Here is a 55,642-nt window from a genome sequence, read left to right on the forward strand (position 1 = left end):
GGAAACGTCGTCACGTGCGCTGCAAATGAAGAACTCGCTGACGCAGGCCCAGATCCAAGCCATTGCCACGGAAAAATTACTGGATTTGGGATTGAAAGACGTCGACGTAACAATAGCAATCGACGCCCCCAGCGGCGGCTTTCGCATGGCACATCTGACCGCCCAATATGCGTTCGTGATCGAGTTCCCGTATTTCAACCGATATCCGATAAATTATCAGACAACTGTCACAGTTCCCCTGATTGCATCGTGAGCACGTCCCCGGCCAGTCGAGCGGCACCTTTCGCAGGGTGTTCGCTGCACGCCGCCTTTATAGGCGATCGCCTTGTACAGCGTGCCGTTGCCGGCTTTGTTCCGGCCGAGCCCCCACCCCTCGCCCAGCGCTGCGCCGCCGCTACTTGTTTGTTGACAGGCATGCGAGGCCTACATGTGGAATTTGGCAGCAGAGGGCTGGAGACTCCTCAAGCAGAGCGTCATCGGCTTCATCGACGACAATGCGCTGAGCCATGGGGCGGCGATAGCGTTTTATGCCACGACCTCGCTTGCGCCGATCCTGCTCATCGTTGTCGCTATTGCCGGCATGGCCTTCGGGCACGAGGCGGCGCAACTCGCCCTTTCGGCACAGATCGCTGGCCTGATGGGGCCGCAAAGTGCCGAGCTGCTGCGAGCTACGATCGAAAACGCCTCGCAGAAGGAAGCCGGAACCCTCGCCAGCATTCTGGGGCTGGTCACGCTGTTCGTCGCCGCATCCGGCGTGTTCGGCGAGATGCAGCTGGGGTTGAACGAAATCTGGAAAGTCAAACCGAGCGGGGCAACGATTTCACGAATGGTTCGGGCACGCATTGCAAGCCTGGGCCTGGTCGCCGCCCTCGGTTTTCTGCTTCTGGTGTCGCTGGTCGTAAGCGCTGCAATTTCGGGGCTCGGAGAAGTCATCAACGCCTACCTGCCGTTCGGCACCATCATCCTGAGTGCCATCAACGGGATCGTCTCGTTTGCCCTGATCACGCTGCTGTTTGCCGCAATCTACAAGGTGCTGCCGGACCGCAGCCTGCAATGGCGCGATGTCGGCATCGGCGCCGTGGTCACCGGGTTTCTGTTCACCATCGGCAAGTCGCTGATTGGCTGGTATATCGGAACCAGCGCCATCTCATCGTCATACGGCGCGGCCGGCGCCCTGCTCGTCGTGCTGTTATGGGTCTATTATTCGGCCGAGATATTTCTGCTGGGCGCCGAATTCACGCGAGCCTATTCGGTCCGACACGGCAGCCGGTCCGATTTGAAGAACAAGGTGGAATCGCATGACAAATGAGATCACGCCGAAATTCGATCTCGCCGGCAAGGTAGTACTGGTCACCGGGGCCTCGCGCGGCCGCGCCTGCGCACTCGCCTGCATGTGCTGGCCACATTCCGCTCGGCCGCATCGGCGACCCGATCGACGTCGCGGGCACCGTGGTGTTCCTCGCCTCGCCGGCGGCGTCACTGATCACTGGCGCGAATATATTGGTGGATGGCGGTTGGTCGGTAGCGTGATAGGGCTCTTTGGCTGGTAGTGCGACACCGCTTCGCGAGCGCCGTCTCCCCACACCAGGAAGAAGCGCGCGGACTTCGCAAGGTTAGTCCAAGAGGTCTTTTATGAGCGAAAAATCTCAATCGAACGGTGAATTCGACGAACCGCGGAATGAGCCACTCTTCGCGGCTATCTCGCAGACAGACCCCGCCTTCCTAGCAGCTTACGATCGCGCGCTTGCGAGTGTGCCGACATTTGTCGAACATATCGAGGGAAATGCAGATGCCTTCTGTTCCGCGAAGCTTCGGTTTCGCGATCCCGACGAGTCCGTACGTCTTCGGGAGGACCACTTTGTTTTCCTTTGGCTTGCCGCTGTGCATTATCATGCTGAGGAGCGGCTATTTTCAGGTGCGTTTTTCGAGGTGCCACCCGAGCTTCAGAAATGGCATCAAGTCGGACAGCGACTTTCGTTTGAAGGCGATGATATTTTCGATTGGATGGTTCTCGACGCGGGGCACTTGCAGGGGGGATTCACATTACGTGTAACCCGAGACAAGCTTCCTGAGAAAGATCGTGGCTCATACGATCGATACATCGGGGTTTCGGTTTATCAGCCACTGCCGTCCTGATTCAACGCATGCTTGATAGCCTGGTCTTTCGTTGGAGGATTGGGCAGCCGCACTGGTCAAACCAGCTTTCTCATCCATCGCCGGCGAGCCAACCGACCATGTTCGCCATCAGTCTTCCGTAGAACGGCCATCCGAGGAAATCCTGCGAGAGCCAATGCGGGCCGATATCGGTTGCCCAGGCAATCGTGCGGCCGCGGCCATGGCTACCGACGGCAAGGAGCGGCCAGTCGGTGCCGCGATGGTGGCAGGTCGCCAGAAGCCGGGACGAACCGTCGCGCCTGAATTCCAGCTTGTTCATGCCGAGAATCGGCGGCAAAGGCCCCTCCACCCCGGAAAAAATCGGATGTGACGACTGCAGGATGGAGGCCTGCACGCCTTGCGGCACCTCCATGCCGTCGCAGTAGGGTAGGCAACGGACCGGCAGAACGTCCTCGACCGGGGTGTCGTGGAAACGCGCCGTCCCGAACATGCCCTGAAAGCCCATGTAACCGCCGGCCAGCATCAGCCCGCCGCCACCTTCGACATAGGCCTTGAGCACATCGAGGCGGTTGACGCCGACACGCCCGGCGCGGGCATCCGGCGTCACCAGCAATGTCAGGGCGCCGACGTCGGAGATCACCACCGCCTGATATTGGGCGAGCCCATCGAGGTCATAGGGAAACGCCGCGCTGCAACGCTCGTCGCCGATCTGCGTGACCGCGATGCCTTCAGTGGCCAGCGCGGCATTGAAGGCCGTCGCACCATTTGTCGAGGCCGCACTTGTAAGCACGTCGCTGCCGATGGCAACCGAGGTCGTCGCTGCAAAGGTTTCGCCTGCAAGCAATATCTTCATTGCCGCCCCGCACTGTTTTCATTCGAGAGGTTTTTAGGAAGGGCGCCGGATGGACCGGCGCCCCCTAGAACTCAAGCTCTATAGGATCAGAATTTGAACTCGGCCAGATTTTCGGGAGTCACGATCTTGGCCGGACCAAGGATCAGTTCGCCGCCGGCGCCAATCGTGTATTCGCCGAGCCTGCCTGCCGTGAACTTCTCACCCTCCTTGCCGGTGATCTTGCATTGCGCAAACGCCTGGGCCGTCTGATAAGTAAGATAGCCAAGATCGGTGACGTTCCACCAGATATCCTGAGCCGCTTCGTCCTTGATGTATTTCGAGATCAGAGTGGCCGGCGCGAGCCCGGTCAGCTTGACCTTGCCGATCATGCCCGCTTCCTCGAGTGCACGCGCGGCCGCCGGAAGGCCGATGCCTGCCGGGACGATGATCACCTTGAGATCGGGAAACGCCTGCACCAGCGCCAATGCCTGCTGCTGGTTGATCTGTTCGCTTTCTTCGCCATAGGCCACCTGCACCAGCTTCATTTTGGAGAACTTCGGCTCGGCCGCCATCTTCGCCTTCATGAAGTCGATCCAGGCATTCTGGTTGGTCGCCGTCGGCGTCGACGACAGGATCGCGAATTCGCCTTCACCGCCGCTGAGGGCGAATGCACTTTCGAGCATCATCTCGGCGAGACTGTCGCCCTTCACCTGATTGACGAACACCGCACGCGCATCGGCGGCCACATCGGAGTCATACGAAATCACTCTGACGCCCTGCTGAACGGCGCGCTTCAGCGCAGGCGCGACGGCATTGGCGTCGTTGCCGGCAATTGCGATGACTCCGACCTTCTGCGACACGAGGCTGTTGATGAATTCGATCTGCGCCTCGGCGGTCGCCTGCGATGGGGCGACCTGGGTAGCGGTGCCGCCAATTTCCTTGGCTGCCTCTTGTGCGCCTCCAAAGGCCACTTTGAAGTAGGGATCCGTGTCGAGCTTGGGCAGGAAACCGACCGTTACGGGTTCCTTGGCGCACTCCTGGCTGAAGGCCAGCGAGCTTGGCGCAAGCAGAACCGCGGATGCGAGCAGGGCTAATCTAAACGCTTTCATTGTGACTCCTCCGTCAAAATTCGGGCTTGAAGGAAGGGGCCCGAGATCACCCCTTTGTCTCGCGCATTGCGCGGGATCTGCTGAGCATCTCCTGTGTGGAGCGCCAGTAATTGCCGACCAGCAGCGAGCCGATCAGAAGCAGGCCGATGATCATGCCCTGCGCGTCGCCACCGATCTGGTTCAGCGCCAGCACGTTGCGGATGATGGCGATCAGGACCAGTGCCAGCATGACGCCGGTCAGGCGGCCCTTGCCGCCAAAGACGCTGACGCCGCCGAGCAGCACGATGGTGATGACGTCGAGCTCCATGCCGAGCGCATTGTTGGCGCGGGCGTTGGAAAGGCGCGCGGTATAGACGATGCCGGCTATCGCCGCGACGACGCCCGAGACGACGAACAGGTTCAGCACCATCCGGCGCGTGTTTATGCCGGAATAGCGCGCCACTTCGGGGCTGCCGCCGAGCGCGTAGATGCGCTTGCCGGTCGGCGTCTTCTGCAGCACGACCGCAAACACCGGCGCCAGCACCAGGAAGGGCACGATGGTCCACGGTATCTCGGTGCCAGGCAGGTTGTTGATGCCGAAATCGACGACCGCGGGCGGCAGGATGTTGACCGAGCCGGTGCCGAGCAGGATGTAGCCAATGCCTCGATAGAGCGCCATGGTGCCGAGCGTCACAACCAACGACTGCAGTCCAAGGCCCGAGACCAGATAGCCGTTGAAGGCGCCGAGCAGGCCGCCGATGACGAGCGTCAGCGGGATTGCGGCAAATGTCGGCACACCGGCCTGGACCAGCAAGCCAAAGACGACGGACGTCAGCGCCAGCACCGAGGCGATCGACAGGTCGATCTCGCGGGTGATGATGAGCAGCGTCATCGGCAGGATCAGCAATGCCTTTTCCGAGGCGCTGGCGGCCAGTTGCGAGAGATTGAAGCCGGAAACGAAATTCGGCACGAAGATCGCGGCATAGAGGAAGATGGCCACGCAAGAGGTCGCCAGCAGCAGATCCCAGAAGTCGATCGAACGGAGGAACTTTTTCACCGCGCCCTCGCCTGTCTTGCCTGCTCGGCCCGCCGCACGATGAAGGTGTCGATGCCGATGGCGACCAGGATCACGAGGCCGTAGACGCCCTGCAGCCACAGCGGGTCGACGCGCACCAGCGTCAGCCCGTTCTTGATGACGAGCAGCGTGAGCGCGCCGAGGATGATACCGAGCAGCGTGCCCGAACCACCGCGGATGGCGACGCCGCCGACCACCGCCGACGCGATCACGGTGAGTTCGAAACCGAGCGCGACGCGTGCATCGATGGTCGCATAGCGCGATGCCCACAGCGCGCCGCACAGGCCGCCGAGCAGGCCGGCCATGCCAAAGGCCAACAGAATGCGGCGGTCGACGGGGATGCCGATAAGACGCGCGCCGTCGGGATTGGAGCCGGCGGCGAACAGTTCGCGCCCGATGGCCGTGCGATAGAGCAGCACATAACCCAGGCACAGGATGACGATCGCGATGACGACGATCAGCGGCACGCCGGCGATCTTCAGGCCGGTCATGTCGAGCCAGGCTTGCGTGACTTCGTCGGCGCTGATCTGGTCACCGGCTGCCCAGATCGAGTTGAAGCCGCGGAAGATCGACATCGAGGCCAGCGTGACGACGATCGCCGGGATCTTTCCCCTGGTGACGACGAGGCCGTTGATCAGGCCGGCGACGCCACCGACGGCGCATGCGGTTATCAGGCCAATGCCGATGTCGAGCCCTGGATAGGCCTGGACCATGCTGGCCGCCATGTAAGCCGACAGGCCGATCACCGCAGCGATCGAAAGGTCGATGTTGCGGGTGATCAGCACCAGCATCTGCGCGAGTGCTGCAACGACGAGCAAGGCGGCATCCATCGACACGGCGGTCAGGTTTGCGGCGCTCACCATGCGCGGGTTGATGACGGTGACCGGGATGGCGACCGCCAGCATCGCGGCGAGCAGACCGAACTCCCGCCGCTTCAGTATGTCGAGCGGTCCTCTTCTCTTCTCCTCGCCGGTGGCCTGTGCCGCCGCATCGGCGCTTTCGCCGGCCTTGGTCGCTGCTTCCAGCACCTTTTCCTGAGTGGCTTCGCCCCTGGCAAATTCGGCCGTCCGATGGCCTTCGCGCAGGACGATGATGCGGTCGCACATGCCGATGAGCTCGGGCATTTCGGAGGAGATCAGGATGATTGCCATGCCCTGGGCGGCAAGGTCGGCGATCATCGCATGCACTTCCGCCTTGGTGCCGACGTCGATGCCTTGCGTCGGCTCGTCGAGGATGAGGACGCGCGGTTCGCTGCGCAGCCATTTGGCCAACACTACCTTCTGCTGGTTGCCGCCGGACAGTTCCTTTACCGGCTGCGCATAGCCGGAAAAGCGAAGCTTCATGCGCTTCAGCCAGTCCGAAACCAGATTGATCGCGCGGTTCGTGCCGTAGAAGCAGGAGCGGGCTGCCTTGTCGAGGACTGGCAGCACCGCGTTGTCGAGGATGGAAAAATCCATGACCAGGCTCTGGCCCATGCGGTCTTCAGAGACATAGGCGATACGCGCATCCATGGCGTCGCGTGCCGACGCGAAGCGCACAGCTTCGCCGTCGATCAGGATTTCGCCGGCATCGGGCTGGTCGATTCCGAACAGCACGCGGGCGATCTCGGTCCGCCCGCTGCCGACCAGGCCGCCGAGCCCGAGCACCTCGCCGGCATGGAGCTTGAGGTCGATAGTGGAAAAGCCACCGGCGTGCGAAAGCCCCCTCGCCTCCAGCACCAGTGCGCCGGTGGCGTGGCTTCGTTGCGGATAGAGGTCGGTGACCTCGCGGCCGACCATCATGCCGATGGCGGCGGCGCGGCCAAGCTCGGCCCTCGGCTTGACACCGATGAGACGCCCGTCGCGCAGCACGGCGATGCGGTCGGCGATGCGGAAGATCTCGTCCATGCGGTGGCCGACGAACATCATCGCCACGCCGTGCAGCCGCAGGTCGGCGACGACGGTGAACAGCCGCTCGACCTCGCGCTGCGACAGGGCGGCCGTCGGCTCGTCCATGATCAGCACCCGCGCGTCGAGCGACAGGGCGCGGGCGATCTCGACCAGTTGCTGTTCGGAGGTGCGCAACGTTCCGAGCCGGGTTTCGGCCGGCACGTCGAGGCCGGCTGTCGCCAGCACCCTGCGCGCGCCGGCAAGCATGGCGGCGTTGTCGATGCCGCCGAAGCGGTCGCGCGGCATATGGCCGAGATAGATGTTCTCCGCCACCGAAAGATCAGGGAAAAGACCGGGGTGCTGGTGCATGACCGAGATGCCGGCAGCCTGGGCGTCGTGCGGCGAATGGAAGACCACAGGCTTGCCATCGACTTCGACATGGCCGCCGGTCGGGAGATACACGCCGGCCAGCAGCTTTACGCAGGTGCTCTTGCCGGCGCCGTTTTCGCCAAGCAGAGCCAGCACCTCGCCTGAGCGCAATTCGAAGGACGCGTCCTTGAGGGCAATCGTGCCGCCGAAGGCTTTTGTCGCCTGAACCAGGGCAACGGGGACAGCCGCGTCGCTCTTCACCATGGCGTCGGCTTCGCCTAATGCGCCCAAGTGCAGCACCTTTCCTCCCTGGTCCTGTTTTTTCAATTTGCGATATTAAATGGCCGAATGCCGCAACTGGAAAATTGACTTCCATGGCCGCGAAGGGCACTGTCGCGTCGCGCACGGGTGCGATTGGAGTGCTCGACCCCGCGGCAGCCTCAAAGCTGCAAGCGGCTGGAGTGGCTCTGCGGGAATGAATGGGGAGGCGCCGGTTTTGTCCGGAAAAGGCAGCAATTCGGTCAAGGTTCGGCATTATAACGAGCGCTTCGTGCTTGATGCCATTCGCCGCCTGAAGGAGGCATCCAAGTCCGATCTGGCGCGCGCCGCAAATCTGACGCCGGCCGCGGTCGCCACCATTGTCGACGGGCTGGAATCGTCCGGATTCGTAAAGCAAGTGGGGAAAAGGTTCGGGCAACGCGGATCGCCATCCACTCTCTACCGACTTGCACCTGAGCGTATCTACAGCGTCGGCATCAAGATCGGCCGGCGCGCGCTGGAAGCCGTGCTCGTCGACTTTGCCGGCGAGGTCCGCTCGCGCGAGTCGCACGAATATCGCTTTCCGGATCCCGACATGGTGCTCAAGGCCGGCAACATGTCGCTGGCCAATTTCGACAAGCTGGTCGAGGGGCTTGGCGATGCCAGCATCGTCGGCGTCGGCATCGCCTCGCCATATTTCCTCGGCGGCTGGAGCGAAGAGCTCGGCTTTCCCGACGATCTCGGCAGCCGCTGGGAAGCAATCGATCTGACGACGTTCTTCGCCACAAAGCCGAAGACCCCGGTCTTCGTGGAAAACGACGCATCATCGGCCGCACTCGCCGAACTCATCCAGGGGACCGGCGCACGGTTCCGCGACTTCATGCATATCTCGATCGACACCTTTGTCGGCGGCGGACTGGTGCAAGGCGGCAAGGTCCATACCGGGCCGCACGGCAACAGCGCCGCGCTCGGTCCTTTGCCGGTCTCGCCTTCAAGCCTCGATTCGGTGGCGGCCAAGCCGGCGCGCTACCAGAGCCTGCTGCATCGCGCTTCGATCTATGTGCTGGTCAATCATCTCAAATCGCGCGGCATCGAGATCAACCGTGTGCGCGAACTCGATCCCTTGCCGCCGGGGGCGCGCGAGCCGCTGTCCGAATGGATCGACGATTGCGCCAATGCGCTGGTCGAGGCGATCATCGCCATCACCTCCGTCATCGACATCGAGGCGATCGTTCTCGACAGCATCCTGCCGCGGCCGATTCATCTCGAGCTGTTGGCAAAGGTGCAGACCCAGTTCAACAGGATCAGCGCCATCGGCATCGTGGCGCCGGAAATCGTGTCGGGACAATTCGGCCCCGAGGCTTCGCCGATCGGCGCGGCGATGCTGCCGTTCTCGGCACTGTTGGCGCCCGACAGCGGCGTGCTCATGATCGGCAAGGACAGAACAATGCTGCCGGGCAGCCTTTCGAGGCTTGCCAGCCAAGGCCAACCAGCAAGAAGCTCAGCGCCTTCAACGGCATAAGATAGTGCCGCGAAAGAGCATCAAGCTCCGGGCATCATCAACATCAGCTCGCAGTCCGGCACGGGCACGACGGGCTTTTTGCGTCGGCACCGGAACTTTTAGCGGCTGCTAATCTTCATTCGTCACCAACATTGAAATGCCGATCGGTCCGCGCTCCGCTTCAGTGCGGGCCCAGGAAGCAAGGAGGAACATATGAACTGGGATCAAATCAAGGGAAAATGGACGCAGTTCAAAGGCAAGGCGAAAGAGCAGTGGGGTGACCTCACCGACGATGATCTTGATCGCATCGAGGGCAACCGAGACCAGCTTTTGGGACGTATCCAGGAGCGATATGGCATCGCCAAGGAAGAGGCAGAGCGCCAGGTAGATGACTGGTCCCGAAGCATCAGCTGAGCCTTGGGCGCAACGCCGTTTGCTGCCCCACCACCGGGGTGAAACTCTGCGTCGCCCGCCGTGCCGACTGGTGCGGTGGGCTCTTTCGACAGCGAGGCGAGCGAGGAACCTTTAGCCATATCTGATGTTCTACTTGCGTGGCGGGCTTCGCCTCGGCGTGCACCCCACCCGGAGGCGAAGGAGTGCAATCATGAACAACATTATCTGGCTGGTCGGCGCGATCGTGATCGTAATCGCCATTTTGAGCTTTTTGGGTCTGCGATAGGCCTTAGCCCTCTCCTCGACCTCTTCGATTCAGCAACGGCTCCCTCTCGGCGTGGCCTCACTGCCCGTTGCATTCAAGCAGGTCAGACTTAGGTCCCAAGCAAGATACTCCAGGATTGGACCGAAGCCCCGGCTGGGAACGTAGCCGGCTGGCTCACGTTGTGGTGAGCTTTGGCGCGACGAAGATGCGTCCGGGCGGAAGAGTTCAAGCCAGGGAGGAGAGGCCCGACGCTCCGAACGGGCGGCGGGCCTGGGCGTAAATGCAAACGATCAGCAGGCTGTTCAATTCCCATGCCCAGGCAGCACGTGCCGTTGCCAGGCTTCAGGCTGCCGGGATTCGTCGCCGGCAAATCAGCGTGGTCGGATCTTACAATGACAATGATGAACCGATCAGCGTTGCTGGATATTACGACGATGAGATGAGCGCTCTCTGGCGGGGTGCGGTTGCTGGTGCCGCACTTGGCGCCACGGCTGGTCTGTTGGCCGGTTTCAGCGCTTTTGGAGTTCAAGGCGTTGATCCTGCGGGGATGACCGGCATGGCCCTGGTCGGTGCGGCGTGGGGCGGCTTTGCCGGCGTGCTTCTCGGAACTTTCGCCAATTTCGCCCAGAAGCCGCGCAAGCCGAAGATCGCAGAAGGTGTCGTACTGGTGATGGCTCGCGTCGATGAAAGGCAGGCCGGCGCCGCGCATACGGTGCTCCGGAGTTTCGCGGAGATGCCTTCCGGGCCGATGAAGAGGAGCGCTTTGCCAAATTCAAGCCGGCTCCGCGTCCGATCTGGTGCCCGATGAAGTTTGTTTCGCGAAACGGGAATTCAAACCGGAGGCGCCCGACGAAAGCTTGGCAAACCAACACTTTGGAAGCATGCGGGCTACTTGCCGTCGTGTTGTCCTTTATTCTTACCGTTCTGTTGGTTGGTCTCATCCTTGGCTGAACCCATGCCCTTGCCACCGGCGACACTATGCCCGGCAATTGGCGAAGGTTGTGGCCAGTTCGAAGGATTAAACCATTCGTGCTAAGCGTTAATAGCTTGTAGCCATAGGAGAGGACGCCAACGTGGACAAACGGGCTGAAGGAGACGCGGAGAAATTGGCTCGAGGCGAGTTCGAGCTCAGAGCCGAACGATATGGTGTGAACGCCTTTCTTCTCGTTGTCGAACTCGTAAATCTGCTGGAAAAGCGTGGAACGATCAGCAGCGACGACGTCGCGAAAATAGCCGAAGCCGCCGCACTTGCCGTTGCCGCATCCAGCGAACCCGACGTGAACAGCATCAATCTGTTGCAGGCCATCGCTGCCGCACGCCGGCCCAAATAGGCTTATATCAAATCCGCCAGCAATCGGCGCCAACCGATAAACGCTATGTTGAACTGGCCTCAGTCGAGCGTACGGAGCCTTTCCATGTGCAATGACTACGAGCAGCACATCGCCTGGGCCGAATACTGCCGGATGATGGAATCGCTGGCGCTCAAAATCCCCAGCCATCAAACCGAATTGGATCTGCCGCAGGCGGATGACATCCACATCAACGACCCCGCGCCTGTAATGCGCGCCGCTGGCGACGCAATCGAACTGGCGTCGATGACGTTCGGCTTTCCCCCGGCCGGGCCAAAAGGCGGACCTGTATTCAACTTTCGCTCGGAGGGCCGGCAGTTCAGCAACAGCAAGCGCTGTCTCGTTCCGGCGTCGGCATTCTTCGAATTCACGGGAACGAAATATCCAAAAACCAAGCACAGGTTCACGCTGAATGGCCATTCGTTCATGGCGATTGCCGGGCTGTGGCGCGAGGGTGTCGGAAACAAGCCGCCGACGTTCACGATGCTGACGAGCGAGCCAGGGCCGGACGTCGCGCCATATCACAACCGGCAAGTGGTTGTGCTGCGGCCATCGGACTGGGCGGCATGGATCCATCTGACGAAGTCCGAGGCTGAACTCATGCTGCCACTGCCGGAAGGGTCGCTCAGTGTGGAAACAGCTCGGGCAGGTTCGGAGTAGGAACCATCGGATAATTGCGCGCTGAGCTGCGGCCGCGCCGCATAGTCACGGCTTTGCGCGCCATGCTCAGAACGAATGCCCGCGCGATATAAGCGCTTCAGCCCCGCTTGACGTAGCCGGCGGTGACCTCGTCTTTGTGGGCGGCGAAAGCTTCCAGGACTTCGGTTTTCTCAGGCTTCGGAATTTTGAAATGATCCAAGGTCCGCCCGAGTTCGGCTGCGACCTCATCGAATTCGGCGGGGGAAATCTGCAGGTCGCGATGCGCCTCCTCGAGACCGAGCGGCGTCGTGCCGGGCTTGGTGGCGACGAACTTGAAGGGCCCGCCAGAAACGTCGCAGACCCACAGCGTGCGCATGAACTTGAGGCCGGGCAACCTTTCCAGGTTCTTGGTGTGCCATTTGCGCAGCTGCGGATTCTTGGATTTCTTGCCGACGATCGGGTTCTTCACGACGGCGTCGCTGAAGTGATCGATCACCGCTGCGATGGCAAACACGCCGCCCAGCCGCTCATACAGACTTTTCTCAGCTGTGGTTTTCTTGGCCTGGGCGAGCGCGTTGTCGGCAGGCAATACCGCCGTCGATGCCGCGGTCAGCGCCAGCGCTGCGACAACACTTCGTCTTGTCAAAGAGGTCGAAACAGCCGTTTTCATTCCTGGTTCCCTTCGCGGTTAGGCCAGAGCGAGCCGCAGCCTGTCTGGCGGGCTTCATGAGATGACATTCGGACACTTTGCCGTATTTTAGCACCGTCTAACGAACTAACGAGCCGTTCGCCCGAATTAGTCCGATTGGGCGCATTGTCATGGTCAACATGCGTCAAAAGGGGCGAAGGCCGCGCGGATGAGGAAGGCTTAGCAGGCGTCGCTGCACGCGGCAGAGGTCGCGAAGCCACTTCGGCCGCATCTGTGCCCCTGACCTTGGGCATTTTCCTTCTGTGTCGTGTTGTCGGCGGCAATCAGCCCCGGTAGGGGGCGTACAATCGCTTCCCGCGGCTTTGCCGGCTGCTTGCGGCCAATAGCTTGTGCTTTTCGAAGATCGCGAGCTTCTGCGGATAGGTCATCCGCACCTTGGCGTTGCACCCGTCGCATCTGAAGTGCGCGATTGTTCTTAGTGCGGAGCCCTTTCTTACCGCCGGGTGTGAGCAATCCGGACATTCGAATGTGAGCGCGACATCAGATAAGTCTTCGGCCAAACCCATTTCTATCCCCTTCGCAAGCTCGGTGGCTACACTCTGGCGATCATCAATGGGCAATTCAGATGCCAATCCGATTGTGCCAATGCGGGACCAGACCAATTCGCCCCGGAACGCTGGCAAGCTAGTGCGCCTTCTCTGCACCTTTTGAGCGACGAAGAGACCTAACTTCCTCCAGCAGTTCGCGCTCATTGGTAGTCACGTTTCGGAAGATTGCGACAATCATCACCGCCAAGGCTTCGGCATCCAGGCTTAGAGGGTCAATGTGCTCATCTGCGCAAACCTGATCAAACACGCGTTCACAAATAGCCAAATCGTGAGGGCTGAGGCGAGTGCGATTGAAACGCCGGCGCGACATTTGCGAGCCTTCGAGGCCGCTGCCCGTGCAAAAGAAGCGGGTCTTCGCAAGAAACGCGAGTCATTGAGCGATTGTTCCCGGCTGCAAGCTTTGTTAAGCCGCCTGCAGCAGGGCAGACTGGAACGCTTTCCCCGCGCGCATCATGGCGCGTGCGAGCGCCGGGAGGTGCGCGTGCAAGACCACTGTTTCGACGAGCTTGTGCGCGTGGCACTCGGCAGATCGCGGGGCGTCATATTTTTCGGCAACCTCGCCAACCGCGCACAATCATCATCGAGCAGGTCAAAGAGGCCTTGGAAGATGCGCCAGCGAAAACAATCTGGTGCTGCGAGAGAGGATTGAACTCTCGACCTCTCCCTTACCAAGGGAGTGCTCTACCACTGAGCTACCGCAGCCGCCGATGGCGGGGCTTCTGCCATATCGAACCGGCAAGCGCAAGGCCAAGACAAAGACGGGTTGAAAGGCCGCACCGGCGATTGTTCCGGACATGGCCGTGCCACAATGTTGGCTATCCCTTGATAGCAGCTGGCGGGTCGCCGGCCGGAGACGGGACGATGAACGACAAGACGCTTTCACCAAAAAAGGATGACCCACCGAAAAAGCCCGGAACGGGCCGCAAGGACCGGCTGGCCGAGCAGTTGCGCGCCAACCTGCAGAAGCGCAAGGCGCAATCGCGCTCACGAAGGACCGGCGACGCCGACAACCGGCGCGCTGGCGAGGCCGACGAGCGGCCGGACGGGCTGCAGGCGGCGATGAAAAAAGATTAACGCAAATCGGCTATGTTGGTCGCCGGTACTTTGGCCAAGTCGGCGTGGGCCAAAGTGGGGAGTAGCCTGTTTCTTGAACCAAGCCGGCCAATGGTCTAGATGGCCGCAACAGACTCAACCGATTTAAACCGGCCTTGGCGCCGAGGGGACGCTCTTCATGGATCGCATCAGAATTGTCGGCGGCAACAAGCTTGCCGGAAGCATTCCGATCTCGGGCGCGAAAAACGCTGCGCTGCCGCTGATGATCGCCGCGCTTTTGACCGATGACACGCTGACGCTGGAAAACGTGCCGCATCTGGCCGATGTCGAGCAGCTGATCCGCATCCTCGGCAATCACGGCGTCGACTATTCGGTCAATGGCCGCCGCGAAAAGCAGCAGGAAGGCTATTCGCGCACCATCACTTTCTCCGCCCGCAACATCGTCGACACGACGGCGCCTTACGAGCTGGTGTCGAAGATGCGGGCGTCGTTCTGGGTGATCGGGCCGCTGCTGGCCCGCATGGGCGAGGCCAAGGTGTCGCTGCCCGGCGGCTGCGCCATCGGCACGCGCCCTGTCGACCTGTTCCTCGAAGGCCTGCAGGCGCTGGGCGCCGATATCGATGTCGACACCGGCTACGTCATCGCCAAAACCAGGAACGGCCGGCTTGTCGGCAACCGCTACATGTTCCCGAAAATCTCGGTCGGCGCCACCCATGTGCTGATGATGGCGGCCTCGCTGGCCAAGGGCGAGACGGTGCTCGAAAACGCCGCGCGCGAGCCGGAGATCGTCAACCTCGCCGAATGCCTCAACGCCATGGGCGCGAAGATCTCGGGCGCCGGCACGGCGACCATCACCATCGACGGCGTCGAGGCGCTGTCGGGTGCCCGCGTCAGGGTGATCCCCGACCGTATCGAGACCGGCACCTATGCGATGGCGGTGGCGATGACCGGCGGCGACGTCGTGCTGGAAGGCGCCCGGCCCGACCTGTTGCAGACGGCGCTCGACATCATTTCGCAGACCGGCGCCGAGATCACGCAGACCAATTCCGGCATCCGCGTCAGGCGCAACGGCGCCGGCATTTCGCCGGTCGATGTGACGACGGCGCCCTTCCCGGCTTTCCCGACCGATCTGCAGGCGCAGTTCATGGGCCTGATGACGATGGCCAAGGGCAAGTCGCGCATCACCGAGACGATCTTCGAAAACCGCTTCATGCACGTCCAGGAACTCGCCCGGCTAGGCGCCCACATCACGCTGTCCGGCCAGACGGCGATCGTCGACGGCGTAGCGAAGCTGAAGGGCGCGCCAGTCATGGCGACCGATCTTCGAGCCTCGGTGTCGCTGGTCATTGCCGGCCTTGCAGCCGAAGGCGAAACCACGGTCAACCGCGTCTACCATCTCGACCGCGGCTTCGAGCGGCTGGAGGAAAAGCTGTCCGGCTGCGGCGCGGAGATCGAGCGCATTTCGGGCTAGAGCCTTTCCGCAGGGCTTGTGGCGCGGTTGCACCGATCGCCAAGACCGCCTAACAGAAGGCCAATTGTAAACCTTCGCAGGTGCGAATTCCGCATGAATGGCCTCAAGCTTGTCGCGCTCGACGATCAGGATCTGAGCATCATCTCGGCGCATGTCCAGGATGCCGTCATGAAGGTCAGCGATCTCGAATACCTGCCTTCTGTAAAGCGCTTCGTGCTGACCATGAACCGCTTCGTGTGGGAGGCGAAATCCGGCTTCTTGCGCCGGCACAATGAGCGGCGGCAGGCCGTGCTGCATTTCGACCGGGTGCTCGGCGCCAAGACCAGCGGCATTGCCCGCGACAAGCCCGACGAAGTGCTGTCGCTGCTGGCGATCAGCTTTCTCGCGCTCGACAAACCGGCCGGCATCGTCGAGCTGATCTTTTCGGGCGGGGGCGCGATCATGCTCGATGTCGAATGCATCGAGGCACGGCTTGCCGATGTCGGCGGCGCCTGGGAAGCGACGTCGCGCCCGGTCCACAGGGTTTGAGCCGATGGCCATCACGCTTCGCCAGTCCGACGCCGATTTCGAGCAGCGCTTTGCCGCGTTCCTGCTGACCAAGCGGGAAGTCTCGGCCGATGTCGACGCCGTGGTGCGCGAGATCATCGCCAAGGTGCGTGCCGAGGGCGACGCGGCGCTGGTCGGGTACACGCAGAAATTCGGCGGCGGTGACCTGGCCAGGCTCGGCATCGCCGTCTCCAGGGACGACATTGCCAAGGCTTACGAGGCCGCCGATCCGCAGACGGTCGAGGCGCTGAAATTCGCGCGCGAGCGCATCCGCTCCCACCACCTGCGGCAGCTGCCGCAGGACGACCGCTACACCGATGCCGCCGGCGTCGAGCTCGGCTCGCGCTGGACGGCGATCGAGGCCGTCGGGCTCTACGTGCCGGGCGGCACGGCGAGCTATCCGAGCTCGGTGCTGATGAACGCGGTACCGGCCAAGGTCGCCGGCGTCGAGCGCATCGCCATGGTGGTGCCGGCCTCCGGCGGCGAGGTGCCGCCGCTGGTGCTGGTGGCAGCCGACCTTGCCGGTGTCTCCGAAATCTACCGCGTTGGTGGCGCCCAGGCGATCGCGGCCCTTGCCTATGGCACCGAGACGATAAAGCCCGTCGCCAAGATCGTCGGCCCCGGCAATGCCTATGTCGCTGCGGCCAAGCGCCAGGTGTTCGGCACGGTGGGCATCGACATGATCGCCGGGCCGTCGGAAGTGCTGGTCGTCGCCGACGGCAGCAACGATCCGGACTGGATCGCCGCCGACCTGCTCGCCCAGGCCGAACACGATATGTCGGCGCAGTCGATCCTGATCACCGACGACCGTGCCTTTGGCGCAGCGGTCGAACAGGCGGTGGAGCGGCAGTTGCAGAACCTGCCGCGCGGAGAAACGGCGGCGGCGAGCTGGCGCGATTTCGGCGCCGTGATCCTGGTGCCGACGATCGAGGCAGCACTGCCGCTGGTCGACCGCATCGCGGCCGAACATGTCGAGCTTGCCATCGACGACCCAGAGGCCTTCCTGGCGCGGATGCGCAATGCCGGTGCGGTGTTTCTCGGCCGTCATACGCCGGAAGCCATCGGCGACTATGTCGCCGGCTCCAACCACGTGCTGCCGACGGCGCGCTCGGCGCGCTTTTCGTCCGGGCTTTCGGTGCTCGATTTCGTCAAGCGCACTTCGATCCTGAAGCTCGGGCCGGAGCAGTTGCGGGCGCTGGCGCCGGCGGCGATCACGCTCGCCAAGGCGGAAGGGCTCGATGCACATGGACGCTCCGTCGGCATTCGGCTGAACATGTAGAAATGTCCGACTACGACCAAACACGCGCCAGGCTGATCGATGTCGAGCTCGACGAGACGATCGGCCGCTCGACGCCCGATGTCGAGCATGAGCGGGCGGTGGCGATCTTCGACCTGATAGAGGAGAACCGCTTCCAGCCGGTCAATGACGACGGCGCCGGCCCGTACCGGCTGAAACTGTCGCTGGCCGAATCCCGGCTGGTGTTTGCGGTGGCGCGCGAGGACGGCGCAGCCGTGGTCACCCACATCCTGTCGCTGACGCCGCTTCGGCGCATCGTCAAGGATTACTACATGATCTGCGAAAGCTATTACGATGCCATCCGCACCGCGACACCCAGCCACATCGAGGCGATCGACATGGGCCGGCGCGGCCTGCACAATGAAGGCTCGCAGACGCTGATGGACCGGCTTGCCGGCAAGATCGAGATTGACTTCGACACGGCGCGCCGGCTGTTCACGCTGGTTTGCGTGCTGCACTGGCGAGGCTGAACTGGCCGCCCCGCTGCCCCGCCCGATCCTGCCCCGCTCGATCCTGTTTGTCTGCGGCATGAACGCCGTGCGCTCGCCGATGGCCGAATTGCTGGCGCGCAAGGTGCTTCCGCCCACCACCTTCGTCGCCTCGGCCGGGGTGCGCGGCGGCGAACGCGATCCGTTCGTCGATGCCGTGCTGGCCGAAGAAGGGCTGTCGCTCGGCGAACGGCACCCGAGAACGATGGACGACCTCGAGGATGATTATTTCGACCTGATCGTGACGCTGGCGCCGGAAGCCCACCACACCGCGCTCGAGCTCACCCGCTCGCTGGCCGTCGAGGTCGAGTATTGGCCTATGCCCGACCCGACCGGCGTCAGCGGCACGCGCGAGCAGATCATGGCCGCCTACCGCGACGTGCGCGAGCGGCTGAAGGCGCGGATCGGCCGCCGTTTTCTCGGCACCGGGGCTGAAAACGCCGCGGATTAAGCATGTTCACAAGCGGACGTTTATCATATAGGTTCCGCGCAACTTTCCGGCCGGGGCGCTGGAAGTACCCATCCAAGCAAAGGTATCGAATGCCGAAGGAAGAAGTCCTCGAGTTTCCGGGTGTCGTGACGGAACTGCTGCCCAACGCGATGTTCAGGGTCAAGCTCGAAAACGAACATGAAATCATCGCCCATACGGCCGGCCGCATGCGCAAGAACCGCATCCGCGTTTTGACCGGCGACAAGGTCCTGGTCGAGATGACGCCCTACGACCTGACCAAGGGCCGCATCACCTACCGCTTCAAGTAAGTTCAAGAACCCGGCCGGGATCGCGATGGGCATTTTGCAGAAGCTCGTGCTTGCCTCGGGTTCGCCGCGCCGGATCGAGCTGCTGCAGCAGGCCGGCATCGAGCCGGACCGTGTGCTGCCGGCCGATGTCGACGAGACGCCGCTGCGCGCCGAACACCCGCGCTCGCTGGCCAAGCGCCTGGCAACACAAAAGGCCGAGAAGGCGCTGGCTTCGCTGAAGACCGAAGCCGACTACCTGCCGAGCTTCGTGCTGGCCGCCGACACGGTGGTTGCCGTCGGGCGGCGCATCCTGCCCAAGGCCGAGACGCTCGACGACGCCGCCAACTGCCTCGGGCTTTTGTCCGGCCGTTCGCACCGGGTCTATTCCGGCATCTGCCTGATCACGCCGGGCGGCAAGCAGCGCTTGCGGCTGGTCGAGACCAGGGTGCGTTTCAAGCGGCTGCCGCGCGAGGAGATCGAGGCCTACATCGCATCGGGAGAATGGCGCGGCAAGGCCGGCGGCTATGGCGTCCAGGGGCTCGCCGGCGCCTTCGTCGTCAAGCTTGTCGGCTCCTACACCAACGTCGTCGGCCTGCCGCTCTACGAGACGGTAGCGCTTTTGAGCGGCGAAGGGTTTAAGGTGCACGCCAACTGGCTGTCGGGTGCGCGGATATGAGCCCGGACGACAAGGTCACGCCATTGCGGCCCAAGCGGCCCTGCCCCGAATGCGGCAAGCCATCGGCGCGCGAAACCTACCCGTTCTGCTCGACGCGCTGCAAGGACATCGACCTCAACCGCTGGCTGAAGGGGGTCTACGTCATCCCGGGACGCGACGACGAGGACGAGAACGACGACCAGAAATAGCGCCGTCCACCTGCGGTTTTCCACAGGCTTGGGACGGTTTCGCAGCCGCGATCGTGACCGATGATCGGCCTTGCGGACTGCCTGTCGTTTCGCGCCTGAAATCAATGTCCAGAACTTGTTCCATCCGGGCACTGTCGGACGGAACAGGTTCTGGCGTTTTGTTTGAGCATAATCTTTTCCGAAAACCGGATTCCACTTTTCGGGATCATGCTCTAAGCGCTGGACAGGCCGAATTCCCGTGCTATAACCCACGCGCTTTCAAGGGGTGCCGACGGCGCTTTCATGAACCCGGTGTGCAGATTGCCGCCCGCCGGAGCAGGCCCAGATAGCTCAGTTGGTAGAGCAGCGGACTGAAAATCCGCGTGTCGGTGGTTCGAATCCGCCTCTGGGCACCACTACTTCCTCATATAAAATCACTCAATGGCTTGCGGTGTCGCCAACTTGGCGACTTACGGCATTTCATGTCGCGCCGTGTTGCGAACTGTTACCGTTGATTTTCAAGGGTTTCCTGCGACTGTAGGCAACTCCACGCGACATGAACGCGACATGGGCACGCGTAAAGCGCGCCGTAGCCGCTTTCAGACGTTCTCTCATGCGTCTTTATGGTTCGAGATGCGTGGGCACTGTCTGCGAGAGGCTTACAGGCCGGCAGGTGCGGCATCGGGCCAAACCGGAGTTCATACGCAGGCATTACGAGGAATTCGCGTCCCGCAATCGGCAGGGAGATACTTGAACCTCAAGACGTCTGGAAATTACGGCGCGAACCCGCGTTACGTTGCCGGAATCCCCCAACCTACGAAAGTACCTCGCGACGTCGGGATGCTTGCGATCGTCCTGCCTCAAAAGGGCAAGTGCATCGTTGGTCACCGGCGAGCGCCGTCGCCAAACGCACTGATGAGCAGAGGCGAGCAGCGCTTTGTCTGATTGAGCCAAGCGAAGCGCAGCCAAAAACGACACTCGATACTTTCCTGCCAATAGCTTCAACAAAGACCAGCCTCATGGCAAATGCTCGGTTTCAAATTTCATGTGCCCGCCGGCTTTACCGCTTTCTGGCAACCACCAGGAAATTCTGCGCAAGCTCCGCCGGAATCCTGGCACTTGCGCAGATCCTTTCAAACGGCACGATCAATATTTCGCAGAGTCTTGGCAGCAATTTCCCGGGTCGCGGCAAAAAACCGTACCCAACTATCCGCTCGACAATAAAGCCGTTTGCAATGAGCGTCTGCTCGTATCCTTTAATGCTCAAAGTGTGGCGGACTGTCCCTCCTGCATAACGGTTCAGAATGCGGCAGACCAGCCCTATTGGCGAGGTCGCATTCATGTGGATATTCGAGATTAGCAATCCACCTTCGTTCAAATGCGCGCTGATGGCCGACAGTGCATCCTTCCTGAGCTCATCTTCAGCATTGAGGAAGAATCTGAATGCCGTGACCACGTCGAACCTTTCGGCGAGCGGAGAGAGCGTAATATCAGCGCGGACCAATTTCACGTTCTTCGGAACCCGTGCGCTAGCCAGCATAGATTGGGAGATGTCAACGCCGACGACTTCACCAAAAAATTGAGCTGCGATATTTGCTATGCGGCCTGTGCCGCATGCGAAGTCCAGGCATTTCCGGTTCGGCCCGCCGACAGGCAGGAGAGTACGTTCGACCAAGGGCTTTTCGATACCCGACCACAGAGCTGCATAGTAGCCGGACCGGAACGTGTCGGAGTAATGGGCACCGTACCCATCCGTCTGGTGGCTTGCTCGGTAATCCCGACGAGCGGGTGCACGGTTCTCATGGACGCTGCCTAACGGTCGCCGCTGCGCCCGTAGAAATCTGCGAATGCCAACGAACGATCTCACCGTGAGCACCATGCAACTCGCGCCTCTAGTCTGGCCCGACGCATGCCGTCGCGGGCAATCCGTGCCCCACGATGCGCGCGACGACCTGTTCGAAATTGCGTGGGTCGAGGCCGTCGACACGCATCAGCGGCCATTTGTCTTGCAGGCATTGGCCGATCTCCCTCGCGATATCCGCTTGCTTCAGGCCCCTGACCACTCCGACTTCGAGAAGGCGCTCGAGGTACGGCTGCCGCGCATACCGCTCAATGAGGCGGTGGCGCAGCGTTTCCCCGGGCGCGTCGACTTGAATGAGGAGATCCGGTCGCGGCAGGAACGTCATGCAATTACGAACCATGTCGATACTTGGATTTCGTGCCAACAGGACGAGCGCACACAACGCCTGAACGATGCCCTCTTCGAAAATGAAGTACCCTTCTGAGGCCTGCGCCGTATTCCAGGCTTCGAAGAGCAAAACGACGTCGATCTTCAGACGCAACGCCCATATTCGACTTTTTGGAGGGATCGATGCCAAAAGCCGCGCAGCGGCCCCCTCGCTCGGCGGGGTCGAGAACAAGACCGGACTCGCGGTGGCGAGCTTGTGCACCAGACGCTGGATGCCATGGCGTGTCTCCGGGCCTTCATCCTCGACCGAATCGACTTCGCTGCCGAAAGACACAAAATCAATCCGGCGATAGCCATTGACTGTCTTCACACGGATGTCGCGTTTCGCCAGCTCACGGCAAAGGGCGCGGAGAAGGGTCGTCTTGCCTGCACCAGGCGGACCGAACAACTCGATAATCATGTAGGGACCTCCCGAACAGGAAACAGAAAGATCGGATGAAGCGAGCTCGCCCGCTCCGGCGGTGTGGCGAGCGTAAACACTCTGGCATCCGCCTGGCCGAGTTGACCCCGCTCGCTGGCATCCTGCTGACGCCGCAAAAAGATTTGGAGGAGATGCGATGCGGCGGGAACTGCCTTTCCATGGCGTGCAGTCCCGCCTGTTGAGCCGCGACAGCGTTGCCGGTTGACTTGGGAACTTGCAATTGCTTCTCGATCGCCTGCGCTTGCGGCTGGTTGACACGCCTGTCGCTGTCGAACTGGCTCGTCGCCCGTGCCATCTCCTGATCGAGCGCGTGCCCCACGGTTGCCCGTTGGTCGACGTCGGTCGTTGTGGCTTCCAGGCGTGCGAGCCTCGACGACGCCGACCCCGCCGCCTGCGCCAACACCTCCGTCGTCGCGCCGCTTGCGCCCATAGGAACATGGACCTCAGAAAGTCTCTAAATTGCCTGGTGATCGGAGCTTACTAGGAGTGCCGAACCATACCATCATCCATCTGAATGACTGTCGGCACCACGGCACGCGTGTTTGGGCGCTGAACAAGGCAACGAGTTCAGGCCGAGCGGGCGCTTTTGGCTTGACGCGACACAAACGCGACATTCGACCTAAAATCTGAACAATATCAATCACCGACAGCGGACTGAAAATTCGCATGTCGGTGGTTCGAATCCGCCTCTGGGCACCATTTTTCCCTGTACGGCCCGGAGATGGGTAACAGTTTGTACCTAAGACATGGGTGACAACCTCGCGCCGATCGGATTGTCGATGGCGTGCAAGAATTATCTGGACCATGGCGCCAGCGGCTCCTGCTCGCCGGCCAAATGTCGATGAAGAGCATCTTCGGCATCTTGGATCCCACTCTGGCCATAACCGGTCTACAGACCGAGGGCGCAGCCGTCCTTGCGCGGTTCAGAACCGCCCAGCAGGGTCCCGTTTGCCCAATCGATGCGAATGGCCTGCGCACCGCCGATCGGGTCCGTGGCGGGAATGATTTCGAAACCGCGTCGGCTAAGTTCAGCTACGGTTTCGCCAGCGAGCCCGTGTTCGGCCTGGACGTTCATGGTGCCGCTGACGGGGGCGACCCGCGGCAGATCAATCGCCTCCTGCAGATCCATCCCGAAGTCGAGCACCTTCGTCAGCAGGTGCGCGTGGCCCATTGCCTGGTAGTAGCCACCCATAACGCCGAAAGGCATTTCTGCCCGGCCGTCTCTCGCAAGCATCCCGGGTATGATGGTATGCAAAGGTCGCTTGTTCGGCGCCACTGCATTGGGGTGCTTGGGGTCAAGCGAAAAGCTTTGCCCGCGATTGTGCAAGACGACACCGGAGCGTGGCGAGACCAGGCCCGAGCCAAAGCTGTCGAAGACCGAGTTGATGAAACTGACCGCATTGCGATCCTTATCGACAACGGAAATATAGGCCGTGTCGCTGTGCAGCGGCATATCGAACGCCGGCAGGTCCGCGCGGGCGCGCTTTAGGTCAATCATGCCGGCCAGACGATCGGCCCAGGCATTCGACAACATGTCGGCCACCGGGACCTCGGACGCATCAGGATCGGCGACGAGCAGGTCACGCGCGGCGTAAGCGAGGCGTGTCGCTTCGATTTCCAGGTGAAGCCGGTCCGCGGATTGCGGGTCGCCGTGCGCTTCGAAGCGCGAGAGGATATTTAGAATGAGCAGCGCGATCACACCCTGGCCATTGGGCGGACATTCGAACACATCGCAGCCTCGAAACGCGGTGCTGATCGGGATCACGTATTCGCCTGTTGCCGAGGCGAAATCTTCGAGTGTGTGCAATCCGCCGAGCCCTCGAAGATAGGCGACCATGTCTCCGGCCACAGGGCCAGTGTAGAAGGCCTCTCGTCCCTTCTTGGCGATCAGCCGCAGCGTTGCAGCCAACTCAGGCTGGCGATGCACTTCGCCAACGCCTGGCGCGCGGCCGTTTGGCAGGAAAATCCGTTTCGCGGCTACATCGGAGGCCAGAAGTTCTTCTTCCAACGCCCAGTCACGATGGACCCGCGGTGAAATGGCGTAGCCTTCCTCGGCGAAACGTATAGCGGGGGCCAGGATTTGATCGAAGGGCATATGTCCATGATCAGCGTGCAATCTGGTCCAGGAATCGATGGCTCCCGGGATGGTGACGGAGCCAGGAGAATTGCGGGCCACCTCCGCCATGCCACGTTCGAGGAACCAGTCAATTGTGAGGGCGGCGGGTGTCCTGCCCGATCCGTTGTAGGCGATGACCTCGCCGGATCCGTTTCGCGACAGAAGAGCGAAGCAGTCGCCTCCAATGCCGGTCGAGGCTGGCTCGACGACACATTGCACCGCGCAGGCTGCGATGGCGGCATCCATGGCGTTGCCGCCGGCCGCCATGATCTCCACCGCCGTGAGGGTCGCCGACGGATGAGAGGTGGCGGCCATGGCCTCGCGTGAAACGACGACCGAGCGCGTTGGTTTCTCAAAATTTCGCATGCTATGCCCTTCTGATAGTGCTCAAGAGGCGGCGTCGCTCATCGTCGAGGGGCGGTGCCGCAGATGCCGCGACATCCAGTATTCGAGTGCCGCCAAGGCACGGATGATCGCGAAGTTCAAAGTGAGATAAATGGCGCCCGCGCAGATGAAGACTTCAAAGGCGCGGTAGGTCTGGGAGATCAATCCCTGGGCAATTCCAGTCACCTCCATCAAGGTCACGATGGAAGCCAGAGACGTGCCCTTGATCATCAGGATGATTTCATTGCCGTAACTCGGCAGCGCCTGGCGAAAGGCCAGCGGCAGGATAACGTGCCGATAGGTCAAATAGGTGGACAGGCCGACAGACCGGGCCGCCTCGACAAGGCCGCGTGGCACCGATTGAATCGCGCCGCGGAGGATTTCGCTGCCATAGGCGGTGGTGTTGAGTGTCAGCGCGATGATTGCGCACCAGTAGGGTTCGCGGAAAACGGCCCATAATCCAATTGCCGACAGTTGGTGCCGGAACTGACCAAGGCCATAATAGGTCAGAAAAATCTGCACCAGCAGAGGCGTGCCCCTGAACACGGCAACGAAGCCGCGGATCGGCAAGACGACGAAGGGCGATTCCGATTGCTGGGCAAGCGCCAATGTGACGGCAAGAACGAAGCCGGCAACGATGGAAGTCAGGGCCAGTTCCATCGTGAGCGGCAGGCCGGCGAGTAGCTTCGGCAGGATTTCGAGGAAAAAACTGAAATCTATCATGCCGACCGGACGCGCCACGGCGCCTTCCGTTCCAGACGGTAAAAGGCGTGGCCCGTGACGGAAGCGATAGCCAGATAGAGCAAGGCTGCAGCAATGTAGAAGATGAACGGTTCACGGGTCGAACCTGCAGCGATCTGCGCCTGGCGCATCAGTTCAACGAGGCCGATTACCGATATCAGCGACGAGTCCTTCAGAACCAACTGCCACACATTGCCGAGACCTGGCAGCGCGTATCTCAGGAGCTGGGGAAAAATAACCTGTCGCAGCCGCTGCAGCCGGTTGAGACCAAGCGCGCAAGCGGCATCGTGCTGTCCCTGGTCGATGGCGACGTAAGCCCCTCGATAGACCTCGGCTTGATAGGCGCCCGAGATGATCGCGATAGCCAAGGTTCCAGTGGCAAAGGCCGGAACGCCGACGAATCCGGACCCGCCCAGGCTATGACCAAGCGAGGTCAGGGCGACACTACCTCCATAGTAAAGCAGATAAATGGTCAGAAGGTCGGGCACGCCCCTGAAAACCGTGCAATAGCCAAGGGCCAAGAACCTCAATACCTTGGAGTTGCGGAGACGCCCGGCCGCTGCCAGCCCGCCAAAGACAGCGCCAAGCGCAAACCCCAGCACGGACAGGAGCACTGTGACCGAGGCCGCCATGAGAAGAGCAGCCCCCCAACCTCCGTGCTGGAAACCAAGCAGCCGGAATGCGTCAACCATTGATACCCCCGGCATTGATACCCCCGGCAGGACGAACGGCTCAGCTCCGGAACGTGGTCAGGAATGGCCGTTCGCCGGCAAGCGCTTACTTGACTGGAGTGACGTCGCTCTTGAGCCATTTAAGCGACAGGGTTTTGATCGTGCCGTCGGCGGTCGCGGCGTCGATGGCGCCGTTGAGCATGTCTTTCAGCTTGGTGTCCTCTTTGCGGATACCGGCCCCGGAGCCAAGACCGAAGAGACCCCCGACAAATCCTGGTCCTGCAAGCGTATAGTCGCTGAACTCCGGCTTGCTCAGCGTGGCGGCCAGCGCTGTCTGTTGCGCGAAGAGCGCGTCGATGCGACCCGCGGCGAGATCGAGATCGTGTTGCTCGGTGGTCTTATATTCGCGAATCTCGGCGACGTCCGAGAAGTATTTTTTCACAAATTCCAGGTTCGCCGTTGCAGCCTGAACTCCAATGATCTTTCCCTTCAGCAATGGCTTGAGCTTGTCGATTGCCGCCTGCGCAGAGGCTTCATTCTCCAGCTTGAACCGCTCGTTGGAAATGCCGAGCTTGCCCAGTTCGCTATCCTTGGCGACCGCGAAACCTGAGGGATCCACCGCATATGGCTGGGTAAACTCAATGATCTTCAGACGTTTTTCAGTGATGAACATGCTCGCCATGATCACGTCGAACTTGCCGACGGTCAGCGCGGGGATCATGCCGTCCCAGTCCTGTGCGACGATCTTGCACTCGATCTTCATTCGCCCGCACAGATCATTGGCGAGATCGACTTCGAAGCCGTCCAGCTTGCCGTCGGCTGTTGTGAAATTCCAGGGCGCGTAGGCTCCTTCGGTGGCAATGGTAATTGCCTTTGGTGTTTCTTGTGCAACGGCGGCCTGGACCAGGCCGAACAGGACCGACGCAATGGCTGCGATGCGGCTAATTTTCATATCATTCTCCTCTTTTTGCCGGTATGGCAGTTCCCTTTCGTCGTGCCGGATTATCTTCCGGCTTCAACGAGTTAGATGGTATTCCCTAGCGGCGGCCGGGACTTGCGAAGTTGGCCAGAAGCGGCGCCGTCTCGACGATATGATCCCGCATGACGATCTCAGCCTTGCCGGCATCACCTGACCGCAGCACGTCGATCAGGATCTCGTGCTCGGCACGCGCGCTGGCGGGCTTGTCGACATAGTCGAACCAGATGCGCAGGTAGGGCTCGATCACGACGTGCAGGCTGGCGATCTGCCGGACCAGCTTGGGCCGGTTGCTCAATTGGCAAATCTGCAAATGGAAGGCCTGATGGCGCACGACCCAGTCGCTGCTGCCGGTCTGGCTGGCGCGCTCCATCCGGTCGAGCTGGCGTTCCAGTTCTTCAAGCACTTCGACATCGATGTGCGGCATGGCAAGCCTCACCGCCAGCCCTTCGAGCACCGAGCGTATTTCAAATGTTTCGTGGATCTCATCGAGGGTAAGCCCGGCGACGATGCAGCCACGGTTCGGGCGAATGAGCACAAGACCTTCCGCGGCCAGTTGGCGGAATGCTTCGCGAACCGGCATGCGGCTCATGCCGATTTCCGTCGCGATCTCTTCCGGGATCAGCCGGTCCCCGGCCCGATAACGCCCCATCCTCAGGGCCCGCTGAATGTGGCGATAAGCTTCCTCCTCGGCGGTCGTGATGCCCAACGGCTCGATTGCGTCAGCTGCCATGTCTTGGGTCCGATCAGAGCGTATCTGTGTATCCACTTATCCAGTTCTCGAAACCTGTGTCAAGCACCGATGCTTGGGCGCTTTGGAATTTCTCTTGTGAGAATAAGCACTTGGTAGGGGAAATCGGGCTAAGCACACTGTGATCGGCTAAGCCGCTGATCGGCCTACTTTTCAACATCCGGCAAAAAGGCCCGCCGCTCCATTTGCGAAGCGGCGAGGCCCCATATTCGGGGACGATTGCCGGGATTCCCCGGCATTGCCTACAGTGCAATTCAGGTGCCAGAATTGTTGACCCAAAACGGGTCACCGCACCGGAGGCGCGAGCGCGGACCTTCCGCGATCACGCTACTGCCGCGCATTGCCGTTCCTGCTATGTTACTTTGCGGCGGACGTAATTTTTCCGCCTGGCCGGCGCCCCATCAGGCAACTTACCCCAACGCGCCCCCCAAGTGGCGCCGGCCATTTTCCCCTTATTGGGGCATGGGCGCGCCGATTCCGTTATGCGCTTTCGAGCTATGGCAATCCGCCGGCGAGCCGCTTTGTCCAGCCTGCAACCATCAGTCCGCACGCGATTCCCGCGCAGTCGGCCACCCAGTCGAATAAATCCGGGTCGCGCCCTATCAGTTGCACGGCCTGAAGCCCCTCGATCGCCGCACCCGTGAGAACGAGGAGTACGATCAGCTTCGCCTTGCGTTCCGGCCAGCCGAGACTTCCGAGAGCCGCCAGGACGACGAAGGCGGCGGCGTGATTGAGCTTGTCGTGATCAAACGTGAAAGCCAGGCCAAGACCCTGCAAGAGCCGCTCCGGCAGAAGGGCGAACAGCAGAACGCCGGCAAACGCGGCCGGAAAGGCAATCCTTGCCACGATCTGATAAGAATCCAGGCGCAACAAGGGTAGAATGGCCTTTCGTCCGAAATCTGCAGGGAATACCGCCGGCCGCCATAGTCGCGAGCGAGCGCGGCGTCCAATTTCCGCCGTCGGGGCGTCCGGTGCATCGTCAGAATGAATGAATGCCTCGGGTCAGCCGCTGGGCAGGCCGAACTGCTGGGGAGGGCTCTGCAATGGTGCGGCTTCCGCGATCACGCAATTACCTGCTGCGCCAACGCGGCTACTATCTGGCTGCGGCGGACCTGATTTCCGCTTGGCCGGCGCTGCGTCAGGGCACCTTACCCCATGCCACACGAATCAGCGCCGGCCAGAATTCCATCGATTGCGTGATGACCGACCCGCGTCAAAAAAGCCCGCCGCCCTGTCGGACGACGGGCTCCGTTGCCTGGGCGCCAGGGCGCCGCGGTAGCGACTGATGTTACTAGTGCTCCCGCAGGTCTCCAATATGCTGCCGCCGCATGGCGTTGCGCATCGGCTAAACAAACGAAGCCCGCGCCTCTGGCGGAGGGCGCGGGCCGACCGGGTTGCACCCGATCTGCAGCAGAATCCTGGGAGGTTCCCGCTGCTTAAGATAACAATTAGAGACTTCTAATGTTCCGCGCCAGGGGAAGATGCCGCTGCACCAGAAATCTGATGATGGTCGGCGCGATGATGATCGAGCCGTCAGTTCGTGCGCAAGTCGATCTGGAAAATCCGCTCGTCGAAGTGCCGCGTTTCAACGGCAAAGGTCAAAGCCACTTCAAGGACCAGACCGCCACGGTCGTCCCGGACCTTGACTGCAATCCTGCGATGAGGAAGGCCATCCCTGGCCATCTCGGCCAATGTGCGAAGGGCTTCTTTCCTGAGCAGCGGGAGATCGTCATATAACGTTCCCTGATCGTCGGAATAGACGATTCCGTCTTCATCGGAATCGAAGAAGTAGCGGGGCATTGCGCTTGGCCGAAGCGGCGGCATCCGAGCACGTTGTCGATTGCTGGCCGGATCTCGGCCGATCGCGATCAGCGCCTCTCCACCGTTGGCTTCGCCGCCAGCTCACTTGCGCTCGCGCAATGCCTTCACCGCCTGCGAGAGGATCATCCGGTCGCCGCCGGTCCTTTTGATCAACTTGCTCACCTGGCTGGGCGAAACACCATTTTCCCGCGCGAAATGTTCGACCTCATAATATTCATCCGCCGAAACGCGATTGCGGTCGCTGAAGTCTCGCTTGGTCTTGTCGTCGGCCATTTCTGTTCTCCTCGCCTCAGGGCCAACTTTGGACTGACGCACGCTGCAATCGAGGGTTCGCCCGCCACCAAAGTGACGCGCGAACCCTATCGGCGCAGGAAGGGACAAGGCTGCGCAGATGCTGTATTCGATCGAAATGGAAACAGCCAAGATCGGTGCGAGCCGCCATCGATATTTTCCAAAGAATCCTCCCGGCACGTGCAGCCAGCAACGGCTAGGTGCCGCGGCGGTTCCGGGTCACGCGGCAAACCCGCCCTTTGCGCGCAAGGATCAGACTTAGGTCCTGCGGCAACACGTCGGTTGGTCCCTGCCGGGCGGGACCGAAGCCCGTCGACGGAACGTTTTCAGCTGCCTTCCGTTCGAATGAGCCTTGGCGCGAAGAGCGGACCGAGTTCGCAAAGGAGACGACCATGAGAATGCATCTTTCCACCGCGGTGGCGGGATTTTTGCTGCTGGCAGGCATCGGCGCCGCTGCAGCGCAAGACGTTGTCATCGAACCGCAGCAGGAAACGGTCATCAAGGAGTATGTGAAAAAGCAGCCGCTGGCCTCGGTGAAAATCCCTGGGGTGGAGCTCAACATCGGCTCGGCGCTCCCCGATACCGTCGAGCTTCATGAAGTCCCCAGTGTCAAATACCGCTATGTCATCGTCGACAACCGCACCGTCGTCGTCGACCCAGGCACGCGCAAGATCGTCGAGATCATCGAGTGACGTGAAAGCTCGGGCAGTCGTCGCCCGCCGCCCGGAACCAGAAGGCGGGCGACGTATGCGTTAGGCGGTTCCTCGGCGTCGTCGCTCAGCAGGAACCCGCCGTACCGTCGAGGGCCGGGGGGCCTCACAGGCAGTTTCAATGCGAACAATCAGCAGACTTTTTGATTCCCATGACCAGGCGGCGCGTGCCGTCGAAGCACTTCAGGCGGCAGGAATTGCGCGCCACCAGATCAGTATCATCGGACCCTACGACGACGAAATCGGCGCCGTCTTGCGCGGTCCAGGCACCGGTGCCGCTCTTGGCGCGGCAGCCGGTTTGTTGGCCGGCCTCGGCGCGTTCGATATCCCCGGCATCGATCCCCTCGGCGCGGGATGGCTGGCATCGGCCCTCGTCGGTGCAGCCTTGGGCTGTGTTGCCGGCAGACTTTTCGACACATTGTCCGATATCGGCAAGCAGCCAGACCAGACGAATGCCGCACCAGGTGTGATCCTGGTGCTGGCGCATGTCGATGAAAGGCAGGCCGACACCGCACAGGCGGTGCTTGGGGCTTCCGTTCAGGCAACGCAGTCTTTGGCCAGGGCGGCATGAAGATTCAGCTCGGGCAAAGCGCTTGACCAGGCCGCGCAGCGGGGCGGCGATCCAAGCGCGAATTCAAAAATCTCTGGCAAGCCGTCGCCAGAAAGTGTTGAACACCGTGCCGATCACATTCGGCGAGCGGTTGCGCTCGACGAGGCTTGATGATTTGCTGTCGGTTTGCGGAGAACGAATAATGCATGAGCCTGTCGGTCAAGACGAATATGGGTCGACCAGCCCGTTCGATCCGGACGATCTGTCGAGGTTGAACGCAATCGGCCCGAGCGCCGGCAGCAACGATTTCGAAAAATACGCAGTCGCCGTGATCATCGTGTTCGGCGCCCTGATCATCGGTGGCCTGATGGCTGCCGGCTTGAGCTTCGGGCGCCGCAGCACCTTCTTTTTCGCGCTTGGTGGCGCCACTGCAGCATGGATATCCGGCAATGCGCTTCTGCTCGACCGGCCGCGCATCTACGCCCTGTTCGTCGGCATCGCGGCGCTGATGCTGATTGCGTCGACGATCGCGCTGGTCACCTGAAGCAAGGCGCAATCTTCTTGTTGACCATGATCTTATCCGAAAACCGGTTCCCACTTTTGGGGTTTAATACCCGATAGCCTTGCCGGCTGCGGCGCGGCTGTCGATGGCGCCGTTGTAGCGGGCGCCGCCACCCTTCTCGATTTCCGCCAGGCTCTTGCCGCCGACCAGGATGCCGGCCGCCTGGCCCCAGGTCGTGCCGGCAAGATCGAGGCGGTAGCCCATGCCGGTAAGCAGCTTTTCGGTATCGGGCGACAGGCCGAAGGGTTCGATATAGACCGTGTCGGGCAGCCATTGGTGATGGATGCGCGGCGCGTCGATCGCCTCCTGGATGTTCATGCCGTGGTCGACGACGTTGACGATCGCCTCCAGCGTGATGGTGATGATGCGTGAACCGCCGGGGCTGCCGATGACCATGAACGGCTTGCCGTCTTTGGCGAGGATGGTGGGGCTCATCGATGACAGCGGCGTCTTTTTCGGCGCAATCGCATTCGCCTCGCCCTGGACGAGGCCATAGAGATTGGGCACGCCGGGTTTCTGGGTGAAATCGTCCATCTCGTTGTTGAGCAGGATGCCGGTGCCGGCGGCGACAACGCCGGCGCCGAAAGAGCCGTTCAGCGTGTAGGTTACCGCGACGGCATTGCCATCATTGTCGATGATCGAAAAATGCGTCGTCTCGTTGCTCTCGCCAAAACCCTTCGGCATCAATTCCTGCGAGACGCCGGCCCGGAACGGATCGATCTTTTCACGAATTTCCCTGGCGTAATTCTTGTCGAGCAGTTTTGCGACCGGATTGTCGATGAAGCCGGGATCGCCGAGCGCCGAATTGCGGTCGACATAGGCGTGGCGCATCGCCTCGACCATGACGTGAACCGTCTCGGCCGAACCGGCGCCGAGATAGGACAACGGATAGAACTCAAGCACGTTGAGGATCTCGCAGATGATGACGCCGCCGGAGCTCGGCGGCGGCGAGGAAATGATCTCGTAGCCGCGATAATTGCAGGTCGCCGGCTTGAGCTCGCGCACCGCATAGTTTTCGAAATCAGCCCTGGCCAGAATGCCGCCCTTCTCGCCACTCGCCTTGACGATGGCGTCGGCGGTCGCGCCTTTGTAGAAGGCATCCGCCCCGCGTTCGGAAATGGCGGCAAGCGAAGCCGCGAGATCGGGCTGAACAAGGCGCTCGCCGACAGCATAAGGCTTGCCGTCCGGCTTGAGGAAAATGGCCGCCGCCGCTGGGTCCCTCGCCAACCGCTCCGCGCCGCCCTGGAGCGAGGCCGCATCGCCCTGCTCCAGCACGAAGCCTTCCTTGGCAAAGCGGATGGCCGGCGCCAGCAAGTCCTGCCGCGACAGCGTGCCGTATTTCTCCCGCGCCATCTCGAAACCAGCGACCGAGCCCGGCACGCCGACCGCCAGATAGCCGTCGAGACTGGCGCCTTTTACCGGCTTGCCGTCCTTGTCGAGATACATGGTTTTGGTCGCGGCCAGCGGCGCGCGCTCGCGAAAATCGAGGAAGGTCGAGCGGCCGTCCTTGAAGCGGATGGTCATGAAGCCGCCACCGCCGATATTGCCGGCGGTCGGGTAGACCACGGCCAGCGCATAGCCGACGGCGACCGCGGCATCGACCGCGTTGCCGCCCTGCTTCAGCACCTCGACGCCGACCTCAGACGCAAGATGCTGGGCGGTCACCACCATGCCGTGCTCGCCCTTCGCCGGCTGCGGCGAGGCGGCATAGGCGAGGAAGGGTACGAAGTTCAGGGTGAGGGAAAGGCTTACGGCGATTAGGGTTCGGCGGGTGTTGTGCATGGCCGTCCTCCGAGGCTTGGGTAGGCCTAGGAAACGCGCTTGGAGCGGTTGAGTCTACTGCGAAGATCGAAAGAATCGGGAGGGTTCGCACGCCTGTGCCGGTTCGCCTCGCAACCGCCGTTGCAATCTTCGGCGACTGCAACGGCATGGATCCTAGGGTCTCCGCTACGTCGCTTCGCTCCTGCTCCGCCCTAGGATGACGAGGGGGGGAGGGATCGGCTAATCCCGAAAGTTTGCGATTTGCCAGCAGCCGCCAGCCTGCAACGTTTGCCATTGCCATCAGCCGCCAATCCCCAACATCTGCGATTAGCTGTAGGCCCTCACGCCTTCGTCATCCTAGGGCGGAGCAGGAGCGAAGCGACGTCGCGGAGACCCTAGGATCCATGCCGTAACTTCTGAGCGCCGCAGCGTTGGTAGCAAGGCCACGCTTCATCGCGGCTCTCAGAATTTTTCAGTTACACAGCAATTTTGTTCTTGCTTTGTGCCGGCAGCTATGCTACTAATCTGGCTGTGGTGCTAATTGGCTCCAACGACCCGCCCTCCCGAGGCGGGTTTTTCATTTTCACCCTCAACATCAAACAATCCCGCCGCCGACGCTCGCCACCGCCGGCCGTTCGGCTGCGACCTTCGCTCGGTAGCCGGCGGCGCGGTAGGCGGCGACCGGATCGATGGCGCCGCCGGTCTTCAGCCGCGCCATGGCAAGGATCGGCTCGACGTCAGTGCGATAGGCTGTCTTCAGCGTCTGCGTCGCCATCAGCGCGTCATTGGCGTCCTGGAAGCCTTCGAGCTCCTTGCGGTCGACCAGCAGCGCCTGGGCATAGGCGCGCTGCACCTCGACCGCCGACAACATCAGGCTTTCTATCGGATCGGTGACGTTATGGCTCTGGTCGAGCATGTGGGCCGGATCGAAACCTTCGGCACCGGCAAGCTCGGCATCGACCAGTTCATTGAAGACGAGGAACAGCCGGTAGGGATCGATCGAGCCGGCGTCGAGATCGTCGTCGCCATATTTCGAATCGTTGAAATGGAAGCCGCCAAGTTTCTTGAACTGGATCAGTCGCGACACGATCATCTCGATGTTGACGTTGGGGGCGTGATGGCCAAGGTCGACCAGACAGAACGCCTTGTCGCCAAGCTCTTTGGCGATGATGTAGTTGGTGCCCCAATCCTGCACGACGGTCGAATAGAAGGCCGGCTCGTACATCTTGTGCTCGGTGAACAGTTTCCAGCCGTCCGGCAGTCCGGCATAGATCTCCTTCATCGCGTCGAGATAGCGCTCGAATGCCTTGGCGAAATTGACCTGGCCGGGAAAGTTCGAGCCGTCACCGATCCATACCGTCAGCGCTTTGGAGCCCAGCGTCCTGCCGATCTCGATGCATTCGAGATTGTGCTCGACCGCCTGCCGGCGTGTTGCTGCATCGGCATGCGACAGCGAGCCGAATTTATAGGAAAGTTTTTGGTCCCTGGCGTCGGAGAAGGTGTTGGAGTTGATGGCGTCGAAGCCGAGGCCGAAGCGGGATGCCGCCTGCTTCAGCCGGTTCGGATCGGCCTTGTCCCAGGGAATATGCAGCGAGACGGTCGGCGTCGCCTGCGTCAATTGCCGGATGACGGCGCAGTCCTCGATCTTGTCGAAAATGTCACGCGGCTCTCCGGCGCCGGGAAAGCGGGCAAAGCGGGTGCCGCCGGTGCCGACGCCCCAGGACGGGATGGCGACGGCGAATTTCTCGACCTTGTCGCGGATGGCGTCGATGGCGATGCCGCGGCGGTCGAGGCGCTCGCCGAGGGACTCGTAGTCGCGCTTGAGATTGGCGTTGCGCGCGGCATTGTCTTTCTCGACAACATCGGCGGAGATGATGGTTTCGGACACTAAAGTTTCCTCCCAAATGCGTTCGGTTGGCGCTGCCCCTCATCCGCCTGCCGGCACCTTCTCCCCGTATGGTGACGGGGAGAAGGGTAAAGCTCCGGCGTCGGCGCCAACCCTCAAACGACTGCTTATCGCGTAAAGCTCTGTGCGTTGCCGGCGTCGACGTTGATGATGTTGCCGGTCGATTTGGCCGACATATCGGAGGCGAAGAAATAGATCGCCTCGGCGATGTCTTCGGGGAACACCGACCGCTTCAGCATCGAACGCGAGCGGTAGTGCTCCTCGAGATCGTCGGTCGACATCTTGTAGGCGGCGGCGCGCTGTTCCTTCCATTCGCCGGTCCAGATCTTCGAGCCGCGCAGCACAGCGTCGGGGTTGACGACATTGACCCTGATCTGCGCTTCCGCGCCTTCCAGCGCCAGGCAGCGTGCCAGATGGATTTCGGCGGCCTTGGCAGTGCAATAGGCGGCGGCGTTTGGCGATGCGGCAAGCCCATTCTTGGAGGCGACGAAGACGACGTTGCCGCCGATCTTCTGCGCCCGAAACAGCCGGAACGCCTCCCGCGAAACCAGGAAATAGCCGGTCGACAGGATGTCCATGTTCTTGTTCCACAGCGTCAGCGTGGTGTCCTCGATCGGCGCCGAGGAGGCCAGGCCGGCATTGGAGACCAGAATATCGATGCCGCCGAATTCGACCGCCGTTTCGGCAAAGCCGGAGATCACCTGATCCTCGGACGTGACGTTGATGACTACGGGCCGCACGAAATCCTTGCCATAGGCCTTGGCAAGCTCGTCATTGGCGCTGGCAAGGGCTGCTTCGTCGATATCGGCCAGCACGACGCACGCGCCCTCGCGCAGCAGCCGGTTGGCGGTGGCCCGGCCGATGCCGCCGGCGCCGCCGGTGACCAGCGCAATCTGGCCGGCAAGAGCCTTTGGTTTCGGCAGGCGCTGCAGCTTTGCCTCTTCGAGCAGCCAGTATTCGATGTCGAAGGCTTCCTGGTCGGGCAGGCCGACATAGGTCGAGACCGTCGAGGCGCCGCGCATGACGTTGATGGCGTTGACGTAGAATTCGCCCGAAATGCGCGCCGTCGCCTTGTCGCCGGCGAAGGTGAACATGCCAACGCCGGGCATCAGATAGACCACCGCGTTAGGGTCGCGCACCGGAGGCGAGTCGGCGTGCTTGCAGCGGTCATAATAGGCCTGATAGCCGACGCGATACTCCGCCACATCATCGGCAAGACGGGCAATGACGGCATCGACGTCGGGATTTTGGGGGTCGAACTCGATGACCAGCGGCCGGATCTTGGTGCGCAGGAAGTGGTCCGGGCAGGACGTGCCGAGTGCCGCCAGCGGCCGCAAATCCCTGGAATTGACGAATTCGAGCACGGCAGGGGAATCGTCGAAATGGCCGAGCTTGTGGCTGTTCTCCGAGATCAGGCCACGGATCCTCGGCATCAGTTTTGCGGCCACGGCGCGACGCGCAGGCGCATCGAGGGATTTGACGACTTCGCCGCCGAAAATCGGCTTGCCATGGCTCTTGCGCTCGAACCAGTCGATCGCCTGGTTGATCACCGAGATCGTCGTCTCGTAGCATTCCTTCGGCGTGTCGCCCCAGCTGAACAGGCCATGACTGGCCAGTACGACACCCTTGGCTTCGGGGTTTTCGCGGCAGAATTTCTCCAGCCATAGGCCGAGCTCGAAGCCCGGACGTTTCCATGGCAGCCAGCCGATCGTGTCGCCGAAGATTTCCTTGGTCAGCGCCTGCGAATCCTTGGCGGCGGCAATGGCGATGATGGCATCGGGATGCATATGGTCGACATAGGGCTTCGGCACGAAGGCATGCAGCGGCGTGTCGATGGAAGCCGCGCGCGGGTTGAGGTTGAAGGTGCAATGGGGCAGATAGCCGACCATCTCGTCTTCATGTTCGAGGCCGCGATAGAGACCTTTCAGCGCGCGCAATTTGTCCATGTAGAGCGTGGCGAAGCCGTCGAGCTTGATCGAGGCGCTGTCGCCGCCCGAGCCCTTGACCCACAGCACTTCCACGCTCTCGCCGGTGAGCGGATCGTTTTGCCAGATCTTGGAGGAGGTGTTGCCGCCGCCATAGTTGGTGACGCGCTTGTCGGAGCCAAGAACATTCGAGCGATAGACCAGACGTTCGGGCTCGCTCATTGCTTGCGCTTTTGCGTCATCCCAAAGATTGGCGAGGCGCGTGCCGGAGCGCTTGTCGAGCATAGGTATCCTCCCTTTGGGACACGCAAACGGCGCGGGTCCCTTTTGTGCGAATTTCTACGCAAGCGGCGGTCTTGTCAATCACAAACGATCAACATCAATCATATTGCATTGCACAATGAAATTATCTGATCGGAAATGATTGACACTGCGCGCTTTGGGTGCCTAGATGCTCCGGCAGGGAGGAACCATGCACGAGAAAGAGCGCCACAGGATCATTCTGTCCGCCGTCCAGGAAAAGCCTGTGGTGACGGTGCAGGAGATGGTCGACCTGACGGAGTCGTCGGAGGCGACGATCCGGCGCGACATCGCGGCATTGCATGTGCAAAAACGGCTGCGCCGGGTGCGCGGCGGCGCCGAGGCGCTTTCGCCGCCGCAGTTCATCGGCCTTGCCGGCCGGCCCTTTTCCGTCAACGAGACCATCAACGCTTCGCAGAAGCGGGCAATCGCGCGGGAAGCCGTGGATCTGTGCAAGGACGGCGAGCCGATCATCATCAATGGCGGCACCACCACCTTCCAGATGGTGCATTTCCTGACCGGCCGCCGCATGCCGATCTTCACCAATTCCTTCCCGATCGCGGAGCACCTGCTCAGGCACTCCAAGAACACGGTGATGCTGTCGGGCGGCACCATCTACCGCGAGCAGAACATCATCCTGTCGCCGTTCGACAATGACGTGACGCGCAATTTCTACGCGCGCCGCATGTTCATGGGCGCGCAAGGGCTGGGGCCGCTCGGTCTTATGGAAGGCGACCCGCTGCTGATCCAGGCCGAGCAGAAACTGATCGACCAGGCAGACGAATTGGTGGTGCTGGTCGATTCCTCGAAGTTCCGCAAACGCTCGAGCCTGATCCTGTGCGGCCTGTCGCGCATCGCCACGGTGATCACCGACGACGGCATCGAGGACCGCGAAGCCAAGATGCTGGAGACCGCCGGCGTGACGCTGATCATCGCCCGCACAACGGCAACCAACAAGGAAGAATCTTCGCTGCAGGCCTGAGAACCACTCACGCCCGCAGCGGTGATGGAATGCAACGCTCAAGGGAGGATATTCGATGAGCTTTCTGAAGAAATTGATGGTTACGGCGGCGTTCTCCGCCGCCATGTTCGTGAATGCCGCCTACGCCGAAAACGTCAAGATCGCGCTGGTGGTGAAGTCGCTCGGCAACGGCTTCTTCGACGCCGCCAACAAGGGCGCCGAAGAGGCGGCCAAGGAGCTCGGCGATGTCGACATCATCTACACCGGCCCGACCAAGGCGACCGCCGAAGCGCAGATCGAAGTGGTCAATTCGCTGATCGCCCAGAAGGTCAATGCCATCGCCATTTCGGCGAACGACGCCGACGCGCTGGTGCCAGTGCTGAAGAAGGCGATGCAGCGCGGCATTACCGTCATCTCGTGGGATTCAGGCGTCGCGCCGGAAGGACGCCAGCTTCACCTCAACCCCTCCGATACCAACCTGATCGGTGAGACCATCATCAAGCTGGCCGCCGACTACCTGCCGGAAGGCGGCGATGTCGCCATCCTGTCGGCTTCTTCGACCGCGACCAACCAGAATGCCTGGATCGACGCGGCCAAGAAGGTGCTGCCGGAGAAGTTCCCCAAGATCAAGCTCGTCGCCACCGTCTATGGCGACGACGACTCGGCCAAGAGCACGGACGAAGCCAAGGGCCTGCTGAAGTCCTATCCGAACCTCAAGGCGATCATCGCACCGACCACGGTCGGCGTCGTTGCCGCCGCGCAGGTGGTGACCGATGAAGGCCTGATCGGCAAGGTCAACGTCACCGGCCTGGCGCTGCCGTCGGAGTTCAAGAAGTTCATCGACAATGGCGCCAGCCAGGCGGTTGCGCTGTGGAACCCGATCGATCTCGGCTACTCCGCCGTCTACCTCGCCCACGACCTGGCGGTGAAGAAGGAAGAGGCCAAGCCCGGTGCTACGCTGTCGATCGGCCGCGTCGGCAAGGTCACGCTCGACGACACCAACTCGGCTGCGATGGCTCCGCCATTCCAGTTCGACAAGTCGAACATCGAAAAGTTCTCCAAGATCTATTGATCCTGGAACCTTCGAAACGGTGCGGCGGGGCTCAGGTTCCGCCGCGCTTTCAAACGAACCTTGCTACAGGGCTTGATACGATTATGGACACGACAGCCCAGCACGAAGTGGCAAATGAAGCGCCTTTGTCATCCGGACCGCGCCTGACGCTGTCCGGCATCTCGAAAAGCTTTCCCGGCGTGCGGGCGCTGCACAATGTCGGCCTGTCGCTCTATCCCGGCCAGGTAACCGCGCTGATCGGCGAAAACGGTGCCGGCAAGTCGACGCTGGTCAAGATCATGACCGGCATCTACCAGCCGGATGCTGGCACGATCAGCATCGACGGCCAGCCGATCACACTGCCCAGCGCCCACGCCGCGTTCGGGCACGGCATCACCGCCATCCACCAGGAAACCGTGCTGTTCGACGACCTGACGGTGGCCGAAAACATCTTCCTCGGCCATGCGCCGCGCACGCGTTTCAAAACCATCGACTGGCGCACCATGCGCAAGAATGCCCGCGAGGTGCTCGACACGATGGGCGCCGGCCATATCGACGCCGACGCCAGGCTGAAGGATCTCGGCATTGCCAACAAGCACCTAGTCGCGGTTGCCCGCGCCATGTCCATCGACGCGCGGATCGTCATCATGGACGAGCCGACGGCAGCGCTTTCGATGAAGGAGATCGAAGAGCTTTTCCTGCTGATCGAATTCCTCAAGAGCGACGGCAAGGCGATCCTGTTCATCAGCCACAAATTCGATGAGATCTACCGCATCGCCGACCGCTATACCGTGTTCCGCGACGGCGAGATGGTCGGCGAAGGCCTGATCAAGGACGCCGGCCAGAGCCAGATCGTGCGCATGATGGTCGGCCGCTCGGTCGATCACATCTTTCCGCAGCGCAAGGCCGAGATCGGCGCGCCGGTGCTGGCCGTCTCCGGCCTGTCGCACCCGACCGAGTTCGACGACATAGGCTTCGAGCTGCACAGGGGCGAAATCCTCGGCTTCTACGGCCTTGTCGGCGCCGGGCGCAGCGAGGTGATGCAGGCGATATCAGGCATCACCCGCACCAGCGGCGGCACGATCACGCTGGAGGGTAAGGCAATCGCGCCGAAATCGGCGGCGGATTCGATCGACGCCGGCATCGTCTATGTGCCGGAGGAGCGCGGCAAGCAAGGCGTGGTGATCGGCCTGCCGATCTTCCAGAATGTCTCGCTGCCCTCGCTCAAACGGACATCCAAATCCGGCATATTGCGGCTGGCCGAAGAGTTCGCGCTGGCCCGCTCCTACACCGAGCGGCTCGATCTGCGCGCCTCCTCGCTCAGCCAGGACGTCGGCACGCTGTCGGGCGGCAACCAGCAGAAGATCGTCATCGCCAAATGGCTGGCGACCGCGCCCAAGGTGATCATCCTGGACGAGCCGACCAAGGGCATCGACATCGGCTCGAAGGCCGCCGTGCACGGCTTCATGGCCGAGCTCGTCGCGCAAGGCCTGTCGGTGATCATGGTGTCGTCCGAATTGCCGGAAATCCTCGGCATGTCGGACCGCGTCGTCGTTATGCGCGAGGGCCGCATTGCCGCGGTCTACGACAATAAAGGGCTCGACGCCGAAACCTTGGTCAGGACGGCAGCGGGGATCGCGGCATGAAGGCTCTTCTCAAATACCGCGAGGTCTGGCTGCTGGCGGCAATCGTCGTGCTGATCGGGCTGATCTCCACGCGGTTTCCAGGTTTTGCCGATCCGGCCAACCTGCGCCAGGTGTTCAACGACACGTCGATCCTGATGATCCTGGCGCTCGGCCAGATGGTCGTCATCCTGACCCGCTCGATCGACCTGTCGATGGCTTCAAATCTCTGCTTCACCGGCATGGTGGTGGCAATGCTGAACGCCGCGCATCCGGCGATCCCGATCCCGCTGCTGATCGTCATCGCACTTCTGGTCGGCCTGGTGCTCGGCGCCATCAACGGCCTGCTGGTATGGCGGCTGAACATTCCCTCGATCGTGGTAACGCTCGGCACCCTCACCATCTACCGCGGCGCCACGTTCGTCATTTCAGGCGGCGCCTGGGTCAACGCCGACCAGATGAGCGCTGATTTCATCGGGTTGCAGCGCGCGGCTTTCCTCGGCATTCCGGTACTGTCGTGGATCGCCGTGCTGGTTATTGCGCTGTTCTTCCTCGTGATGACGCGCACCGCGCTCGGCCGCTCGATCTATGCCATCGGCGTCAACCCGACCGCATCGGTCTATGCCGGCATCGATGTCGGCCGGACGAAATTCACCGTCTTCTGCATTTCGGGGATGATCGGCGGCCTCTGCGGCTATCTCTGGATTTCGCGCTACGTCATCGCCTCGGTCGAGGTCGCGAATGGCTATGAGCTCAATATCATCGCCGCCTGCGTCATCGGCGGCATTTCGATTGCCGGCGGCATCGGTTCGGTCGGCGGCGCGGTGCTCGGCGCGCTGTTCCTCGGCATCATCTCCAACGCGCTGCCGGTGATCAACATCTCACCCTTCTGGCAGATGGCGATTTCAGGCAGCGCCATCATCCTGGCCGTGGTGCTCAACGCGCGCGGCGAACGCCGGCAAGGCCGCATCATCCTCAAGAAGGCGGAAGCGGCATGACCGACACCCCTGCCCCACGCCATATTCCCGACCGGCTCGACAAGCCGCTGACGTCGGCGATCTTCTCATGGGAGGCGCTGCTGGTCGTCGTTGCGGTTGCCATCTTTGCCGTCAACAGCTTTGCCTCGCCCTACTTCCTCGACGCGTGGTCGTTGTCGGACCTAACCTTCAACTTCACGGAAAAGGCGCTGATCGCGCTGGCCATGGCGCTGCTGATCATCTCCGGTGAAATCGACCTGTCGGTGGCCGCCATCATCGCGCTGGCGTCAACAATGATGGGCATGGCGGTGCAGGCCGGCGCCGGCATGCCTGAACTGGTGGCAATCGGCCTCGTCGTCGGGCTCGGCTGCGGCGCCTTCAACGGACTGCTCGTCACCAGGCTCGGCTTGCCGTCGATCGTCGTCACCATCGGTACGATGAGCCTGTTTCGCGGCATCGCCTTCATCATCCTCGGCGACCAGGCCTACAAGGGCTATCCCGCGAGCTTCGCCTTCTTCGGCCAGGGCTATGTCTGGTGGGTGGTGTCGTTCGAACTGACGCTTTTCCTGATCGCGGCAGTCGTCTACTGGTTCCTTCTGCACCGGACGAGCTTCGGCCGCCGGGTCTTTGCCATCGGTAACAACCCGGTCGCGGCGCAGTTTTCCGGCGTACGCGTCGGCCGTATCAAATTCATCCTGTTTTGCCTGACCGGCCTGATGGCGGGAATCGCCTCGGTGCTGATCACATCGCGGCTCGGCTCGACCCGGCCGTCCATCGCACAGGGCTACGAGCTGGAAGTCATCACCATGGTGGTGCTCGGCGGCGTCAGCATCCTGGGCGGCGCCGGCAGCATTCTGGGTGTGGTGCTGGCCGCCTTCATCATGGGACTGGTGACCTTCGGCCTCGGCCTGCTCAACGTGCCGGGGATCGTTATGTCGATCTTCATCGGCCTGCTGCTGATCATCGTCATCGCGCTGCCGATCCTGTGGCGGCGAGTACGGCGGGAGCGCTTTGCCTGATGCCGGAGAAATACGCGTTCAAGATGAAGCTCAATCCGGGCATGAAGGCCGAATACAAGAGGCGCCACGACGACATCTGGCCGTCGCTGGTCGCGCTGCTCAAGCAGGCCGGTATCTCCGATTACTCGATCCATCTCGACGAAGAGACCAACACCTTGTTCGGCGTGCTGTGGCGCCGTGACGACCATGGCATGGACGAATTGCCGAAGCATCCGGTGATGCAGCGCTGGTGGGCCGAGATGGCGGACATCATGGAGACCAAGCCGAACAACGAGCCGGTGGCGGTGCCGCTGGAAACAATGTTCCATATGGAATGACCCGTCACGTCGCCGTCATCGATATCGGCAAGACCAACGCCAAGGTGGCGCTGGTCGATCTTGCCGCAGCAAGCGAAGTCGCGCTGCGGCGCGTGGCCAACGCGCCCGTTCGACAAGGGCCGTACCCGCATCATGACGTCGAGCTTCTGTGGTCGTTCATCCTCGGCAGCCTGGCCGAGATCGATCGAGAGCATTCCGTCGACGCGATATCGATCACCACCCATGGCGCGACGGGAGTGCTGGTCGATGCATCAGGCGAACTGGCGCTGCCGGTGCTCGATTACGAATTCGACGGGCCGGATGCCCTTGCCGGGGACTATGACACGATCCGTCCGGCATTCTTCGAGACCGGCACGCCGCGCCTGCCGGCCGGCCTCAATCTCGGCGCGCAGCTGTTCTGGCAGCAGAAGCGCTTTCCGGCGGATTTCGCCAGAACCGCCGCGATCCTGATGTATCCGCAATACTGGGCCTTGCGCCTGACCGGCGTCGCCGCCGGCGAGGTGACTTCGCTCGGCTGCCACACCGATCTGTGGAACCCGTGGAAAGCGGATTTTTCGTCGCTGGTCGACCGGCTGGGATGGCGCCGGCTAATGGCGCCGGTGCGGCAGGCCAAGGACCGCCTGGGGCCGATCCTGCCCGCCCTTGCCCGACAAACCGGCCTCGACCCGCAAACGCCGGTGTTTTGCGGCCTGCACGATTCCAACGCCTCGCTGCTGCCGCATCTCCTGTCCGACAAGCCGCCTTTCTCCGTCGTCTCGACGGGCACCTGGGTGGTGTCGATGGCGATTGGCGGCAACAAGGTCGCGCTCGACCCGGCACGCGACACGCTTGTCAATGTCAACGCGCTCGGCGATCCCGTGCCCTCGGCGCGCTTCATGGGTGGCCGCGAGTTTTCCGTGCTGACCGAGGGCCAATCGGAGAACTGGACGGAAGACGATGTTGCCACGGTGCTAGCGCGCAAGACGTCCCTATTGCCCTCGACCCAACAGGGTTCGGGGCCGTTTCCGCATCATACCGCATCATGGCTTAACGCGGACGGTATGAGCGTCGGCCAGCGCTTTGTCGCCATCTCGTTCTACCTGGCGCTGATGACCGCGACCTGCCTCGACCTGATCGGCGCGGACGGTCCCACCATCGTCGAAGGACCCTTCGCCCGCAACCGGCTGTTCACCCGCATGCTGGCTGCGGCGGCGGCGCGCGCCGTCATTGCCTCCGGGGCTGCGACAGGCACCAGCATCGGCGCCGCCTTGCTGGCGTCGGACCAGGGGACACCGCAAGGCAGAGGCGAAAGGACCGAACCGTCGGCCGATCCGAGTTGGGCGAACTACGCGCGCTCGTGGCGTGCGGCGGTCGACGAACGAGCCTGACCGCCGAGCTCATGGCGCCCTGATGTCTGGAGATGCCTAGTTCCTGTAGACCAGCCCTTGCGGATCGATCTCCGGCTTGCGGCCGGCAACTATGTCGGCAAGGAATTTTCCCGAACCGCAGGCCATGGTCCAGCCGAGATGGCCGTGGCCGGTGTCGAGGTAGAGATTGTCGTACCGCGCCCGTCCGATGACCGGCACGGAGTTCGGCATCATCGGGCGAAGTCCAGCCCAGAGCTCAGCCTTGCTCTCGTCGAAAGCGCCGGGGAACAGGTCCTTGCCGGTGTTCAGGATCGAGTTGAAATCGCGTGGCTTGAACGTGCGGTCGAACCCGGTGAACTCCGCCGTCGAGGACATCCGCAGCCGATTTCCCAGCCTGGAATAGCCGATCAGCCGGTCCTCGTCGGCGCCGCCCATGATCGGCCCCTTGCTTTCATCTTCCAGCGGAACAGTCACGGTGTAGCCCTTCACGGGATAGACGGGCAGGTCGATGCCGTAGCGGCGGCCGAGCAGACCGCTCTCAGGCCCCATGGAAATGACCACCGCGTCACCGGCCGCCGGGCCGGCCGAGGTCATCACGGCGCGCACCCGGTCGCCGTCGATGTCGAGGCCTTCGACCGTGGTGCCGTAGAGGAATTGGACGCCGAGTTTCTCGGCGGCATAGGCAGCGAGGCGCTGCGTGAATTGGCTGGAGTCGCCGGTCTGGTCGATCGGCGAATAGACGCCGCCGGCTATCTTGTCCTTGGCGCCGGCAAGGCCGGGTTCGAGCTCGACCAGCCGGTCGCGGCCGACGATCTCGATCGGCAGGCCGTGTTCGCCGAGATAACGATAATTGTCGGTGCCGGTATCAAAGCTCTGCTGCGAGCGGAAGAAATACAGAATGCCTTTCTTGCGCTCGTCATAGTGGATGCCGGTTTCGGCGGAGACGGCGTTGATGCAGTCGCGCGAATAGAGCGCCAGACGCAGCTTGACGTCGGTGTTGGCGCGCATGCGCTTATGCGTGCACTGGCGCAGGAAGCGCAGGCTCCAGGCGAAAAAATACGGATCGAAGCGCAGCCGCACCTTGATGCCGAGATCGTGGTTGTAGAGGCCGCGCAGGAACGTCTTCAGCGCGGCTGGCGAGGCCCAGGCGGTGGCATCCCCGGGCGACACAAGGCCGGCATTCGACCGGCTGGTGCCGCGTGCTGCCGCCGGATGGCGCTCGATCACCGTCACCTCATGGCCGTCGCTGGCCAGATAATAGGCCGCCGCCGTACCGACGACGCCGGCCCCAAGCACCAGGATTTTCATTCCGCCCCCAGCGCGCTGAACCAACCTTTGCGGAGAGCCCACTTCACCCCAGAGCCGAATTCTTGCTGGTCAGGATGCGCTCCCAGGCAAGCGCATCGGCAACGATCCGGTCGAGGTTGTCGCGCTGCGGGGTCCAGCCGAGCTCGCCGCGCGCCAGCTCCGAATTGGCGACGACCGCGGCGGCGTCGCCGGCGCGGCGATCGCCCATCCGTACCTCGAAATCATGGCCGAAGACGCGGCGGACGCTGTCGATGACCTCGAGCACCGAATAGCCGTGGCTGTAACCACAATTGGCGACCAGGCTCGATCCGCCGGCACGCAGCCGCTGAAGCGCCAGCCGATGCGCCGCCGCCAGGTCGCTGACGTGGATATAGTCGCGCATGCAGGTACCGTCCGGCGTCGGATAGTCGGTGCCGAACACCTGCATGAAGGGGCGCTTGCCGAGCGCCGTCTCGCAAGCGACCTTGATCAGATGCGTGGCACCGGGCGTCGACTGGCCGGTGCGGCCCTTCGGATCGGCGCCGGCGACGTTGAAATAGCGCAGCGCCGTATAGCGCAACCCATGGGCAATTGCCGCGTCGCGCAGCATCCATTCGCTCATCAGCTTGGACAGGCCATAGGGCGATTCCGGCGCAAGCCGGGCATCCTCGCGCACCGGCTCCAGGCCGGCGCCGCCATAGACGGCGGCGGTCGAGGAAAAGATGAAATTGGGCACGCCTTCGCGCACCGCGGTCTCGATCAAGGTGCGCGTCTTGCAGGTGTTGTTCTCGTAATAGGCAAGCGGGTCGGCGACCGATTCGGGGACCACGATCGAGCCGGCGAAATGGATGATCGCGTCGACCTTATTGTCGCGAATGATCGAGGCGACCAGTTCCCTGTCGGCGACGTCGCCGACGACGAGCTTTGCTTCCGGGGCCACCGCCCATTCAAAGCCGGTGGAAAGCCGGTCGAGGACGACGACGTTGTCGCCCGTGTCCAGCAATTCCCAGACCATATGGCTACCGATATAGCCGGCCCCGCCTGTCACCAAAACCGTCATCCGCATCCTCGCTATTCATGATTTGTCGGAACTGTCTCAAACGCCGCCTTACTGGAAAACCTGCCGCCAGGCCATTAGAACCTGCGGTAACCGGTCTCATCGGCGCGTGGCATTGTCGTGAAACAAGATTGATCCACATCAAGGGAATAGGCCACGTTCCGTGGTCGTTAGGAACAGGCTCGGGGCGTGGCATTTTGACCAAAAAGGCCAGGTGGACGACGAATGGGCCAATGACTATGATCCCGCGCAAAACTGGGAAGGCGACATGAACTATCAGCGGTTTTTCGAGGAAGCGATCGACCAGCTCCATGCGGAGCGTCGCTACCGCGTCTTCGCCGACCTTGAGCGTATCGTCGGGAAATTCCCGCGCGCCATCTGGCGCGCCAATGGCCGCGCCGAGGAAATCACCGTCTGGTGCTCCAACGACTATCTCGGCATGGGCCAGCATCCCGACGTCATTGCCGCGTTCCAGAAGGCGGCAGGCAAGATGGGGTCGGGGGCCGGCGGCACCCGCAACATCTCCGGCACCAGCAACCCGCTGGTCGAGCTCGAACTGGAGCTGGCCGACCTGCACGACAAGGAAGCGGCACTGGTTTTCACCTCCGGCTTCGTTTCCAACGAGGCGTCGATCTCGACCATTGCAAAGCTGCTTCCCAATTGCCTGATCATCTCGGACGAGCTCAACCACGCTTCGATGATCGAGGGCGTGCGGCGCTCGGGCGCCGAGAAGAAGATCTTCCGCCATAACGACGTCGCGCATCTCGAAAGCCTGCTGCAGACGGCCGGCCGCGAGCGCGCCAAGCTGATTGTCTTCGAGAGCGTCTATTCGATGGACGGCGACATCGCGCCGATCAAGCAGATCGTCGATCTCGCCGAGCGTTACAACGCCATGACCTACATCGACGAGGTCCACGCCGTCGGCATGTACGGGCCGCGCGGCGGCGGCATCACCGAGCGCGAAGGGCTGGCCGACCGCATCGACATCATCGAGGGCACACTGGCCAAGGCGTTCGGCACGCTTGGCGGCTACATCGCCGGCAACACTGCGGTGATCGACGCGGTGCGCTCCTATGCGCCGGGCTTCATCTTCACCACGGCGTTGCCGCCGGCGATCGCTGCCGCGGCAACCACCTCGATCCGCCATCTCAAGCGCTCGCAGGCCGAGCGCGATGCGCAGCTGCGTCAGGCGACACGGACCAAGCAAGTGCTGGCCGCGGCCGGCCTGCCGGTGATGGAGTCGCCTACCCACATCGTGCCGCTTCTGGTCGGCGATCCCGAGCTCTGCAAGATGGCCACCGACCGCCTGCTCGGTGTGCACGGCATCTACATCCAGCCGATCAACTACCCGACAGTGCCGCGCGGCACCGAGCGGCTGCGCATCACGCCGACACCGTTCCATTCGGACGCGCTGATCGCGTCGCTGCAGGACGCACTGGTCGAGACATGGGACGCGTTGGGGATTCCGTACGGGTCCGCCGGCCGACCGTCGGTCGCCAAAAGCGATCGCGTCATTCCGCTGCTGGTGCCGAAGTCGGGCGGCTGAAGGTCGTTTAAAACTCTACGCCGAGAACCATTTGGTCGTCAGAGCGAAGTCGCTCAGACAGTCTTCATCCATTTCGCCAGCCTATTTGCCGCTTCCTCGAGCTGGTCGAGGCGGCGGTGGAAGCACAGCCTGAGGAAGGCTTCGCCGCCGGGGCCGAAGGCGGTGCCGGGCGCCAGGCCGACATTGGCGCGGTCGAGCATGTCGAAGGCGGCAGCGCGGGAATCGGTGATGCCGTCGACCGCAAAGAACAAATAGAATGCGCCCTGCGGCACTGTGAACCGCGCCCTGCCGGTGGTAGCGAGAATGCCGCAGACCAGGTCGCGCGCCGCCCTCGCCCGCTCCACCTGCTCGACGATGAAGGCGTCGCCTTCGTCGAGGGCGACGACGGCGCCGCGCTGCATGAACTGCGCAACGCCGGAAGTCGAATACTGGACCAGGTTCTCGAACACCTGCTGCAAGGCGGGATGGATCTTGATCCAGCCGATGCGCCAGCCGGTCATCGCCCAGTTCTTGGAAAAGGAATTGACGAACAGGATGCGATCCTCATCGGCCATGATGTCGATGAAGGACGGCGCGCGGCCATGGCCGTAATGAAACAGCGAGTAGATCTCGTCGGCGATGATCCACAGGCCCCTTTCGCGGGCGAGATCGAGGATCGCCTGCAGCGTCTCCTTGTCGGCGGTCCAGCCGGTCGGGTTGGACGGCGTGTTGACGAACAGCGCCTTGGTCCGTGGCGTGATCGCCGCTGCGATCTTGTCGACATCGCAAGACCAGCCATTGCCCGACTGATCGAGCGTGACCGCGACTGGAACGGCGCCCGCGATGCCGGCGGCGGCGGCGAAGTTCGGCCATGCCGGCGACAGGTAGACGAGTTCGTCGCCCTTGCCGGCCACCGCATCGATGGCCATCTGGATGGCATGCATGCCGGAGCCGGTGACGATGAATTCCTCGTTGGCGAAAGTCTTGCCGAAATGCCTGGTGTAGTAGCGGGCGAGCGCCTGCCTGAGTTCAGGAATGCCCCTCTGCCAGGTGTAGAAGGTTTCGCCGCCAGCCATCGCCTTGGCGGCGGCATCGGTGATGAAGGCAGGCGTCGGCAGGTCGCCCTCGCCGGCCCAGAGCGGGATCATGCCGTCGCGGCCGCGGCCGCGATTCATGACGGCGACAATGCCGCTTTCAGGCGCCGCCCGCGCTTCGGCGCGCAGAGTATCGATCAGGGTCATGGATGGTCCGCTTTCGTTTGCTCGACTGCTAGCGTGTTTCAGGGCGGACGAAAACAGAAAACCCCGGCCGCAAGCGACCGGGGTTTTGGTCCAGAAAGTTACCGCAGGCGCTACTTTCTGGCGAGGAGATCGCGAATTTCGGTGAGCAGCGCGACATCGGCCGGCGGCGGAGCGGCCGGGGCGGCCGGTTTCTCGCGCTCCAGCCGCTGGCGCAGATTGTTCACCGCTTTGACCATCAGGAAGATGATGAAGGCGAGGATAAGGAAGTTCAGCGCCACGGTGATGAAGCTGCCATAGGCGAAGACCGCGCCCTGTTTCTTTGCCTCAGCCAGCGATGTGGCGTTAACGGCCGAGGACAAGGGCAGAAAGTAGTTGTTGAAGTCCAATCCGCCCAAAATCGCCCCGATGACCGGCATGATGATGTCGTCGACCAGCGAGGTGACGATCTTGCCGAAGGCAGCGCCAATGATGACGGCGACGGCCAGGTCCATCACATTGCCCCTGGAAATGAATTCCTGAAACTCTTTCAGCATTCGACGCCTCCTTGTCTTGACCGGCCGTTCTGCCGCTCCTCCGGCATCGACCGGCAGGCAGAATAGCAAAAACCTGCGGTTGCAACAGGAGCAAAAGCTGGTTTCAGCCGGTCACGATTGCCCGACGCAGCCGATATAATACGCCGAAAGCCGCGATGGACTCGGTCGCCAAGCTGTGATTGCGTCTGGAAGGCCGGATGAAAAAGCCGGCGCAGGGAGGAAGTTCGAGCCGTGCAAGGCTGGTTCATCGTCATCATCGCGATCGCCTATGTGACGTTGCTGTTCGTCATCGCCAGCCTGGGCGACCGCCGCTCGACTTCAACCGGGCCCGGCCGCGCCCGGCCGTTCATCTATGCGCTCAGCCTCGCGATCTACTGCACCTCCTGGACTTTCTTCGGCTCGGTCGGCCTGTCCTCCGAGCGCGGCCTGGAGTTCCTCGGCATCTATATCGGACCGGTCCTGGTGTTCGTGTTCGGCTTTCCGCTGCTGCAGCGCATCGTCAGGCTGGCCAAGACCGAGAAGATCACCTCGATCGCCGACTTTCTCGGTGCCCGCTACGGCAAGAGCTTCGCTGTCGCGGCGATCGCCACGCTGATCGCGACCATCGGCGCCGTGCCGTATATCGCGCTGCAATTGAAGGCAATCTCCGGCTCGGTCAGCCTGATGGTCGAGCACTATACCGGCTCGCCGCCGTCGTTCGATCCGTTCGTCAGTGACATCTCGCTGGTCGTGGCCATGCTGCTGGCGCTGTTTGCGGTGCTGTTCGGCACGCGCCATGCCGATGCCACCGAGCACCAGGACGGGCTGGTGCTGGCTGTGGCGGTCGAGACCGTGGTCAAGCTCGCCGCCTTCCTGGCGATCGGCCTGATGGTCACGTTCCTGATCTTCGGCGGGCCAGGCGATATGTTCGACCAGCTCGCCGAAAACACGCAGGTGCGCAAGGCGATGGGCTACAACACCTCGCTCGCTACCTGGCTGGTGCTGACATGCCTGAGCGGCTTTGCCATCCTCATGCTGCCGCGCCAGTTCTACGTCACCATCGTCGAAAACCGCAGCGAGGCCGAGCTGCGCACCGCGACATGGGTGTTTCCGCTCTATCTGGTGGCAATCAACCTGTTCGTGCTGCCGATCGCATTGGCCGGCCTGGAACTGGTCGGCCCCAGGACCAGCAGCGACCTTTACGTGCTGTCGCTGCCGCTGTTCAGCGGCCACGACGTGCTGGCCATGGCCGCCTTCATCGGCGGGCTGTCGGCGGCGACCGCAATGGTGATCGTCGAAAGCGTCGCGCTGTCGATCATGATCTCCAACGACCTGGTCATTCCGCTGTTCGTGCGCCGGCTTCTGCGGACCACGACATCCGAGAACGAGGACTGGTCGACGCTCATCCTCAATGTACGGCGGGCGGCGATCTTCATCATGCTGTTCATCGCCTTTCTCTACTACCGCGAGAGCACCAACAGCGCGCGGCTGTCCTCGATCGGCCTGATGTCGTTCGCCGCGATCGCACAGTTCGCGCCGGCAATGATCGGCGGCCTGGTCTGGCGCGGCGCCAACGGCCGGGGTGCGGCGCTTGGCATGGTCGCCGGCATCGTCGTCTGGAGCTATACGCTGCTGCTTCCCTCGCTCGTCGCGCCCGATACCGGCATCCTCGTCCACGGCCTGTTCGGCTTCGATGCATTGCGGCCGCAGGCTCTTTTCGGCACCGTCGCCGAGCCGCTGAACCATGGCGTGCTGTGGAGCCTGTCGATCAACACGCTGTTTTTTGTGTTCGGCTCGCTATCGCGCGCCTCTGTGCCGCTGGAACGCATCCAGGCGTCGATCTTCGTGCCGCGCGAAGCGGGTCCGCTGCCCAGCCTGCGCCGCTTCCGCACCACCATTACCGTCAACGACCTCAAGGACACGATCGCGCGCTATCTCGGTGTCGAACGGACCGAGCGGTCCTTTCAGTCGTTCGAAAAGAGCAGCGGCACTTCACTGCTCGGCAACGAACAGGCCAGCATGGATGTCATCCGCTTCTCCGAGCAGCTTCTGGCCAGTGCCGTCGGCTCCTCTTCGGCGCGGCTGATCCTGTCGCTGCTGCTGCGCCGCAACGACCGCGAATCCAAGGACGCCTTCCGCCTGCTCGATGACGCCACCGAGGCGCTGCAGCACAATCGCGACCTGCTGCAGATCGCACTCGACCAGATGGAACAGGGCATCACTGTCTTCGACCGCGATTTCCGGTTGATTTGCTGGAACCGCCAGTACCGGGCGCTGTTCGACCTGCCCGACGAGATGGGCCAGGTCGGCGTCTCACTCGATCGTATCCTGCGCCACCTTGCCGAGCGCGGTGACATACCGGCAGACCAGCGCGTCACCATGCTCAACCGCCTGACCAGCTTCGTCAGCCCATGGCAGATGGAGCTGAAGACAAGCGGGCGCATCCTGGAATTGCGCTCCAATCCGATGCCGGACGGCGGCATCGTCGCCACCTACGCCGACATTTCCGGACGTGTCGAGCAGGATCTGGCGCTGAAGCGCGCGAACGAATCCCTGGAACAGCGAGTGAAGAGCCGCACCGCCGAGCTCACCCGCGTCAATGAGGAGCTGGCGCAGGCGCAGATGCTGGCCGAGGAGGCCAATCTCGGCAAGACCCGCTTCCTCGCTGCCGCCGGCCACGACATCCTGCAGCCGCTGAACGCCGCCCGCCTCTATTGCTCGTCGCTGATCGAGAAGACCGGCAAGGGACCTGCCGGCAAGGCGGCGATGAACATCGAATCGTCGCTGGAATCGGTCGAGACCATCCTCGGCGCGGTGCTCGACATTTCGCGCCTCGATGCCGGCGCGATGAAGCCGGACGATACGAGCTTCGGCCTCGACGGGCTGCTGCGCCAGATCGGCAACGACTTCCGGCCGCTTGCCGCCGAAAAGAAGCTCGAACTCTCGATCATGCCGTCGTCGCTCAGCGTCATGACGGACCGCAATCTGCTGCGCCGGCTGATCCAGAACCTGGTTTCCAACGCCATCAAGTATACGCGCCGTGGCCGCATCCTGGTCGGCGCGCGGCGGCGCGGCGAACTGGCCGAGATCCAGGTTATCGACACCGGCATCGGCATTGCCGGCGACGAGCTCAACACCGTGTTCCGCGAATTCACCCGGCTCGACGAGGGCGCACGCGAGGCGGAAGGCCTCGGCCTTGGGCTCTCCATTGTCGACCGCATCGCCCGCGTCCTGCGCCTCGAAATCCGGATCTTCTCCAACCCAGGCAAGGGCACACGCTTTTCCGTGTTGCTGCCGGTGGTGGCCGTGCAGGCACCGCGGCGCGAGGCCGAGGCGAAGCCGCCTGCCCGTGCCGCGGCCTCGCTTGCCGGGCTCCATGTGCTCTGCATCGACAACGACGCCCGCATCCTCGACGGCATGCGGCTGCTGCTCGAGGGTTGGGGCTGCAGCGTCGACACGCTTTCCGGCGCGGAGGATCTCGACAGGTCCGGCATGCATCGGCCGGACCTCGTGCTTGCCGACTATCATCTCGACAACAGGACCGGCCTCGAATTGATCGCCCAGTTGCGTGCGATCCATGGCGAGGACCTGCCGGCCGTGCTGGTCACCGCCGACCGCTCCAGCGAGGTTCGCGCCGCCGCCGGCAGGCTCGACGTGCCGGTGATCAGCAAACCACTGAAACCGGCGATGCTGCGCTCGATGATGGCCAGGGTCAGGCCGCTGGCGCCGGCGGCCGAATAGGAATCAGCCGGCCGTCTGCAGCGGGTCGCTGCCGATTTTGGACAAAAGGATGACCGCCTGCGTGCGGCTGTCGACGCCGAGCTTCTGCAGGATGGCCGAGACATGCGCTTTGATCGTCGCTTCGGAGACCCCGAGCTCATAGGCGATCTGCTTGTTGAGCAGTCCCTCAGCCAGCATGCCGAGCACGCGCGTCTGCTGCGGGGTCAGCGCCTGCAGCCGCTTGATCAGGTCGGAAATCTCGGGATCGCGCTCGACGCCGAGATCGATGCCGACGGGAGCCGCGATATCGCCTGCGAGCACCGACTGCACCGCATTGCGGATCTCCTCCATGCTGGCCGATTTGGAGATGAAGCCGGAGGCGCCGAGATCGAGCGCGCGCCGGATCGTCACCGGATCGTCATGCGCCGAGACCACCATCATCGGCACCGCCGGATGGATGCCGCGCAGCGAAATCAGGCCGGAAAGACCGCTTGCCCCCGGCATCGAGAGATCGAGCAGCACCAGATCGACATCCTCATTGGCCAGGACAAGCGCCTTGGCGCTTTCGAAATCGCCAGCCTCGTGAATGGCGGCAACATCTCCGATACCCGCGAGTGCCTCCCTCAATGCACCGCGAAAAAGCGGGTGATCATCGGCAATGACGAATGTGTAGCCCAACGGTGATATCCCTCCCCGAATCCCGTTGGCGATGTTCCGCCTTGCAGGATCTGAACGATTGTAACGCTACGCCTGCCGTCCGGCGTGGGCGGCTTGCTATTCCCGCCCCAGGTCTTTTGCGAATTGCCTAGGTCTTTTGCGAATTGAGCTTGGCGCCGTCGTCGTCCTTGTCCATGTCCTTGACGATATCCATGAAGCTGCGCAGGAAGCGCTCCATGTAGCCCATCGTCTTGTTGAAATCCTCCTCGCTGGGCAAAGTCGATTCGAAACGGGCGGCAAGCGAATTTTCGAGCTTGGCGACGCGTTCGTCGAGCGCCTTCACCGAACTTTGCAGCCGGTCGACCTCATCTTGTAGGGCGGCACGTTCGTCGGCCGCCGTCTTGCAGACGAGCTGGCCGGAGCGTTCCTCGCAGAGCGACATGGCGCCGGTTTGCGTATCCATGCGGACATAGCCATTGGCCGATTTCTCCAACCGGTAGCGATCGGCTTCCTCGGAAAAGGCCGACGCCGCGACAAGCGACACCAGTGCTGCGGGGATCAAGACGTGTTTCAGACGCATGTTTTCCTCCATGAGCCAGTCAGCGCAATCTATCACAGTTTGCGCCTGAAATGGGGATGAACCTGAAATGGGGAAGAACACGGGCCTGCCCTTCCCCGCGTGGTCGGTTCGGACTATAGCGCAACGATGTCCGAGATCATCTACAAGATAGTTCCCGAGGCGCTGTGGCGCGAGGCTGAAAGAGAAGGCGG

General features: G+C 62.2%; 54 protein-coding genes, 2 tRNA genes and 2 pseudogenes (1 of these 58 cut by a window edge). 32 read left to right on the forward strand and 26 right to left on the reverse strand.

The features are described from left to right. The 4 genes and pseudogenes from NKI29_RS26175 to NKI29_RS26190 form a co-directional block, all read left to right on the forward strand. Positions 1-253, forward strand: a pseudogene (locus NKI29_RS26175) (TadE/TadG family type IV pilus assembly protein); the annotation flags it as partial. A gap of 174 nt (positions 254-427) precedes the next feature. After that, positions 428-1,309, forward strand: a complete 882-nt coding sequence (locus NKI29_RS26180) for a YihY/virulence factor BrkB family protein (RefSeq protein WP_352577525.1) — start codon at positions 428-430, stop codon at positions 1,307-1,309. Positions 1,310-1,389: 80 nt separating this feature from the next. Beyond that, a pseudogene (locus NKI29_RS26185) lies at positions 1,390-1,530 on the forward strand (SDR family oxidoreductase); the annotation flags it as partial. Positions 1,531-1,632: 102 nt separating this feature from the next. After that, complete coding sequence (locus tag NKI29_RS26190) at positions 1,633-2,136, forward strand: DUF2314 domain-containing protein (protein ID WP_352577524.1); 504 nt, start codon at positions 1,633-1,635, stop codon at positions 2,134-2,136. A 70-nt stretch (positions 2,137-2,206) separates the two neighbouring features. Here NKI29_RS26190 and NKI29_RS26195 read toward each other — a convergent pair whose 3' ends face one another. The 4 genes from NKI29_RS26195 to NKI29_RS26210 all read right to left on the reverse strand — a co-directional run bounded on the left by NKI29_RS26195 (position 2,207) and on the right by NKI29_RS26210 (position 7,647). Then, positions 2,207-2,968, reverse strand: coding sequence for a glutamine amidotransferase (locus tag NKI29_RS26195; protein WP_352797779.1), 762 nt, complete (start codon positions 2,966-2,968; stop codon positions 2,207-2,209). Between the two features lie 86 nt (positions 2,969-3,054). Further along, complete coding sequence (locus NKI29_RS26200; RefSeq protein WP_023677420.1) at positions 3,055-4,056, reverse strand: rhamnose ABC transporter substrate-binding protein; 1,002 nt, start codon at positions 4,054-4,056, stop codon at positions 3,055-3,057. Between the two features lie 46 nt (positions 4,057-4,102). Next, entirely contained in the window at positions 4,103-5,092 is a 990-nt protein-coding gene (locus NKI29_RS26205) for an ABC transporter permease (protein WP_352571647.1), read from the reverse strand. Then, the gene (locus tag NKI29_RS26210) at positions 5,089-7,647 is read right to left on the reverse strand and encodes an ATP-binding cassette domain-containing protein (protein ID WP_352624339.1); all 2,559 of its coding nucleotides are present in this window, start codon (positions 7,645-7,647) and stop codon (positions 5,089-5,091) included. The genes NKI29_RS26205 and NKI29_RS26210 overlap by 4 nt, the downstream gene beginning before the upstream one ends. Before the next feature lie 196 nt (positions 7,648-7,843). Between NKI29_RS26210 and NKI29_RS26215 the strand changes: the two genes are divergently transcribed. Next, on the forward strand, positions 7,844-9,127 hold the full coding sequence (locus tag NKI29_RS26215) for an ROK family transcriptional regulator (RefSeq protein ID WP_023677417.1): 1,284 nt from the start codon (positions 7,844-7,846) through the stop codon (positions 9,125-9,127). Between the two features lie 192 nt (positions 9,128-9,319). Then, positions 9,320-9,520 (forward strand): CsbD family protein, encoded by a 201-nt coding sequence (locus NKI29_RS26220; protein ID WP_023677416.1) that lies wholly within the window; start codon positions 9,320-9,322, stop codon positions 9,518-9,520. 353 nt (positions 9,521-9,873) lie between these two features. Here NKI29_RS26220 and NKI29_RS26225 read toward each other — a convergent pair whose 3' ends face one another. Continuing rightward, positions 9,874-10,473, reverse strand: a complete 600-nt coding sequence (locus tag NKI29_RS26225; RefSeq protein WP_156937358.1) for a hypothetical protein — start codon at positions 10,471-10,473, stop codon at positions 9,874-9,876. Positions 10,474-10,837: 364 nt separating this feature from the next. Between NKI29_RS26225 and NKI29_RS26230 the strand changes: the two genes are divergently transcribed. Then, a complete protein-coding gene (locus NKI29_RS26230; protein WP_031211977.1) occupies positions 10,838-11,095 on the forward strand; it encodes a hypothetical protein in 258 nt (85 codons plus the stop codon). An 84-nt stretch (positions 11,096-11,179) separates the two neighbouring features. Next, positions 11,180-11,773: an SOS response-associated peptidase gene (locus tag NKI29_RS26235; RefSeq protein WP_023677412.1), complete on the forward strand. Its 594-nt coding sequence runs from the start codon at positions 11,180-11,182 to the stop codon at positions 11,771-11,773. 97 nt (positions 11,774-11,870) lie between these two features. Here the strand turns inward: NKI29_RS26235 and NKI29_RS26240 are convergent, their stop codons facing one another. After that, positions 11,871-12,422: a group I truncated hemoglobin gene (locus NKI29_RS26240; protein WP_031211976.1), complete on the reverse strand. Its 552-nt coding sequence runs from the start codon at positions 12,420-12,422 to the stop codon at positions 11,871-11,873. 804 nt (positions 12,423-13,226) lie between these two features. On the opposite strand from NKI29_RS26240, the gene NKI29_RS26245 reads away from it, so the two are divergent. Beyond that, entirely contained in the window at positions 13,227-13,658 is a 432-nt protein-coding gene (locus NKI29_RS26245) for a hypothetical protein (RefSeq protein ID WP_352797781.1), read from the forward strand. Here the strand turns inward: NKI29_RS26245 and NKI29_RS26250 are convergent. Then, positions 13,637-13,711, reverse strand: a tRNA-Thr gene (locus tag NKI29_RS26250). The two genes, NKI29_RS26245 and NKI29_RS26250, sit on opposite strands and share 22 nt — an antisense overlap. A 159-nt stretch (positions 13,712-13,870) precedes the next feature. Here NKI29_RS26250 and NKI29_RS26255 point away from each other — a divergent pair. From NKI29_RS26255 to NKI29_RS26300, 10 genes are all read left to right on the forward strand, one after another. Next, positions 13,871-14,083, forward strand: a complete 213-nt coding sequence (locus tag NKI29_RS26255; RefSeq protein WP_352634710.1) for a hypothetical protein — start codon at positions 13,871-13,873, stop codon at positions 14,081-14,083. A gap of 157 nt (positions 14,084-14,240) precedes the next feature. Further along, the gene (gene murA / locus NKI29_RS26260; RefSeq protein WP_352634713.1) at positions 14,241-15,533 is read left to right on the forward strand and encodes a UDP-N-acetylglucosamine 1-carboxyvinyltransferase; all 1,293 of its coding nucleotides are present in this window, start codon (positions 14,241-14,243) and stop codon (positions 15,531-15,533) included. A 93-nt stretch (positions 15,534-15,626) separates the two neighbouring features. Continuing rightward, complete coding sequence (locus NKI29_RS26265; RefSeq protein WP_352464930.1) at positions 15,627-16,061, forward strand: DUF2948 family protein; 435 nt, start codon at positions 15,627-15,629, stop codon at positions 16,059-16,061. Between the two features lie 4 nt (positions 16,062-16,065). Then, positions 16,066-17,358 carry a histidinol dehydrogenase gene (hisD, locus tag NKI29_RS26270; protein WP_352797786.1) on the forward strand — a complete coding sequence of 431 codons (1,293 nt, stop codon included), beginning with the start codon at positions 16,066-16,068 and terminating at the stop codon, positions 17,356-17,358. A 2-nt stretch (positions 17,359-17,360) separates the two neighbouring features. Beyond that, positions 17,361-17,846 carry a UPF0262 family protein gene (locus tag NKI29_RS26275; RefSeq protein ID WP_292663977.1) on the forward strand — a complete coding sequence of 162 codons (486 nt, stop codon included), beginning with the start codon at positions 17,361-17,363 and terminating at the stop codon, positions 17,844-17,846. A gap of 1 nt (position 17,847) precedes the next feature. After that, entirely contained in the window at positions 17,848-18,315 is a 468-nt protein-coding gene (locus tag NKI29_RS26280; protein ID WP_352571660.1) for an arsenate-mycothiol transferase ArsC, read from the forward strand. 89 nt (positions 18,316-18,404) lie between these two features. Next, positions 18,405-18,623 carry a translation initiation factor IF-1 gene (gene infA, locus NKI29_RS26285; protein ID WP_006200926.1) on the forward strand — a complete coding sequence of 73 codons (219 nt, stop codon included), beginning with the start codon at positions 18,405-18,407 and terminating at the stop codon, positions 18,621-18,623. A 25-nt stretch (positions 18,624-18,648) separates the two neighbouring features. Next, on the forward strand, positions 18,649-19,278 hold the full coding sequence (locus NKI29_RS26290; RefSeq protein WP_352457706.1) for a Maf-like protein: 630 nt from the start codon (positions 18,649-18,651) through the stop codon (positions 19,276-19,278). After that, positions 19,275-19,466 carry a DNA gyrase inhibitor YacG gene (gene yacG / locus NKI29_RS26295; RefSeq protein ID WP_023677402.1) on the forward strand — a complete coding sequence of 64 codons (192 nt, stop codon included), beginning with the start codon at positions 19,275-19,277 and terminating at the stop codon, positions 19,464-19,466. The genes NKI29_RS26290 and yacG overlap by 4 nt, the downstream gene beginning before the upstream one ends. Positions 19,467-19,785: 319 nt before the next feature. Beyond that, positions 19,786-19,861: transfer RNA gene (locus NKI29_RS26300), tRNA-Phe, on the forward strand. A gap of 644 nt (positions 19,862-20,505) precedes the next feature. Here NKI29_RS26300 and NKI29_RS26305 read toward each other — a convergent pair. The 10 genes from NKI29_RS26305 to NKI29_RS26350 all read right to left on the reverse strand — a co-directional run bounded on the left by NKI29_RS26305 (position 20,506) and on the right by NKI29_RS26350 (position 29,847). Further along, a complete protein-coding gene (locus NKI29_RS26305; RefSeq protein ID WP_245274725.1) occupies positions 20,506-21,120 on the reverse strand; it encodes a class I SAM-dependent DNA methyltransferase in 615 nt (204 codons plus the stop codon). Positions 21,121-21,337: 217 nt separating this feature from the next. Then, entirely contained in the window at positions 21,338-22,093 is a 756-nt protein-coding gene (locus NKI29_RS26310) for an AAA family ATPase (protein WP_051406149.1), read from the reverse strand. Positions 22,094-23,003: 910 nt separating this feature from the next. Next, positions 23,004-24,596: a gamma-glutamyltransferase gene (gene ggt, locus NKI29_RS26315; protein ID WP_352571655.1), complete on the reverse strand. Its 1,593-nt coding sequence runs from the start codon at positions 24,594-24,596 to the stop codon at positions 23,004-23,006. A gap of 21 nt (positions 24,597-24,617) precedes the next feature. Beyond that, positions 24,618-25,337, reverse strand: coding sequence for an ABC transporter permease (locus NKI29_RS26320; RefSeq protein ID WP_352457755.1), 720 nt, complete (start codon positions 25,335-25,337; stop codon positions 24,618-24,620). After that, entirely contained in the window at positions 25,334-26,047 is a 714-nt protein-coding gene (locus NKI29_RS26325) for an ABC transporter permease (protein ID WP_352726138.1), read from the reverse strand. Before NKI29_RS26325 ends, NKI29_RS26320 begins: the two co-directional genes overlap by 4 nt. 85 nt (positions 26,048-26,132) lie before the next feature. Further along, on the reverse strand, positions 26,133-26,978 hold the full coding sequence (locus NKI29_RS26330) for a transporter substrate-binding domain-containing protein (protein ID WP_023677394.1): 846 nt from the start codon (positions 26,976-26,978) through the stop codon (positions 26,133-26,135). Positions 26,979-27,063: 85 nt separating this feature from the next. Further along, entirely contained in the window at positions 27,064-27,735 is a 672-nt protein-coding gene (locus tag NKI29_RS26335; RefSeq protein WP_352726140.1) for a GntR family transcriptional regulator, read from the reverse strand. A 513-nt stretch (positions 27,736-28,248) separates the two neighbouring features. Continuing rightward, positions 28,249-28,626 carry a VanZ family protein gene (locus NKI29_RS26340; RefSeq protein ID WP_352571657.1) on the reverse strand — a complete coding sequence of 126 codons (378 nt, stop codon included), beginning with the start codon at positions 28,624-28,626 and terminating at the stop codon, positions 28,249-28,251. Between the two features lie 660 nt (positions 28,627-29,286). Next, a complete protein-coding gene (locus NKI29_RS26345) occupies positions 29,287-29,553 on the reverse strand; it encodes a DUF6894 family protein (RefSeq protein ID WP_156937357.1) in 267 nt (88 codons plus the stop codon). Between the two features lie 102 nt (positions 29,554-29,655). Further along, positions 29,656-29,847 carry a DUF3606 domain-containing protein gene (locus tag NKI29_RS26350; RefSeq protein ID WP_023677389.1) on the reverse strand — a complete coding sequence of 64 codons (192 nt, stop codon included), beginning with the start codon at positions 29,845-29,847 and terminating at the stop codon, positions 29,656-29,658. 410 nt (positions 29,848-30,257) lie between these two features. Between NKI29_RS26350 and NKI29_RS26355 the strand changes: the two genes are divergently transcribed. The 3 genes from NKI29_RS26355 to NKI29_RS26365 all read left to right on the forward strand — a co-directional run bounded on the left by NKI29_RS26355 (position 30,258) and on the right by NKI29_RS26365 (position 31,669). Next, the gene (locus NKI29_RS26355; protein ID WP_023677387.1) at positions 30,258-30,557 is read left to right on the forward strand and encodes a DUF1236 domain-containing protein; all 300 of its coding nucleotides are present in this window, start codon (positions 30,258-30,260) and stop codon (positions 30,555-30,557) included. A 139-nt stretch (positions 30,558-30,696) separates the two neighbouring features. Next, positions 30,697-31,146, forward strand: coding sequence for a hypothetical protein (locus NKI29_RS26360; RefSeq protein ID WP_023677386.1), 450 nt, complete (start codon positions 30,697-30,699; stop codon positions 31,144-31,146). Between the two features lie 181 nt (positions 31,147-31,327). Then, a complete protein-coding gene (locus NKI29_RS26365; RefSeq protein ID WP_292663955.1) occupies positions 31,328-31,669 on the forward strand; it encodes a hypothetical protein in 342 nt (113 codons plus the stop codon). Between the two features lie 63 nt (positions 31,670-31,732). Here NKI29_RS26365 and ggt (NKI29_RS26370) read toward each other — a convergent pair whose 3' ends face one another. The 3 genes from ggt (NKI29_RS26370) to NKI29_RS26380 form a co-directional block, all read right to left on the reverse strand. Then, entirely contained in the window at positions 31,733-33,469 is a 1,737-nt protein-coding gene (gene ggt / locus NKI29_RS26370) for a gamma-glutamyltransferase (RefSeq protein WP_352797791.1), read from the reverse strand. Between the two features lie 574 nt (positions 33,470-34,043). After that, entirely contained in the window at positions 34,044-35,336 is a 1,293-nt protein-coding gene (rhaI, locus tag NKI29_RS26375) for an L-rhamnose catabolism isomerase (RefSeq protein WP_352797794.1), read from the reverse strand. Positions 35,337-35,461: 125 nt separating this feature from the next. Then, positions 35,462-37,564 carry a bifunctional rhamnulose-1-phosphate aldolase/short-chain dehydrogenase gene (locus NKI29_RS26380; RefSeq protein ID WP_023677381.1) on the reverse strand — a complete coding sequence of 701 codons (2,103 nt, stop codon included), beginning with the start codon at positions 37,562-37,564 and terminating at the stop codon, positions 35,462-35,464. 187 nt (positions 37,565-37,751) lie between these two features. Here NKI29_RS26380 and NKI29_RS26385 point away from each other — a divergent pair, with 187 nt between their 5' ends. From NKI29_RS26385 to NKI29_RS26415, 7 genes are all read left to right on the forward strand, one after another. Then, positions 37,752-38,561 (forward strand): DeoR/GlpR family DNA-binding transcription regulator, encoded by an 810-nt coding sequence (locus NKI29_RS26385; protein ID WP_352572215.1) that lies wholly within the window; start codon positions 37,752-37,754, stop codon positions 38,559-38,561. A gap of 55 nt (positions 38,562-38,616) precedes the next feature. After that, positions 38,617-39,612 (forward strand): rhamnose ABC transporter substrate-binding protein, encoded by a 996-nt coding sequence (rhaS, locus tag NKI29_RS26390; protein ID WP_352448664.1) that lies wholly within the window; start codon positions 38,617-38,619, stop codon positions 39,610-39,612. A gap of 83 nt (positions 39,613-39,695) precedes the next feature. Beyond that, positions 39,696-41,237: a sugar ABC transporter ATP-binding protein gene (locus tag NKI29_RS26395; RefSeq protein WP_352797797.1), complete on the forward strand. Its 1,542-nt coding sequence runs from the start codon at positions 39,696-39,698 to the stop codon at positions 41,235-41,237. Continuing rightward, positions 41,234-42,211 (forward strand): ABC transporter permease, encoded by a 978-nt coding sequence (locus tag NKI29_RS26400; protein ID WP_352572216.1) that lies wholly within the window; start codon positions 41,234-41,236, stop codon positions 42,209-42,211. Before NKI29_RS26395 ends, NKI29_RS26400 begins: the two co-directional genes overlap by 4 nt. Continuing rightward, a complete protein-coding gene (locus NKI29_RS26405; RefSeq protein ID WP_352448661.1) occupies positions 42,208-43,209 on the forward strand; it encodes an ABC transporter permease in 1,002 nt (333 codons plus the stop codon). Before NKI29_RS26400 ends, NKI29_RS26405 begins: the two co-directional genes overlap by 4 nt. After that, the gene (gene rhaM, locus NKI29_RS26410) at positions 43,209-43,526 is read left to right on the forward strand and encodes an L-rhamnose mutarotase (RefSeq protein WP_352448660.1); all 318 of its coding nucleotides are present in this window, start codon (positions 43,209-43,211) and stop codon (positions 43,524-43,526) included. Before NKI29_RS26405 ends, rhaM begins: the two co-directional genes overlap by 1 nt. Next, a complete protein-coding gene (locus tag NKI29_RS26415) occupies positions 43,523-44,893 on the forward strand; it encodes an FGGY-family carbohydrate kinase (RefSeq protein WP_352572217.1) in 1,371 nt (456 codons plus the stop codon). Before rhaM ends, NKI29_RS26415 begins: the two co-directional genes overlap by 4 nt. A gap of 36 nt (positions 44,894-44,929) precedes the next feature. Here the strand turns inward: NKI29_RS26415 and NKI29_RS26420 are convergent, their stop codons facing one another. Further along, entirely contained in the window at positions 44,930-46,180 is a 1,251-nt protein-coding gene (locus NKI29_RS26420; RefSeq protein WP_352572218.1) for a D-amino acid dehydrogenase, read from the reverse strand. A 43-nt stretch (positions 46,181-46,223) separates the two neighbouring features. Next, positions 46,224-47,219 carry a UDP-glucose 4-epimerase GalE gene (gene galE / locus NKI29_RS26425; RefSeq protein WP_352572219.1) on the reverse strand — a complete coding sequence of 332 codons (996 nt, stop codon included), beginning with the start codon at positions 47,217-47,219 and terminating at the stop codon, positions 46,224-46,226. Positions 47,220-47,484: 265 nt separating this feature from the next. Between galE and hemA the strand changes: the two genes are divergently transcribed. After that, entirely contained in the window at positions 47,485-48,762 is a 1,278-nt protein-coding gene (gene hemA, locus NKI29_RS26430) for a 5-aminolevulinate synthase (protein ID WP_023677371.1), read from the forward strand. A gap of 53 nt (positions 48,763-48,815) precedes the next feature. On the opposite strand, the gene NKI29_RS26435 is transcribed toward hemA, so the two are convergent. Continuing rightward, entirely contained in the window at positions 48,816-49,982 is a 1,167-nt protein-coding gene (locus NKI29_RS26435; RefSeq protein WP_352572220.1) for a pyridoxal phosphate-dependent aminotransferase, read from the reverse strand. 110 nt (positions 49,983-50,092) lie between these two features. Beyond that, entirely contained in the window at positions 50,093-50,515 is a 423-nt protein-coding gene (gene mscL, locus NKI29_RS26440; protein WP_023677369.1) for a large conductance mechanosensitive channel protein MscL, read from the reverse strand. Positions 50,516-50,746: 231 nt separating this feature from the next. Here mscL and NKI29_RS26445 point away from each other — a divergent pair, with 231 nt between their 5' ends. Further along, positions 50,747-54,235, forward strand: a complete 3,489-nt coding sequence (locus NKI29_RS26445) for a PAS domain-containing hybrid sensor histidine kinase/response regulator (RefSeq protein ID WP_352621853.1) — start codon at positions 50,747-50,749, stop codon at positions 54,233-54,235. Between the two features lie 3 nt (positions 54,236-54,238). Here the strand turns inward: NKI29_RS26445 and NKI29_RS26450 are convergent, their stop codons facing one another. Further along, a complete protein-coding gene (locus NKI29_RS26450) occupies positions 54,239-54,901 on the reverse strand; it encodes a response regulator transcription factor (RefSeq protein WP_031211969.1) in 663 nt (220 codons plus the stop codon). A 118-nt stretch (positions 54,902-55,019) separates the two neighbouring features. Continuing rightward, a complete protein-coding gene (locus NKI29_RS26455) occupies positions 55,020-55,451 on the reverse strand; it encodes a hypothetical protein (RefSeq protein WP_023677367.1) in 432 nt (143 codons plus the stop codon). Between the two features lie 126 nt (positions 55,452-55,577). On the opposite strand from NKI29_RS26455, the gene NKI29_RS26460 reads away from it, so the two are divergent. Continuing rightward, a protein-coding gene (locus NKI29_RS26460) for a DUF952 domain-containing protein (protein ID WP_023677366.1) crosses the window boundary here: on the forward strand, positions 55,578-55,642 show its 5' end (the start). 286 nt of this gene lie beyond the right edge of the window; 65 of the gene's 351 nt are visible here — the first part of the coding sequence; its start codon is at positions 55,578-55,580; the stop codon falls past the right edge of the window.

Source organism: Mesorhizobium sp. M0678 (assembly GCF_040320505.1).
Classification (GTDB): domain Bacteria; phylum Pseudomonadota; class Alphaproteobacteria; order Rhizobiales; family Rhizobiaceae; genus Mesorhizobium.

What these genes read in the sequence shown, in the direction of transcription:
- NKI29_RS26180 (WP_352577525.1), top strand. Translation starts at nt 428, where the DNA reads ATGTGGAATTTGGCAGCAGAGGGCTGGAGACTCCTCAAGCAGAGCGTC.
- NKI29_RS26190 (WP_352577524.1), top strand. Translation starts at nt 1,633, where the DNA reads ATGAGCGAAAAATCTCAATCGAACGGTGAATTCGACGAACCGCGGAAT.
- NKI29_RS26195 (WP_352797779.1), bottom strand. Translation starts at nt 2,968, where the DNA reads ATGAAGATATTGCTTGCAGGCGAAACCTTTGCAGCGACGACCTCGGTT.
- NKI29_RS26200 (WP_023677420.1), bottom strand. Translation starts at nt 4,056, where the DNA reads ATGAAAGCGTTTAGATTAGCCCTGCTCGCATCCGCGGTTCTGCTTGCG.
- NKI29_RS26220 (WP_023677416.1), top strand. Translation starts at nt 9,320, where the DNA reads ATGAACTGGGATCAAATCAAGGGAAAATGGACGCAGTTCAAAGGCAAG.
- NKI29_RS26225 (WP_156937358.1), bottom strand. Translation starts at nt 10,473, where the DNA reads ATGCGCGGCGCCGGCCTGCCTTTCATCGACGCGAGCCATCACCAGTAC.
- NKI29_RS26235 (WP_023677412.1), top strand. Translation starts at nt 11,180, where the DNA reads ATGTGCAATGACTACGAGCAGCACATCGCCTGGGCCGAATACTGCCGG.
- NKI29_RS26240 (WP_031211976.1), bottom strand. Translation starts at nt 12,422, where the DNA reads ATGAAAACGGCTGTTTCGACCTCTTTGACAAGACGAAGTGTTGTCGCA.
- NKI29_RS26255 (WP_352634710.1), top strand. Translation starts at nt 13,871, where the DNA reads ATGAACGACAAGACGCTTTCACCAAAAAAGGATGACCCACCGAAAAAG.
- murA (WP_352634713.1), top strand. Translation starts at nt 14,241, where the DNA reads ATGGATCGCATCAGAATTGTCGGCGGCAACAAGCTTGCCGGAAGCATT.
- NKI29_RS26265 (WP_352464930.1), top strand. Translation starts at nt 15,627, where the DNA reads ATGAATGGCCTCAAGCTTGTCGCGCTCGACGATCAGGATCTGAGCATC.
- hisD (WP_352797786.1), top strand. Translation starts at nt 16,066, where the DNA reads ATGGCCATCACGCTTCGCCAGTCCGACGCCGATTTCGAGCAGCGCTTT.
- NKI29_RS26275 (WP_292663977.1), top strand. Translation starts at nt 17,361, where the DNA reads ATGTCCGACTACGACCAAACACGCGCCAGGCTGATCGATGTCGAGCTC.
- infA (WP_006200926.1), top strand. Translation starts at nt 18,405, where the DNA reads ATGCCGAAGGAAGAAGTCCTCGAGTTTCCGGGTGTCGTGACGGAACTG.
- NKI29_RS26290 (WP_352457706.1), top strand. Translation starts at nt 18,649, where the DNA reads ATGGGCATTTTGCAGAAGCTCGTGCTTGCCTCGGGTTCGCCGCGCCGG.
- yacG (WP_023677402.1), top strand. Translation starts at nt 19,275, where the DNA reads ATGAGCCCGGACGACAAGGTCACGCCATTGCGGCCCAAGCGGCCCTGC.
- NKI29_RS26310 (WP_051406149.1), bottom strand. Translation starts at nt 22,093, where the DNA reads ATGATTATCGAGTTGTTCGGTCCGCCTGGTGCAGGCAAGACGACCCTT.
- ggt (WP_352571655.1), bottom strand. Translation starts at nt 24,596, where the DNA reads ATGCGAAATTTTGAGAAACCAACGCGCTCGGTCGTCGTTTCACGCGAG.
- NKI29_RS26320 (WP_352457755.1), bottom strand. Translation starts at nt 25,337, where the DNA reads ATGATAGATTTCAGTTTTTTCCTCGAAATCCTGCCGAAGCTACTCGCC.
- NKI29_RS26325 (WP_352726138.1), bottom strand. Translation starts at nt 26,047, where the DNA reads ATGGTTGACGCATTCCGGCTGCTTGGTTTCCAGCACGGAGGTTGGGGG.
- NKI29_RS26330 (WP_023677394.1), bottom strand. Translation starts at nt 26,978, where the DNA reads ATGAAAATTAGCCGCATCGCAGCCATTGCGTCGGTCCTGTTCGGCCTG.
- NKI29_RS26335 (WP_352726140.1), bottom strand. Translation starts at nt 27,735, where the DNA reads ATGGCAGCTGACGCAATCGAGCCGTTGGGCATCACGACCGCCGAGGAG.
- NKI29_RS26345 (WP_156937357.1), bottom strand. Translation starts at nt 29,553, where the DNA reads ATGCCCCGCTACTTCTTCGATTCCGATGAAGACGGAATCGTCTATTCC.
- NKI29_RS26350 (WP_023677389.1), bottom strand. Translation starts at nt 29,847, where the DNA reads ATGGCCGACGACAAGACCAAGCGAGACTTCAGCGACCGCAATCGCGTT.
- NKI29_RS26355 (WP_023677387.1), top strand. Translation starts at nt 30,258, where the DNA reads ATGAGAATGCATCTTTCCACCGCGGTGGCGGGATTTTTGCTGCTGGCA.
- NKI29_RS26360 (WP_023677386.1), top strand. Translation starts at nt 30,697, where the DNA reads ATGCGAACAATCAGCAGACTTTTTGATTCCCATGACCAGGCGGCGCGT.
- NKI29_RS26365 (WP_292663955.1), top strand. Translation starts at nt 31,328, where the DNA reads ATGCATGAGCCTGTCGGTCAAGACGAATATGGGTCGACCAGCCCGTTC.
- ggt (WP_352797791.1), bottom strand. Translation starts at nt 33,469, where the DNA reads ATGCACAACACCCGCCGAACCCTAATCGCCGTAAGCCTTTCCCTCACC.
- NKI29_RS26380 (WP_023677381.1), bottom strand. Translation starts at nt 37,564, where the DNA reads ATGCTCGACAAGCGCTCCGGCACGCGCCTCGCCAATCTTTGGGATGAC.
- NKI29_RS26385 (WP_352572215.1), top strand. Translation starts at nt 37,752, where the DNA reads ATGCACGAGAAAGAGCGCCACAGGATCATTCTGTCCGCCGTCCAGGAA.
- rhaS (WP_352448664.1), top strand. Translation starts at nt 38,617, where the DNA reads ATGAGCTTTCTGAAGAAATTGATGGTTACGGCGGCGTTCTCCGCCGCC.
- NKI29_RS26395 (WP_352797797.1), top strand. Translation starts at nt 39,696, where the DNA reads ATGGACACGACAGCCCAGCACGAAGTGGCAAATGAAGCGCCTTTGTCA.
- NKI29_RS26400 (WP_352572216.1), top strand. Translation starts at nt 41,234, where the DNA reads ATGAAGGCTCTTCTCAAATACCGCGAGGTCTGGCTGCTGGCGGCAATC.
- NKI29_RS26405 (WP_352448661.1), top strand. Translation starts at nt 42,208, where the DNA reads ATGACCGACACCCCTGCCCCACGCCATATTCCCGACCGGCTCGACAAG.
- rhaM (WP_352448660.1), top strand. Translation starts at nt 43,209, where the DNA reads ATGCCGGAGAAATACGCGTTCAAGATGAAGCTCAATCCGGGCATGAAG.
- NKI29_RS26415 (WP_352572217.1), top strand. Translation starts at nt 43,523, where the DNA reads ATGACCCGTCACGTCGCCGTCATCGATATCGGCAAGACCAACGCCAAG.
- NKI29_RS26420 (WP_352572218.1), bottom strand. Translation starts at nt 46,180, where the DNA reads ATGAAAATCCTGGTGCTTGGGGCCGGCGTCGTCGGTACGGCGGCGGCC.
- galE (WP_352572219.1), bottom strand. Translation starts at nt 47,219, where the DNA reads ATGACGGTTTTGGTGACAGGCGGGGCCGGCTATATCGGTAGCCATATG.
- hemA (WP_023677371.1), top strand. Translation starts at nt 47,485, where the DNA reads ATGAACTATCAGCGGTTTTTCGAGGAAGCGATCGACCAGCTCCATGCG.
- NKI29_RS26435 (WP_352572220.1), bottom strand. Translation starts at nt 49,982, where the DNA reads ATGACCCTGATCGATACTCTGCGCGCCGAAGCGCGGGCGGCGCCTGAA.
- mscL (WP_023677369.1), bottom strand. Translation starts at nt 50,515, where the DNA reads ATGCTGAAAGAGTTTCAGGAATTCATTTCCAGGGGCAATGTGATGGAC.
- NKI29_RS26455 (WP_023677367.1), bottom strand. Translation starts at nt 55,451, where the DNA reads ATGCGTCTGAAACACGTCTTGATCCCCGCAGCACTGGTGTCGCTTGTC.